This window comes from Amycolatopsis orientalis (assembly GCF_000943515.2).
Lineage (GTDB): Bacteria > Actinomycetota > Actinomycetes > Mycobacteriales > Pseudonocardiaceae > Amycolatopsis > Amycolatopsis orientalis.
The window spans coordinates 8,037,615-8,093,640 of sequence record NZ_CP016174.1 but is presented as its reverse complement, the minus strand read 5'-3'; the positions used below and the strand labels follow the sequence as shown (position 1 = coordinate 8,093,640).

The 56,026-nt window shown below is 68.4% G+C and carries 55 protein-coding genes, 2 tRNA genes and 1 other RNA gene (1 of these 58 running past the window's edge); 33 read left to right on the top strand and 25 right to left on the bottom strand.

The features are described from left to right. Positions 1–60: 60 nt before the first annotated feature. Positions 61–789, bottom strand: coding sequence for a DUF4191 domain-containing protein (locus tag SD37_RS35065; protein ID WP_044856372.1), 729 nt, complete (start codon positions 787–789; stop codon positions 61–63). Positions 790–853: 64 nt separating this feature from the next. Here SD37_RS35065 and SD37_RS35060 point away from each other — a divergent pair, with 64 nt between their 5' ends. From SD37_RS35060 to SD37_RS35040, 6 genes are all read left to right on the top strand, one after another. After that, positions 854–2,941: an ATP-dependent DNA helicase UvrD2 gene (locus SD37_RS35060; protein WP_044856371.1), complete on the top strand. Its 2,088-nt coding sequence runs from the start codon at positions 854–856 to the stop codon at positions 2,939–2,941. 217 nt (positions 2,942–3,158) lie between these two features. Beyond that, positions 3,159–3,425 (top strand): hypothetical protein, encoded by a 267-nt coding sequence (locus tag SD37_RS35055; protein WP_044856370.1) that lies wholly within the window; start codon positions 3,159–3,161, stop codon positions 3,423–3,425. Between the two features lie 167 nt (positions 3,426–3,592). Then, positions 3,593–3,976 carry a WhiB family transcriptional regulator gene (locus tag SD37_RS35050; RefSeq protein WP_065913044.1) on the top strand — a complete coding sequence of 128 codons (384 nt, stop codon included), beginning with the start codon at positions 3,593–3,595 and terminating at the stop codon, positions 3,974–3,976. Beyond that, the gene (locus SD37_RS42280; protein ID WP_081736618.1) at positions 3,973–4,230 is read left to right on the top strand and encodes a hypothetical protein; all 258 of its coding nucleotides are present in this window, start codon (positions 3,973–3,975) and stop codon (positions 4,228–4,230) included. Before SD37_RS35050 ends, SD37_RS42280 begins: the two co-directional genes overlap by 4 nt. Before the next feature lie 108 nt (positions 4,231–4,338). After that, a complete protein-coding gene (locus SD37_RS35045) occupies positions 4,339–5,208 on the top strand; it encodes a class I SAM-dependent methyltransferase (protein WP_044856368.1) in 870 nt (289 codons plus the stop codon). Then, positions 5,205–5,384 (top strand): hypothetical protein, encoded by a 180-nt coding sequence (locus tag SD37_RS35040; RefSeq protein WP_044856401.1) that lies wholly within the window; start codon positions 5,205–5,207, stop codon positions 5,382–5,384. Before SD37_RS35045 ends, SD37_RS35040 begins: the two co-directional genes overlap by 4 nt. 4 nt (positions 5,385–5,388) lie before the next feature. On the opposite strand, the gene SD37_RS35035 is transcribed toward SD37_RS35040, so the two are convergent. The 3 genes from SD37_RS35035 to SD37_RS35025 all read right to left on the bottom strand — a co-directional run bounded on the left by SD37_RS35035 (position 5,389) and on the right by SD37_RS35025 (position 8,898). Beyond that, on the bottom strand, positions 5,389–6,303 hold the full coding sequence (locus SD37_RS35035) for a hypothetical protein (protein WP_044856400.1): 915 nt from the start codon (positions 6,301–6,303) through the stop codon (positions 5,389–5,391). 142 nt (positions 6,304–6,445) lie between these two features. Continuing rightward, positions 6,446–7,786 carry an ABC1 kinase family protein gene (locus SD37_RS35030; protein WP_044856399.1) on the bottom strand — a complete coding sequence of 447 codons (1,341 nt, stop codon included), beginning with the start codon at positions 7,784–7,786 and terminating at the stop codon, positions 6,446–6,448. A 77-nt stretch (positions 7,787–7,863) separates the two neighbouring features. After that, complete coding sequence (locus tag SD37_RS35025; protein WP_044856367.1) at positions 7,864–8,898, bottom strand: hypothetical protein; 1,035 nt, start codon at positions 8,896–8,898, stop codon at positions 7,864–7,866. A 163-nt stretch (positions 8,899–9,061) separates the two neighbouring features. Between SD37_RS35025 and SD37_RS35020 the strand changes: the two genes are divergently transcribed. Further along, the gene (locus tag SD37_RS35020) at positions 9,062–9,628 is read left to right on the top strand and encodes a M48 metallopeptidase family protein (protein WP_037321257.1); all 567 of its coding nucleotides are present in this window, start codon (positions 9,062–9,064) and stop codon (positions 9,626–9,628) included. 6 nt (positions 9,629–9,634) lie between these two features. Here SD37_RS35020 and SD37_RS35015 read toward each other — a convergent pair whose 3' ends face one another. Further along, the gene (locus SD37_RS35015) at positions 9,635–10,990 is read right to left on the bottom strand and encodes a zinc-dependent metalloprotease (protein ID WP_044856366.1); all 1,356 of its coding nucleotides are present in this window, start codon (positions 10,988–10,990) and stop codon (positions 9,635–9,637) included. A 203-nt stretch (positions 10,991–11,193) separates the two neighbouring features. Between SD37_RS35015 and SD37_RS35010 the strand changes: the two genes are divergently transcribed. Further along, positions 11,194–12,198, top strand: a complete 1,005-nt coding sequence (locus SD37_RS35010) for a YlbL family protein (protein ID WP_201788932.1) — start codon at positions 11,194–11,196, stop codon at positions 12,196–12,198. A gap of 124 nt (positions 12,199–12,322) precedes the next feature. Here SD37_RS35010 and SD37_RS35005 read toward each other — a convergent pair whose 3' ends face one another. After that, entirely contained in the window at positions 12,323–12,871 is a 549-nt protein-coding gene (locus SD37_RS35005; protein WP_044856364.1) for a PPA1309 family protein, read from the bottom strand. A gap of 156 nt (positions 12,872–13,027) precedes the next feature. Between SD37_RS35005 and SD37_RS35000 the strand changes: the two genes are divergently transcribed. Together SD37_RS35000 and SD37_RS34995 are read left to right on the top strand one after the other, a co-directional pair. Next, complete coding sequence (locus tag SD37_RS35000; RefSeq protein ID WP_044856363.1) at positions 13,028–16,021, top strand: UPF0182 family protein; 2,994 nt, start codon at positions 13,028–13,030, stop codon at positions 16,019–16,021. Between the two features lie 67 nt (positions 16,022–16,088). After that, positions 16,089–16,162, top strand: a tRNA-Met gene (locus SD37_RS34995). Positions 16,163–16,406: 244 nt separating this feature from the next. Here the strand turns inward: SD37_RS34995 and SD37_RS34990 are convergent. After that, on the bottom strand, positions 16,407–17,858 hold the full coding sequence (locus SD37_RS34990; protein WP_044856362.1) for an FAD-dependent monooxygenase: 1,452 nt from the start codon (positions 17,856–17,858) through the stop codon (positions 16,407–16,409). 92 nt (positions 17,859–17,950) lie between these two features. Here SD37_RS34990 and SD37_RS34985 point away from each other — a divergent pair, with 92 nt between their 5' ends. The 8 genes from SD37_RS34985 to SD37_RS34950 all read left to right on the top strand — a co-directional run bounded on the left by SD37_RS34985 (position 17,951) and on the right by SD37_RS34950 (position 23,849). Further along, positions 17,951–18,544 carry a TetR family transcriptional regulator gene (locus SD37_RS34985; protein WP_044856361.1) on the top strand — a complete coding sequence of 198 codons (594 nt, stop codon included), beginning with the start codon at positions 17,951–17,953 and terminating at the stop codon, positions 18,542–18,544. Positions 18,545–18,627: 83 nt separating this feature from the next. Next, positions 18,628–18,701, top strand: a tRNA-Met gene (locus SD37_RS34980). A 279-nt stretch (positions 18,702–18,980) separates the two neighbouring features. Further along, the gene (locus SD37_RS34975; protein WP_044856360.1) at positions 18,981–19,481 is read left to right on the top strand and encodes a PadR family transcriptional regulator; all 501 of its coding nucleotides are present in this window, start codon (positions 18,981–18,983) and stop codon (positions 19,479–19,481) included. Positions 19,482–19,547: 66 nt separating this feature from the next. Further along, on the top strand, positions 19,548–20,651 hold the full coding sequence (prfB, locus tag SD37_RS34970; RefSeq protein ID WP_020633848.1) for a peptide chain release factor 2: 1,104 nt from the start codon (positions 19,548–19,550) through the stop codon (positions 20,649–20,651). A 135-nt stretch (positions 20,652–20,786) separates the two neighbouring features. Beyond that, the gene (gene ftsE, locus SD37_RS34965) at positions 20,787–21,476 is read left to right on the top strand and encodes a cell division ATP-binding protein FtsE (protein ID WP_005168409.1); all 690 of its coding nucleotides are present in this window, start codon (positions 20,787–20,789) and stop codon (positions 21,474–21,476) included. Positions 21,477–21,527: 51 nt separating this feature from the next. Continuing rightward, positions 21,528–22,421 (top strand): permease-like cell division protein FtsX, encoded by an 894-nt coding sequence (gene ftsX / locus SD37_RS34960; protein ID WP_037307647.1) that lies wholly within the window; start codon positions 21,528–21,530, stop codon positions 22,419–22,421. 52 nt (positions 22,422–22,473) lie between these two features. Further along, positions 22,474–22,956 carry an SsrA-binding protein SmpB gene (gene smpB / locus SD37_RS34955; RefSeq protein WP_037307650.1) on the top strand — a complete coding sequence of 161 codons (483 nt, stop codon included), beginning with the start codon at positions 22,474–22,476 and terminating at the stop codon, positions 22,954–22,956. Further along, positions 22,953–23,849: an amidohydrolase family protein gene (locus SD37_RS34950; RefSeq protein WP_044856359.1), complete on the top strand. Its 897-nt coding sequence runs from the start codon at positions 22,953–22,955 to the stop codon at positions 23,847–23,849. The genes smpB and SD37_RS34950 overlap by 4 nt, the downstream gene beginning before the upstream one ends. Here SD37_RS34950 and SD37_RS34945 read toward each other — a convergent pair. The 5 genes from SD37_RS34945 to SD37_RS34925 all read right to left on the bottom strand — a co-directional run bounded on the left by SD37_RS34945 (position 23,839) and on the right by SD37_RS34925 (position 28,167). After that, positions 23,839–25,164, bottom strand: coding sequence for an acyltransferase family protein (locus tag SD37_RS34945; protein WP_044856358.1), 1,326 nt, complete (start codon positions 25,162–25,164; stop codon positions 23,839–23,841). The genes SD37_RS34950 and SD37_RS34945 overlap by 11 nt on opposite strands. A 93-nt stretch (positions 25,165–25,257) precedes the next feature. After that, complete coding sequence (locus SD37_RS34940) at positions 25,258–25,509, bottom strand: hypothetical protein (protein WP_044856357.1); 252 nt, start codon at positions 25,507–25,509, stop codon at positions 25,258–25,260. Positions 25,510–25,641: 132 nt separating this feature from the next. Further along, positions 25,642–26,283, bottom strand: coding sequence for a response regulator transcription factor (locus SD37_RS34935; protein WP_037307660.1), 642 nt, complete (start codon positions 26,281–26,283; stop codon positions 25,642–25,644). Between the two features lie 52 nt (positions 26,284–26,335). Continuing rightward, positions 26,336–27,475, bottom strand: a complete 1,140-nt coding sequence (locus tag SD37_RS34930) for a sensor histidine kinase (protein ID WP_044856356.1) — start codon at positions 27,473–27,475, stop codon at positions 26,336–26,338. Then, on the bottom strand, positions 27,472–28,167 hold the full coding sequence (locus tag SD37_RS34925) for a sensor domain-containing protein (protein WP_044856355.1): 696 nt from the start codon (positions 28,165–28,167) through the stop codon (positions 27,472–27,474). Before SD37_RS34925 ends, SD37_RS34930 begins: the two co-directional genes overlap by 4 nt. A gap of 151 nt (positions 28,168–28,318) precedes the next feature. Between SD37_RS34925 and ssrA the strand changes: the two genes are divergently transcribed. Beyond that, positions 28,319–28,691, top strand: a transfer-messenger RNA (tmRNA) gene (gene ssrA / locus SD37_RS34920). Between the two features lie 124 nt (positions 28,692–28,815). On the opposite strand, the gene SD37_RS34915 is transcribed toward ssrA, so the two are convergent. Then, on the bottom strand, positions 28,816–29,793 hold the full coding sequence (locus SD37_RS34915; protein WP_044856354.1) for a hypothetical protein: 978 nt from the start codon (positions 29,791–29,793) through the stop codon (positions 28,816–28,818). Between the two features lie 526 nt (positions 29,794–30,319). Here SD37_RS34915 and SD37_RS34910 point away from each other — a divergent pair. Further along, positions 30,320–31,057, top strand: coding sequence for an alpha/beta fold hydrolase (locus SD37_RS34910; protein ID WP_044856353.1), 738 nt, complete (start codon positions 30,320–30,322; stop codon positions 31,055–31,057). 135 nt (positions 31,058–31,192) lie between these two features. Continuing rightward, a complete protein-coding gene (locus tag SD37_RS42895) occupies positions 31,193–31,408 on the top strand; it encodes a hypothetical protein (protein WP_065913043.1) in 216 nt (71 codons plus the stop codon). Here the strand turns inward: SD37_RS42895 and SD37_RS34900 are convergent. Then, positions 31,396–32,181 (bottom strand): IclR family transcriptional regulator, encoded by a 786-nt coding sequence (locus SD37_RS34900; protein WP_044856352.1) that lies wholly within the window; start codon positions 32,179–32,181, stop codon positions 31,396–31,398. The two genes, SD37_RS42895 and SD37_RS34900, sit on opposite strands and share 13 nt — an antisense overlap. A gap of 354 nt (positions 32,182–32,535) precedes the next feature. On the opposite strand from SD37_RS34900, the gene hutH reads away from it, so the two are divergent. From hutH to hutI, 5 genes are read left to right on the top strand one after another with little or no spacing between them, the layout of a single operon-like run. Continuing rightward, a complete protein-coding gene (gene hutH / locus SD37_RS34895; RefSeq protein ID WP_044856351.1) occupies positions 32,536–34,062 on the top strand; it encodes a histidine ammonia-lyase in 1,527 nt (508 codons plus the stop codon). A 4-nt stretch (positions 34,063–34,066) separates the two neighbouring features. After that, complete coding sequence (gene hutU / locus SD37_RS34890; protein ID WP_044856350.1) at positions 34,067–35,719, top strand: urocanate hydratase; 1,653 nt, start codon at positions 34,067–34,069, stop codon at positions 35,717–35,719. Then, on the top strand, positions 35,716–36,912 hold the full coding sequence (locus SD37_RS34885; RefSeq protein ID WP_044856349.1) for an allantoate amidohydrolase: 1,197 nt from the start codon (positions 35,716–35,718) through the stop codon (positions 36,910–36,912). The genes hutU and SD37_RS34885 overlap by 4 nt, the downstream gene beginning before the upstream one ends. Beyond that, positions 36,909–38,213 carry a formimidoylglutamate deiminase gene (locus tag SD37_RS34880; RefSeq protein ID WP_044856348.1) on the top strand — a complete coding sequence of 435 codons (1,305 nt, stop codon included), beginning with the start codon at positions 36,909–36,911 and terminating at the stop codon, positions 38,211–38,213. The genes SD37_RS34885 and SD37_RS34880 overlap by 4 nt, the downstream gene beginning before the upstream one ends. Beyond that, positions 38,201–39,367, top strand: coding sequence for an imidazolonepropionase (gene hutI / locus SD37_RS34875; protein ID WP_044856347.1), 1,167 nt, complete (start codon positions 38,201–38,203; stop codon positions 39,365–39,367). The genes SD37_RS34880 and hutI overlap by 13 nt, the downstream gene beginning before the upstream one ends. Before the next feature lie 27 nt (positions 39,368–39,394). Here the strand turns inward: hutI and SD37_RS34870 are convergent, their stop codons facing one another. Beyond that, a complete protein-coding gene (locus SD37_RS34870) occupies positions 39,395–40,153 on the bottom strand; it encodes a hypothetical protein (protein WP_044856346.1) in 759 nt (252 codons plus the stop codon). After that, positions 40,150–40,359, bottom strand: coding sequence for a hypothetical protein (locus SD37_RS34865; protein WP_044856345.1), 210 nt, complete (start codon positions 40,357–40,359; stop codon positions 40,150–40,152). The genes SD37_RS34870 and SD37_RS34865 overlap by 4 nt, the downstream gene beginning before the upstream one ends. Before the next feature lie 150 nt (positions 40,360–40,509). Between SD37_RS34865 and SD37_RS34860 the strand changes: the two genes are divergently transcribed. After that, positions 40,510–42,090: a sensor histidine kinase gene (locus SD37_RS34860; protein ID WP_044856398.1), complete on the top strand. Its 1,581-nt coding sequence runs from the start codon at positions 40,510–40,512 to the stop codon at positions 42,088–42,090. Continuing rightward, a complete protein-coding gene (locus SD37_RS34855; RefSeq protein WP_044856344.1) occupies positions 42,065–42,739 on the top strand; it encodes a response regulator transcription factor in 675 nt (224 codons plus the stop codon). Before SD37_RS34860 ends, SD37_RS34855 begins: the two co-directional genes overlap by 26 nt. Here SD37_RS34855 and SD37_RS34850 read toward each other — a convergent pair. Further along, complete coding sequence (locus tag SD37_RS34850) at positions 42,684–43,805, bottom strand: FAD-dependent monooxygenase (protein ID WP_044856343.1); 1,122 nt, start codon at positions 43,803–43,805, stop codon at positions 42,684–42,686. The genes SD37_RS34855 and SD37_RS34850 overlap by 56 nt on opposite strands. Before the next feature lie 43 nt (positions 43,806–43,848). On the opposite strand from SD37_RS34850, the gene SD37_RS34845 reads away from it, so the two are divergent. Continuing rightward, entirely contained in the window at positions 43,849–44,394 is a 546-nt protein-coding gene (locus SD37_RS34845) for a TetR/AcrR family transcriptional regulator (protein ID WP_044856342.1), read from the top strand. 165 nt (positions 44,395–44,559) lie between these two features. Here the strand turns inward: SD37_RS34845 and SD37_RS34840 are convergent, their stop codons facing one another. From SD37_RS34840 to SD37_RS34830, 3 genes are read right to left on the bottom strand one after another with little or no spacing between them, the layout of a single operon-like run. Then, positions 44,560–45,306, bottom strand: coding sequence for an ABC transporter integral membrane protein (locus SD37_RS34840; RefSeq protein ID WP_044856341.1), 747 nt, complete (start codon positions 45,304–45,306; stop codon positions 44,560–44,562). Beyond that, on the bottom strand, positions 45,303–46,337 hold the full coding sequence (locus SD37_RS34835) for an alpha/beta hydrolase family protein (RefSeq protein WP_044856340.1): 1,035 nt from the start codon (positions 46,335–46,337) through the stop codon (positions 45,303–45,305). Before SD37_RS34835 ends, SD37_RS34840 begins: the two co-directional genes overlap by 4 nt. Further along, on the bottom strand, positions 46,334–47,251 hold the full coding sequence (locus SD37_RS34830; protein WP_044856339.1) for an ABC transporter ATP-binding protein: 918 nt from the start codon (positions 47,249–47,251) through the stop codon (positions 46,334–46,336). Before SD37_RS34830 ends, SD37_RS34835 begins: the two co-directional genes overlap by 4 nt. Positions 47,252–47,386: 135 nt before the next feature. Here SD37_RS34830 and SD37_RS34825 point away from each other — a divergent pair, with 135 nt between their 5' ends. After that, a complete protein-coding gene (locus SD37_RS34825) occupies positions 47,387–48,175 on the top strand; it encodes an ion transporter (RefSeq protein ID WP_044856338.1) in 789 nt (262 codons plus the stop codon). Positions 48,176–48,179: 4 nt separating this feature from the next. On the opposite strand, the gene hrpB is transcribed toward SD37_RS34825, so the two are convergent. After that, positions 48,180–50,567, bottom strand: a complete 2,388-nt coding sequence (hrpB, locus tag SD37_RS34820) for an ATP-dependent helicase HrpB (protein ID WP_044856337.1) — start codon at positions 50,565–50,567, stop codon at positions 48,180–48,182. After that, on the bottom strand, positions 50,564–51,391 hold the full coding sequence (locus tag SD37_RS34815) for a glutamate ABC transporter substrate-binding protein (protein WP_044856336.1): 828 nt from the start codon (positions 51,389–51,391) through the stop codon (positions 50,564–50,566). The genes hrpB and SD37_RS34815 overlap by 4 nt, the downstream gene beginning before the upstream one ends. 91 nt (positions 51,392–51,482) lie before the next feature. On the opposite strand from SD37_RS34815, the gene SD37_RS34810 reads away from it, so the two are divergent. Next, positions 51,483–51,971 (top strand): MauE/DoxX family redox-associated membrane protein, encoded by a 489-nt coding sequence (locus SD37_RS34810; RefSeq protein WP_037307723.1) that lies wholly within the window; start codon positions 51,483–51,485, stop codon positions 51,969–51,971. A 2-nt stretch (positions 51,972–51,973) separates the two neighbouring features. Further along, positions 51,974–52,768 (top strand): DsbA family protein, encoded by a 795-nt coding sequence (locus tag SD37_RS34805; RefSeq protein ID WP_044856335.1) that lies wholly within the window; start codon positions 51,974–51,976, stop codon positions 52,766–52,768. Positions 52,769–52,778: 10 nt separating this feature from the next. Here SD37_RS34805 and SD37_RS34800 read toward each other — a convergent pair whose 3' ends face one another. Continuing rightward, positions 52,779–53,663, bottom strand: a complete 885-nt coding sequence (locus SD37_RS34800; RefSeq protein ID WP_044856334.1) for a LysR family transcriptional regulator — start codon at positions 53,661–53,663, stop codon at positions 52,779–52,781. 134 nt (positions 53,664–53,797) lie between these two features. On the opposite strand from SD37_RS34800, the gene SD37_RS34795 reads away from it, so the two are divergent. After that, positions 53,798–54,613, top strand: coding sequence for a ThuA domain-containing protein (locus SD37_RS34795; RefSeq protein WP_044856333.1), 816 nt, complete (start codon positions 53,798–53,800; stop codon positions 54,611–54,613). Between the two features lie 195 nt (positions 54,614–54,808). On the opposite strand, the gene SD37_RS34790 is transcribed toward SD37_RS34795, so the two are convergent. Beyond that, entirely contained in the window at positions 54,809–55,516 is a 708-nt protein-coding gene (locus SD37_RS34790; protein WP_044856332.1) for an RraA family protein, read from the bottom strand. Between the two features lie 9 nt (positions 55,517–55,525). Continuing rightward, positions 55,526–56,026 carry the 3' portion of a hypothetical protein gene (locus SD37_RS34785; protein ID WP_236725191.1) on the bottom strand. 453 nt of this gene lie beyond the right edge of the window, so the window shows 501 of its 954 coding nt (coding positions 454–954); the start codon falls outside the window, past its right edge; its stop codon occupies positions 55,526–55,528.

The window sequence follows — 56,026 nt, the reverse complement described above, 5'->3', positions numbered from 1 at the left end:
ACGATCAGGGGTCCTTTACTACCGCGGGCGGTAGTAAAGGACCCCTGATTCTCGCTCTGGTCAGCGGCGGCGGATGGTGCGCTGAACGTTGCGCATCTTGGCGCCGGCAGGCATCGGGCCCTTGGGCATCGCGGCACCACGGTTGCCGAGGGCGGCCAGCTTCGCTTCCAGCGCGTCGACCTGGGCCGGCTTGAGGTTGCGCGGGAGCTTCATGAGGTAGCCCTGCAGCTTCTTCAGCGGCACTTGCTGCTCTTCGTTCCCGATGATCACGTTGTAGATCGGGGTCTCACCGATCAGGCGGGCGACGCGCTTCTTCTCTTGGGCGAGGAGGGACTTCACCCGGTGCGGCGCGCCTTCGGCGACGAGCACGACACCCGGGCCACCGAGCACCCGGTGCACGGCGTCGAGCTGGGTCGTGGCCGCCACGGTCGGCGTCACCTTCCAGCGGCCTCGCATGTTCTCGAGTGCCCAGGCCGCGGCGCCCGGCTGTCCGTCGGCCTTCGAGTACACGGTCTTCTGGACTCGTCTGCCGAAGATGATCACGGCGGCGAGTGCGCCGAGCAGGATGCCCAGCGGCAGCAAGACCCAGTGGACGTCGAAGATGAACCCGATGCCGAATACGACGCCGGTGATGACCAGGAGCGATCCGGCCATCCAGGGGATGAGCGCCTTGTCTTCCTTGCGCTGCATCTTGAAGGCCTCGAAGATCTGCCCGCGGCGAGCCTTGCTCGCGGCGCGCTTCTCCTTCTTGGCCAGCTTCGCTGCTTCCTTGTCCTGCTTTCCCGCCATGTGACCAGGATACGGCCGCGTGCCCTGCGCCGATCCCGTCGGGCCCTCTGCGAGGATCGGGGACGTGGTTAGCGCATCGTCCCCGAAGAGTCGTCCAGGCCTGCTCGATGGGCTCGATCCCGAGCAACGTGCCGCCGCCTGCGCCCCGAGGGGGCCGGTCTGTGTCCTCGCCGGGGCGGGGACAGGCAAGACGCGGACGATCACGCACCGCATCGCCCATCTGGTCCGATCTGGGCACGTCGCCGCTGGTCAGGTCCTCGCCGTCACGTTCACGACCCGTGCCGCGGGCGAGATGCGCGCGCGCCTGCGGGGCCTGGGCGTCGACGCTGCCCAGGCGCTCACTTTCCACGCCGCCGCTCGTCGCCAGCTTCGGTACTTCTGGCCGCAGGTCGTCGGGGACCGGCCTTGGGAGCTGCTCGAGAACAAGTTCCGTTACGTCAGCCAGGCTGCCAACAAGGCCGGTCTCGGCACCGAGACGGAACTCCTGCGTGACCTCGCCAGTGAGATCGAGTGGAGCAAGGCCTCTTTGGTATCGCCGGACGACTATCCCGCCGTCGCCGCGCGTATGCAGCGGGACACCCCCGCGCCCGCGTCACAGGTCGCCGAGGTCTACCGCAATTACGAGAAGGTCAAGAACGCCGCGCAGGTCCTCGATTTCGACGACCTGCTCCTGCACACCACCGCGGTTCTCGAGGAGCACTCGGTGGTGGCCCAGGAGTTCCGCGAGCGCTACCGCTGCTTCGTCGTCGACGAGTACCAGGACGTCACCCCGCTGCAACAACGCCTGCTCGACGCGTGGCTCGGCGGTCGCGACGACTTGACCGTGGTCGGCGACGCCAACCAGACGATCTATTCGTTCGGTGGCGCTTCCCCCCGGCCGCTGCTGGAATTCACGCGGCGATTCCCCGAGGCGACGGTCGTGAGGCTCGAGCGGGACTACCGCTCGACCCCGGAAGTCGTGGCGCTCGCCAACCAGGTGATCGGTGCCGCGCGCGGCCGTCCCGCGGGGTCGAGGCTGAAGCTCGTCGGCCAGCGTCCGTCGGGGCCTGCCCCGCGTTTCGCCGAGTATGACGACGAGACAGCGGAGGCCGCCGCCGTCGCGCGCAGGATCCGTGATCTGCTCGACAGCGGGGTGGCGGCCAGCGAGATCGCGGTGCTCTACCGCGTCAACGCCCAGTCGGAGGCATACGAGCAGGCGCTGGCGGAGTTGGGCATTCCGTACCTGGTCCGCGGCGGCGAGCGGTTCTTCGCCCGGGCCGAGGTCCGGCAGGCGATGTCCGCGCTACGGATGGCGTCGACCGACGCGGACACAGGCGAGTTGGTGACCAGGGTCCGCTCTGTGCTCGCGAAGGTGGGACTCACCGACCAGCCCCCGGCCGGGGGTGCGGCGAAAGAGCGGTGGGACGCGCTGCTGTCCATCGTCGAGTTGGCCGAGGAGCATGCGTCCACCATCGACGACGCGGATCTGCCCAGGTTCGTGGCGGAACTCGAACAGCGGGCGAGCGCGCAGCACCCGCCGACGGTCGAAGGCATCACCTTGGCCTCGCTGCACGCGGCGAAGGGCCTCGAATGGGATGCCGTGTTCCTCGTGGGGCTCGCCGAGGGGACCATGCCGATCCTTCACGCGGACGGTGACGACGCGGCCATTGAGGAAGAGCGCCGTCTCTTCTATGTCGGCGTCACTCGAGCACGAGAGCATCTCTCGCTTTCGTGGGCGTTGGCCAGGACGTCGGGCAATCGCCGCAATCGACGACGCAGCCGGTTCCTCTACGGACTGATCCCCGAAGACCACCCGGCGGCGAGGGTCGCCCGGTCCCAGCAGCCGAAGCAGTCCGGCAACAAGGCACGGTGCCGGGTATGCGGCGGGCCGCTGCTGGAGACCCTGGACATCAAGCTGGGACGCTGCTCCCGATGCCCGTCCAATGTGGATGAGCAGCTGCTCGAGAAGCTGAAGTCCTGGCGAGGTGAACGTTCCCGCGAGCTCAAGGTGCCGGCCTTCGTCGTCTTCACGGACGCGACACTGGTCGCCATCGCCGAGCAGCGGCCGACCGATAACACAGCGTTGTGCGCCATCTCCGGGATCGGCGCGACGAAGCTCGAACGCTTCGGGGCGGAGGTTCTCGACGTCGTGAGGGCCTCGGTGGAGCCTTGACCGCGTCGTGGGCTTGATCCACGCGGCGAACCCGCTGCTCAGAGCCGATCTTCGTAGCTTCGACGGTTTTTCTGGAAAATAAGTTGCCCCGGTGTGGTCGAGGGCAATAACCTGCAGGTACCGGGCGGCAAGCGCCCGGGACTGGGGAAGAACTTCTACAACACAGCGTAGACCGCAGGGCGGATCGCGCGCGACAGAGAAAGGTGGTGCCGGTGAAATGAGGATCAACATGATGGTCACGAAACCGGGCACCCGTCTGTCCTGCGTCGCGGAAGTTCCGCAGGCTCAGCGTCAGGGCGCCTTCATGCCCGTGAGCATCCTCGCCGCCCGCGGCACTCAGCGTCTCAACCGGCGCTGGGTCACCGCTGACGAAACCTTCACGCACACCGCTGTCTTCGGTGGCGCGTACGTGAACGGTGGCGTCGATCTGCCGACCATCAAGCAGTTCCGTGTTCCGTTGTCCATACGGGAGCGAAGTTCCTGACCTAGTCAGGACTAGAGGCTCACGAAGGCCGCGGAACCGGTATCCGGATCCGCGGCCTTCGTGTTTTTTGCTGCACAAACAAGTTGGCTGCACAACCTAATTGGGGTTCAGCGTTGTCCAGTTCCACCGTCAGTACGAAATCCGTCACGGGACAAAGGAGTGCACACATGTCATCGGCCATAGCTTTCGCGCCGGGGGAGGCCCTGCCCTTCGCCGACGCGGGCGTCGTCGACCTGCTCGACGCCATCGACTCGCCCGAGTCGACGCTTCCCTGCCGTTCCGGCGACGCGGACCTGTGGTTCGCCGAGTCGCCGGCAGAACTCGAGCGCGCGAAGGCGTTCTGCGCGGACTGCCCGGTCCGTTCCGCCTGCCTCGCGGGCGCCCTGTCGCGGCGTGAGCCGTGGGGTGTCTGGGGTGGCGAGATCTTCGAGCGTGGCGTTGTCGTCGCGCGGAAGCGGCCCCGTGGCCGCCCCCGCAAGACCCCGGTCGTCGAGCCCGCCGCAGAAGTTTCTCCCGCGGCGCGCAAGGTCGAGCGGAGCGCAGCGGCATGACCGTCGAACCCATCACCACCAGGGATTACGAGGCGCGGACGGGTAACCGGACTCTCGCGCTGACCAAGTTGAACGAGATCAAGGTCGAGGAGACCAGCGAAATGTTGCTTTATGAAGAACTGTCCAGAGCCCGAATACGAGACCTGGAAGAGGGAGTCCGCGCACAGCGGGCTCGAAGCGGCGCACGCGCCGCGCGCAGGTGGACCCGAGTAGCCCGATGGGCCAGCCGGCGAGCGGAGCGCCTTCAGGCCTGACCGACCCACGGGGGGAGCGGGGGACCTTTGCTATCGCGCCGCGATAGCAAAGGTCCCCCGCTCCCCCTTGGGGGCGTGGTGCCGCCCGGGGTGGTGTTCACTGGGGGAATGGCCGTACACACGCACGACGACATCGACTGGGCGGACCGGCTTCGGTCGCTTCGCATGGCCGAAGCGCTCGATGCCGGACCGACGCGAGCGGCGGCCCGGCGGCTGCTGAAAGGTATGCCGGACGGGCCGACAATTCTCGACGTCGGCTGTGGCGCGGGCGGGATGAGCGTGCACTTCGCCGAGGAGCTCGCCTCCGCCGGCGCCAGGATCGTGCTGGTCGACGCGACCGAGCACCTGCTCGCCGAGGCCCGCCGTGCCGTCAGCGCGGCGGCGGGGGACAAGTCCACCGTCGAGACGATCCACGCCGACGTTGCCGACGACGGCTTGCCCAAGAAACTTCCATCTGCCGACCTCGTCTGGGCTTCACGCGTGGTCCACCACCTGCCCGATCAGCAGGCGGCGATCAACACCTTTGCCCGGCTCGCCCGTCCCGGCGGGCTGGTCGCCATTTCCGAAGGCGGTCTGGACTTCAACTGTCTTCCCTGGGATCTCGGCGTCGGCAGGCCAGGGCTCGAGGAGCGGCTGCTCGCCGCGCGTGGTGAATGGTTCGCCGAGATGCGGGCGGGCATCCCCGGTTCGGTCGCCATGCCCTACGGCTGGAACATCGCGCTGCAGCGGGCAGGCCTCGACGACGTCGATTCCTTCGGGGTGCTCATCCACCACCCGGCACCCGGACCGGAACTGCTGCGCGAGTTCGTCGTCGAGCGGGTGACCTGGCTGGCCGAGGTCGCAGGCGACCGGCTGAGCGGCGACGATCACAAGACCGCGGCCGCCTTGGTGGATCCGGCGAGCCCCGCCTTCCTCGGTGCGCGCCAGGATCTGTTCCTGCAGGGGGCGAAAACAATCCATTGTGGACGGCGGCCGTGAGCGACCGGGTCGGTTGCTCGTTGTGCGGCCGGATACGTGGCGTCGACGAGGATGCCACGCAGACACTCGCCTGGGTCTCCACTCGGGAGAAGAACATCGTGCGGTGGCTGTGTCCCGCCTGTGCCCGCCGCCACACGCGCGACATCGAGGGAAAGCTGCCGGACGAGTACTGGTGAGCCCTCAGGCGGCGTCGTCGATCCGGCCGATCGTGCGCACCTTCGGCCGGGGTGTCCGCGCGGCTTCGCCGTATGCCCTGACGAGTTCCTCCGCCACTTCCATCGGGACCCTCCTCAGCTGGTCGATGGTGCAGCGGACCAACACCGTCCCGGTCGCGGTCAGCGCCAGCGGATGAAAGTTCGCCGTCCCCGCTTTCGGCGCGCGGAACTGCCACGCCAGGCCGATGTCGTCCCACCACGCGTCGGCGGCGCCGATGGGCCGCCCACGCCGGTCGCAGATCGTCATGTTCCACGACGGCATCGGTAGCGGACAGCCGTCGAGGACCTTCTTCGCCAGTCCATGCGCGTAGGTCTCTTCAGGATCGACGCGGCGTAGAGCCGTTCGGACCGCGGCTGAGCCTCGCCGGTTACCGGCTTCGAGCTCCTCGCTGAGTTCGTCGAGCGTGCACAGGCCCCAGTACAGAGGGAGCGAGATCAGCTCGGCGATCCGCGCCGGATCGAGCTCCAGCCTGGCCAGATCGAGTACCGCCCGGGCAGGTGGGGCGAACGGAACGCCATCGATCAAGGTCGGCGCCGGCATCCGCGTGGTTCTTCGGGGCAGCATGCCGGGTTCCGCCGGCATGCGTCGATAGTCCGGGACGAGCAGATGGACCTCCCGCGTCGCCGGGCAGTCGACGCCCAGGGCGCGCAGCGCGTCGGCCCCCGTCACCACCACGTCCGGTCCGAACCGCGCGACGGCGGCCTGTAGCAGTTGATGTCGGGTGGGCGCGGAGTCGCGCAACAGGATCACACCCGGCATCAGCCTTCGCCAGGGACCACCGGGGCCGCAGAGCTTCGTGGCGTAACGCGCTGTCACGCCTGCTTTGCGCAGCTCGCGGCTGGTGATGATCCCGGACTCGCTGGAATTACTGAGCGCTATGAGTCGAGCGCTTCGTGTAGTGGCCATATAAAGAGGATGACCGTTGCGCCGTCCGGGTGGAACCGCTTCCCCAAAGTTGTGGACAACTCCCCGCCGCGACCCCGATTTTGGCTCAGTCCCAACGTTCCCTGTGGATAACTTCTCAGGCGGCGAAGCCCGGCTGCCACCGTTCGACGATCGCGCGGGCGGGGATTTCCGCATCGAGCTGGCAGAGGATGCCGGTCGATCCGGCCGTCACCCGGTGGATCATCAGGTACTCGGGCGGCAGGTTGAGCGAACGGCCGATCCGGAAATCCCGGCCGCGGGTGTCGCCGACCCGGCCCGCCTGACGCTGCATCCAGCGGCGGGTGAAATGGAACGTCTCGCCCGCCAGCGGTTCGGTGAACGGCGCCAGGTAGGCGAGCACGTCGTCGGCCAGCAGATCCGCGTCGGCCCGGATGAAGCCGGACTCCCTGAGCAGCCGCATCAGCTTCGAGGACTCGCCGTCGAGCGCCAGCCTGGTCATCTCGCCCAGATGCCGCGGAATGCCCTCGGGCAGCCGGGACACCCCGCCGAAGTCGATCACGCAGAGCCTGCCGTCGGAGGTCAGCATGAAGTTGCCGGGATGCGGGTCCGAGTGCAGGAGACGGGCCCGTTCGGGCGACGAGTAGTGGAACTCGGTGAGCAGGCGGCCGGCGCGATCCCGGGCCGCTTTGTCCCCGCCGGCGATGATCTTCGAAAGAGGGGTACCGGTGACCCACTCCGTGACGACCACCTTCGGAGCGCTGGCCACCACACGGGGGATCAGGAAGCCGGGAACACCTTCGAACGCCTTCACGAAGGCACGCTGGTTCTGGGCTTCAGCCTGGTAGTCGAGCTCTTCGTTCATCCGCTCGGCGAGTTCGGCCAGGAGGGGTTTCACCTCGGTGCCCGGCACGAAGGCCTGGAACAGCCTGCTGAAACGCTGGAGCTGGCGAAGGTCGCTCCGCAGCGCGTCGTCGGCCCCGGGGTACTGGACCTTGACGGCGACTTCGCGACCGTCGTGCCAGGTCGCGCGGTGGACCTGGCCGATGCTCGCGGCCGCGGCCGGTTCGTCGTCGAACGCGGCGAACCGCTGCTGCCAGGTGCGCCCCAGCTGTTCGGCGAGGACCCGGTGGGTCTGCCGGGCAGGCATGGGCGGTGCCGCGGCCTGGAGCTTGGTCAGGGCCTCGCGATAGGGCTTCGCCATCTCGTCGGGCACGGCCGCCTCGAAGACGCTGAGCGCCTGGCCGAACTTCATGGCGCCGCCCTTGAGCGTGCCGAGGACTTCGAAGAGCTGTTCCGCTGCTTTGGCGGACAATGTCGCGCTGACTTCTTCGGCGCTCTGTCCGGTCAGCCGTCGCCCCCAGCCGCCGACCGCCCGTCCTGCCATGCCGAGGGGGATACTGGCCAGCTTCGCCGTGCGCGCGGCCCCTTTGCGGGGGATGGCGGTTTCACGGTCCTCGGCGCTGCGGGAGTCGGTCACCTTCGCGATTCTGCCTTGATTCACTCCGCGCGCGCAGCCTGTCGAGGGCGTGTGTGTGGGCTACGTCGCTCGCGGTATCACCGGGCACCGCATCCGCAGGCGGTGTGCGGCGGCCAGTCGCGATGGCGGATCGCACCGTCGAAGAAGTCGATCTCGAGGGTGGCGTTCCAGGCGGGCGGCGCCTTGTCGGCGGGCGAGAGGAGCCGGAGCGCCTGGGCGGAGGCCAGCGCGGCGCAGGCCTGTACGGTGCCGAGGTCCGGCCGCTGAACGCGTCCCGCGAGCTGGCTCGCCACCCTGGGCCAGGACCCGTCGAGGGCAGAACGGTGCAGGTCGGCGCAGCGCAGGCAGCTGCTGCGGCCGGGCACGACCAGCGGCCCGACGATGCCGACCCCGTCCCGGACGCGCACCGGCAGGTGGCTGATGCCGTCCCGGACGAGTTCGTCGACCAGTTCGGGGGCGGGCACCACGGCGTCGGTGAGCAGCGCGAGTTCCGGCTGGCGGTCCGCGTAGAGCCGGGTCGTCGCCGTGTCCGTCCCGGCGCGCTGCACCACCTGCGCGATCGCTTCCCTGCGCGGCATGCCGATCTCGGCCTCCGTGTAGCCCGAACCCAGGTCCCGTTCGAGCACCGTTCCCGACGCCCGGATGTCGATATGCCCGATCCCGGCGTTGGCAAGCAGCACGGCGATGGCCACGGCCAGTCTGCCGTCGCCGTGGATGGCCACCGCGGCGCGCTTGCGGCGCGTCGTCATGGCCGCCTGGTGGTGACGGGTGCGGAGCGACCACAATCCCGTCTCCGGCCGCGGCCTCGGATGCCGCGGGGGTTCTCCCGCGTCGGTCAGGAGCCCGCGGGCCGTCAGGTCCGTCATCAGGTCTCGCAGCTGTTCGTCGTGTTCGCTCTGCGCGAGCACGATGTCATCGGCGGCCCGTTTTCCGTCCAGTCCGCGGAGCGCTTCGGCCACCTCAGTGGCTACTCCGGCGATCACCACGGCGTGCGCGGGGTCGAGGCCGATCTGGATGTCGCCGTTCCCGCGTTCCAGCACATCGAGGCCGGGAAGCAGGGCCGGGAAGGCGGGAATGACGATCGACCGGAGATCGGGTTCGCGAAGGTTCATGATCGCAGGATCGCACCGGTCCGCTAACCATCCACTAAGAAAACCCCGAGTTATCCACAGGTGGGTGTCGTTGTGGATAACTCGGGGCTGTGACCTTTCGGCTCTCGGAGTTGTCGGTGACTGGCCTTACCGTGGTCGAGTGGTCGAAGCACGGATGCCCTCATTGAGGAGCCGGGACAAGACGATTCCCCCGTCGGACACTCCCGAACACAAGGTCGAGGTACGGCGTAGCCAGCGCCGTCACCGGACCGTCACCGCGTACTGGGACGAGGACACCCTCGTCGTGCTGATCCCGGCCCGGATGACCCGGGCCGAGGAGAAGCACTGGGTAGCCGAGATGCAGCGCAAGCTGCTGCGCACGGGCCCGCGGCGGGCAGCCCCGCCGAAGGCCTCGGACGAGGCGTTGCTGGCGCGCTGCGCCGTGCTCTCGGCGAAGTATCTGGACGGAAAGGCGATACCGGCGAGCGTTCGCTGGGTGCCGCCGATGCGAACGAGGTGGGCGTCCTGCACGCCGGTCGACGCGACGATCAGGGTGAGTGATCGGCTGCGCCGGGTACCGGCCTGGGTGCTGGACTACGTCCTCGTGCACGAACTCGCGCATTTGAAGGAACCAGGGCACAACGCGGCGTTCTGGGAGCTCGTTCGCCGTTATCCCAAGACCGAACGCGCCATCGGCTACCTGGAGGGCCTGTCCTCCGCCGCCGGATGGGGCATCGCGGCGGAGGACTGACGTGCCTCAGTTCTTGTCTTCGTCGCCCTTGTCGTCGAGCTTGTCCTTCTCGCGCTGGGTGCGTTCGATCTCGGCGATCGGGTCGATGCCTTCGAGGGTCGACTCGCCGTCGCCGAGACGTTCGGCGAAGTCGAGCGGCTCGTCGAGGTCCTCGGCGGTCGGCATCAGGTCGGGGTGCGACCAGAGGCCGTCCCGCTTCTCGATGCCGTGCTGGTCACCGACCAGCTTCCACAATGCGGAAGCCGCCCGCATCCGCCTCGGTCGGAGCTCGAGGCCGACCAAGGTGGCGAAGGTCTGCTCCGCCGGGCCACCCGTGGCCCGGCGGCGGCGCAGCGTCTCCCGGAGCGCGTCCGCGCCCGGGAGGCGATCGCCGATGGCCTCGGCGACCACGACGTCGACCCAGCCTTCGACCAGGGCGAGCAGGGTCTCGAGCCGGTTCAGCGCCGCCTTCTGCTCGGGCGAGGTCTGCGGCTCGAGCAGGCCGGAGGACATGGCCTCTTCGATGCTGGCCGGGTTCGACGGGTCGATCTGGCCCGCGAGCTGCTCCAGCGCCGAGGTGTCGACGGAGATGCCGCTGGCGAACTCTTCGACGGTGGCGAGGAGGCGCTGCCGCAGCCAGGGAACGTGGGCGAACAGCCGCTGGTGGGCGGCCTCGCGCGCGGCGATGAAGACCAGCACCTCGCTGGTCGGCAGTTCCAGGCCCTCGGTGAACTTCTCGATGTTCGCCGGCAGGAGCGCGGAGGTGGCCGCGGGGCCTAGCGGAAGACCGACCTCGGTGGAGGTGAGCACTTCGGAAGCCAACTGAGCGAGGGCGTTGCCGAGCTGGGAGCCGAAGGCCATCCCGCCCATCTGCCCCATCATCGACAGGAGCGGGCCGGCGGCCTGTTTGGCCTCCTCGGGCAGGGCCTGAACCCAGGCACCCGAGACCTGCTGTGCGACGGGGTCGCAGAGGCGTTGCCAGGTGGGCAGGGTCTTCTCGACCCAGGCACGCGCGGACCACGCGACGGTCGTCGAGGCGCCGGCGGGCAGGATCGTCGCGGCATCGAGCCAGAGCTCGGCCAAATGGGCGGCGTCACGCACGGCCGTGCTGGAGTCGCCGCCGCTGGACGACGAAAAGCCGAGCTGGACGTCGCCGCCGCCACTGCTGCTGAGGTTCTGCAGCGCGATCTGTTTCGCCAGGTCGTAGTTGACCGGCCCGGTCGAGCTGCCGGCCTGGCTGAGCATCTGGCCCAGCTGGCTGAGCATCTGACCGAGCTGATTGAAGGCCTCGGCGCCGGAGGGCTGGCCGCCGGAGTCCGACGGCTCGTTCTCGCCTCGTTTGTCGGGATCGGGCGGTCCGAAGCCGAACGGGGGTTTGCTCATGGCACCACCGTACGCGGGTCCTGGGATCCGGAGCTCGTCAACTGGAGTGATGAGCGTGGCCTTCACCGAGAAGCGAACACAGTCACCGTACGCTGTCACGCGTGACAGAGCCCTCGGAGGAGACCACAGCAGCGCGGAGCCGTGCGGGCTCCGCGAGTGACCAGGACCGCTCCGAACGGCGGTTGACCCGGCGTGGCTGGACGATGGTGGTCAGCGGCGCGTTGTTCGTGGTCTTCGCGCTGGTCGGGTTCTTCATCCCGGTGCCGTACGTGGCGATCAGCCCCGGCCCGACCTACGACACACTCGGCAAGGACGTCGCCGGGCAGTCGGTGATCCAGGTCAACGGGCACGAGGTCTTCCAGACCTCGGGTGAGCTCCGCATGACGACGGTCTCCCTGCGCGATGGCGGCATCACGTTGTTCAACGCGCTCGGGCTGTGGGCGAGCGGCCGGTACGCGCTGGCGCCGCGTGAGGAGTACTTCAAGCCGGGTGAGACCAACGAGCAGGTCCGCCAGGAGAACATTCAGCAGCTCCAGGACTCGCAGACCGCTGCCCAGGTCGCCGCGCTGCGCCGCAAGTTCCCGGTCAAGGTGCTCGCGAAGACGATCGTCTCGGGCAGCCCGGCGGACAAGGTGCTCGCCCCGGGCGACCGGCTGATGGTGGTCAACGGGCAGACGGTCAAAGAGGCGACCGATGTGCGGGCCGCGCTGAACGGCACCAAGCCGGGGCAGACCGTGCAGATCACCTTCAAGTCCGACGGCCAGGCCGAGCGCACCGTGCCGCTCACGCTCGCGCAGCGGCCCGACGGCCCGGAAGGCTTCATGGGCCTGACCGCTGTGGACCGCGCGGATGTCCCGTTCGACGTGAAGATCTCGCTGCAGGACGTCGGCGGCCCGTCGGCCGGCTTGATGTTCGCGCTCGCGATCGTCGACAAGATGGAACCCGGGGACCTCGCCGGTGGCAGGCATATCGCCGGGACGGGCGAGATCTCGGAGAAGGGTGTCGTCGGCGCGATCGGCGGCATCTCGTTCAAGGTGGTCGGCGCCCGCGAGGCCGGTGCGACCGACTTCCTCGTACCCGCGCACAACTGCGCCGAGGCGAAGACCGCCGCGCCCGAAGGCCTGAACCTGATCAAGGTGTCCACTCTGGACGAGGCGATCGCGCAGCTCGAGAACCTCAAGGCGGGACGGCCCACCGCCTCCTGCTGACCGCCGGGGGAGCAAGGGACCTTTGCTATCGCCCCGCGAGTACTGAAGAGAGCAAGGGACCTTTGGTATCGCCCGGCTTGCGTCCTGGCCGGCGATACCAAAGGTCCCTTGCTCTTTTCGCAGGTCAGGGGAGAAGGGTCGCCTTCAGGGCTTCGAGCAGGTTAGGGGCCAGCTCCGGGTTCTCGATGATCTCGTCGACAGGGACATCACCGGGCTCTTCGGCCTGTCCGGCGCCGCGAAGCCGCATGACGCACGCTCCGGCGCCGTCCCGCAGCACCGCGGCCACGAGCCGGGCTTCGGTGCGGCGCGGGTGGTCGGCAGCCGCTTGGCGCAGACGCTCGGCATCGGTCTCGGGCACGACCGGAAGCTCGGCCTCCGCGTCCGGCGGCAGCACGATGATCTCTTGTGCGAGCGCGCATCCCAGCACCAGATCCGGCCACGCGATCTGCGCCAGCGCCTCACCGAGATCGCCATCCGGCAGCGCTTCCTGGGCGACCGGCGTCAGCGGGGCCGACGGGTCGAGTTGCCCGGCCAGCTCGGGCTGCTCGTCCAGCAGCGCCGCGGTGGGGACCAGCGCGAACAACTGCGGCGGCTGATCCCATCCTCCGGAGGCGACGAACTCCTCGACTTCGCGGGCCAGGCCGGCCACGCCCTGCTGCTCACTCGGTGCCATTCGCTTATCGTTCCAGGCGGTCAGGACAGCGGCCGTCCGAGTCCGGTTTGGGCGGGTTCCGGGAACTTCTGACGGCATCCGTAGAGTTAGAGCATCAGGGGCCGCACGCGGTACGCGCGCCCCCGCGAAAAGTTCACCAAACCAGGAGCGTGTGCAGTGGCCACTCGGCCCCCCGTGAGCCTGCCGAAGCTGTCCCGGCGTAGCCGGATCCTGCTCATCATCGCCGCCGTGGTCATCCTGGCGCTGCTGCTGGGCGCGAGACTGCTCGACACCTACGTCGACTGGTTGTGGTTCGGCGAGGTCGGTGCCCGGACGGTGTTCAGCACGGTGTTGATCACCCGAGTCGCGCTGTTCTTCGCCGTCGGGCTCCTGGTGGGTGGTGCGCTCGCGATCAGCCTGATGATCGCGTACCGGACCAGGCCGGTCTTCGTGCCGATCTCCGGCAACGACGACCCGCTCGCGCGCTACCGGTCCGCGATCGTCGGCCGGATTCGCCTGTTCGGCATCGGCATCCCGGTTCTCACCGGGCTCATCGCCGGTGCGTCGGCGCAGAGCGACTGGCAGGTCGTGCAGCTGTTCCTCAACGGCACCTCGTTCGGCCAGACCGATCCCGAGTTCGGCAACGACGTCGGCTTCTACGCCTTCGACCTGCCGTTCTACAACTGGCTTCTGGGCTGGCTGTTCATCGCCGTCGTCATTGCGTTCTTCGGCGCGCTGATCTCCCACTACGTCTTCGGTGGCATCCGGCTCGCGGGCAAGGGCGGTCAGCTCGCCGGTCCGACCCGCGCCCAGCTCGCCATCACCATCGGCATCTTCGTGCTGCTGAAGGCGGTCGAGTACTTCTTCGACCGCTACAACCTCCTGCTCTCCGATCGGGGGGCGCCGCTGTTCGTCGGGGCGACCTACACCGACCTGAACGCGGTCCTGCCCGCGAAGCTGATCCTCCTGTGCATCTCGGTGATCTGTGCCGTCGCGTTCTTCGCCGGCGCGTTCCTGCGCAACCTGCAGCTGCCCGCGATCGCGCTGGTGCTGTTGATCCTGTCGAACGTGCTCGTCGGCGTCGCGTGGCCCGCGGTGCTCGACCAGTTCTCGGTGCGTCCCAACGCGAACGAGAAGGAATCCGCGTCGATCCAGCGCAACATGGATGCGACACGCCAGGCGTTCGGTCTCACCAACGTCGAGTACAAGGACTACACCGGCAAGTCCGAGGCGACCTCCGCGGAGATCAAGCAGGACAAGGGGACAGTGCCCAACATCCGGCTCCTCGACCCGAACATCCTCAGCGACACTTTCACCCAGCGCGTCGGCCGTGAGAACTTCTACGGCTTCCCGTCCAAGCTGGACATCGACCGCTACACCCTCAACGGTGTCACGCAGGACTACATCGTCGCGGCCAAGGAGATCAAGACCGAAGGCCTCACCGGCAACCAGACCAACTGGATCAACAAGCACCTCGTCTACACGCACGGCAACGGATTCGTCGCCGCGCCCGCCAACACGATCGACCGCGCGCTGAAGGACACCAACTCCGACGGCGGCTACCCGATCGCCACCACCAGCGACACGCAGAACCCCGCCGGTGCGGGCGCGACCGACGCGAGCAAGCCGGGCATCAAGGTGGACGAGCCCCGTATCTACTACGGCGAGCTCGCGACCGACGCCGCGTACGCGATCGTCGGCGGCAAGGCTGGGCAGGCGCCCGGTGAGTACGACACGGCCGTCGACCGCGCGTACATCTACAAGGGCTCCGGCGGCGTGCCGATCGACAATTGGTTCAACCGGCTCGTCTTCGCCGCCGAATACGGCGAGCGGAACATCCTGTTCTCCGACGCCATCGGCGACGGATCCAAGATCATGTACAACCGCGAGCCGCGGGAACGCGTCGCCAAGGCGGCCCCGTGGCTGACCCTCGACGGTGACCCGTACCCCGCGGTGGTCAACGGGAAGATCATCTGGATCGTCGACGGCTACACGACGATGAACAACTTCCCGTACGCCCAGCAGACCCAGCTCGGCCAGGCCACCAACGACTCGCTCAGCGGCACCACCCGCCAGGCGAACGCCTCGATCAACTACATCCGCAACTCGGTCAAGGCCACCGTCGACGCGTTCGACGGCACCGTGACCCTGTACGGGGTCGATGACAACGAGCCGGTCCTGAACGCCTGGAAGAAGGTCTTCCCGGACCTGGTCAAGCCGAGCAGCGAGATCTCGCCGGACCTGCGGTCGCACTTCCGCTACCCCGAAGACCTCTTCAAGGTGCAGCGGGAACTCCTGTCGAAGTACCACGTGAACAACCCGGCGGAGTTCTACGCACAGCAGGCCTTCTGGAGCGTCCCGCAGGATCCGACGCAGGAAGGCGGTGTGAACGCGTCCGCCTCGGGTATCGCCAACCAGCCCGGCTACTACGTCCTGGCCACCGCGCCGGGCGACAGCAAGTCGCGGTTCCAGCTCACCAGTTCACTGACCGGTCTCCAACGGCAGTACCTGGCGGCCTGGATGTCGGTGTCCTCGGATCCCGAAGACTACGGGCGAATGCGGGTCTTGAGACTGCCCACAGGGGCGAGTGGCGCGACCCAGGTCGACGGTCCCGTCCAGGTCCAGAACAGATTCCAGAGTGACCCCCGGGTCGCGCAGGACCGGACACTGTTCAACAACCCGAACGTCACGGTCACCTACGGAAACCTGATCACGCTGCCCGTCGCCAACGGCTTCCTCTACGTGGAACCGGTCTACATCAGGCAACGGAACCAGCTGAGCTATCCGCAGCTGGCGCGGGTCCTGGTCTCCTACGGCACCAAGATCGGCTTCGCGCCGACGCTCAACGAAGCCCTCGACCAGGTCTTCGGCCCGGGCACGGGATCCGGGGTCACACCGCCGCAGAGCGGTGGCACCCCCGGACCCACGACGCCCGCGCCGCCCGGGACGCCGCCGCAGCAGCCGCCCGCCAGCGGCAACCCGGCGCTCGAGAAGGCGGCGGGCGAGATGCACGACGCCTGGGCCAAGTACAAGGCGGCCCAGCAGGCGGGCAACTACGCGGATCAGGGCGCGGCACTCGCCGCACTCGATGCCGCGTACCGGGCCTACGAGGCGGCCAAGACCAGCACGCCCCCGCCCAGCTCGCCGCCCGCCGGCAAGCCCGGAGGGTGACGTCGCTTACCAAAAGGGCACCTGCTTTGCGCCTGCTCGAAACGCAGGCGTAAGGTAGGTGTCACGACGCGGGGTGGAGCAGCTCGGTAGCTCGCTGGGCTCATAACCCAGAGGTCGCAGGTTCAAATCCTGTCCCCGCTACAGAGGTTGGAGGCGTGTGTCTGCGGAAATCGCAGACCACGCCTCCTTCGCGTTTCACCGGGGGTCGAACCCCCGGGCCCCCGCCGGGGAGGGCTTCGCCCCCCTGGACCCCCCAGGTGAGTTGGTTGCGTAGGTGCCCAGGGGGCGGCCGGGAGCAAGGGACCTTTGGTATCGCCGAGGTGGCGACGGGGAGCAAGGGACCTTTGGTGTCGTCGTGTGGTGGCGGGGGAGCGGGGGACCTTTGCTATCGCGTGGGGGTCGGGGCTACCCAGCAGGCGTAGCCATCGGGGCGGTACAGGACGGCTTCGGTCGAGGGCCAGGGCAGCTCGGTGACGAGTTGCGTGGTCAGCCGGGGCGCCTGGGCCCGGGCGGCGTCGACATGGGCGGGCGTGGTCGTCAGCAGCACGAAATCGCCCGTCCGGAACAGAGTGCTCGGGCGAAGCGGACCGGCCTCGGTGTCGACCTCCTGGTCGGTCAGCCGCGAGCCGAGCGCGGGGTGCGAAGTCCCGTAGGTCGTATAGCGGACCCCGAGACCGGAGACCATGCCTGACAGGTGCCTGCTCACCTGCGGCAGCGTGGCCAGCTCCCCAAAAAGTGCGCGAAGCGCGCGTGATTCGCGAGACCGCGGAGTCAGTCCCAGCTGAGCGGCGACATTGTCCAGTACCTGCGCGCCCACCGGGTGCCGTTCCGCTTCGTAGGTGTCGAGAAGGTCGTCACCGGCCCAGCCGTGCACGGTCGCGGCGAGCTTCCAGCCCATGTTCATGGCGTCCTGTACACCCAGGTTCAGCCCCTGGCCGCCTGCCGGGAAATGGATGTGTGCGGCATCGCCCGCCAGCAGGACCCGGCCGACGCGGTAGTGCTCTGCCTGCCGCGCGGCGTCGGAGAACCGCGACGCCCACCGGATTTCCGACACCGTCGCGGAGTCGCCGTACGAGTCGAGCGCCGCTTGCCGCACTTCGTCGTGGGACACGGCGGACCGCATGTCCGCAGGCCGGGAGGCCCTGTCGCCGTAGATGAAGCGGTAGAGACCCGGTTCCCCCAACGGAATCAGACCCTTGAACGTGGTTTCACCGGTCGGCTCACCGATGTTGCGCATCGTTCGCCACTGCTTTTGCGCACCGTCAGGCACTTTGTCGAACAGGACGTCCGCGACCACGCCGAAACCTTCACCGTCCACACCGGGAAAGTCGACGCCGAGTTCTTTGCGTACAACGCTTCGTGCGCCGTCGCAGCCGACGAGGAACTTCGCGTTCAACTGCGCTTCGCCACCGTCTGTTCGGTACCGAACAGACACAGAGTCCTTATCCTGTACGAAATCGATTACTTCGCTGCCGCGCAGCACCTTGGTTCCTTGTGCGGCAAGCCGTTCCTCCAAGTACGCCTCGACGCTCGCCTGCGGAATCCCCAGCTGGAACGGGAATCGAGTGTCCCAACCGTGGTAATCGACGGGGATCATCGCGAAATGTCCATCCTGCACCGTCGCGAACGAACGCTCCTCGGCGCCGTCCAGAAGTCCGCGCAGCTCCAGCATTTCCGCGGTGCGCGGCTGGAAGTTCAGCGCCTTCGACAGTCCGGTGCGCACGGGAAGCCGTTCCAGTACCACGACATCGACGCCGGCGAGGGCGAGCTCGTGCGCGAGCATCAGCCCGGTCGGTCCCGCTCCGGCCACGACCACGTCCGTCCCCAGGTTGTTCATACCACTCCTTAACGACGTTAAATTGACCTGCGCCCAGCGTGCCCTTAACATCGTTAAATTGTCAAGGTCGTATCGCGGGAAGAAGGTTCGAAGTGGGTCTGACCAGGCAGGACATCGCCCGAGCCGGACTTCGGCTGCTCAACGAGGTCGGGCTCAATGGGCTGACGCTCCGCCTGATCGCGCAGGAACTCGGCGTCAAGGCGCCCGCGCTGTACTGGCACATGAAGAACAAGCAGGAGCTGCTCGACGAGATGGCCACTCGGATGTACGCGGACGCGATGCCGGGCCGGGTGCCGGAAGGTATGGGGGAACGGGAGAGTCTTGAGTGGGCCTCACGGGCGCTGCGCCGGATGATGCTTGCTTACCGTGACGGGGCGAAGGTCTTCTCCGGGACTTTCCTGACCGACGACAGCCTGCTCGGTGACAATCCGTTTCAGGGGCGCGTCGACGCCGGGCTCGAACCGTACCTGGCCGGCCGGGCGCTGTTCACCGTCTACAGCTACGTCGTCGGTTTCACCATCGAAGAGCAGGCCGTCTATCCGGTTCCGGGTGAACGGGACCCGCGTTACGACCTCGTGTCCACGGCGTGGGTCTTCGACGAGGATGTCGAGGGCAGGTTCGGCGACGGGCTGACCATGGTGCTCAACGGCGTCTTCGCTTGGCTGGATGACAAAGTTGTGTCATAAAGCCAGGTCAAACGCCTTCCGGGAAGTTAAGGGTACCCGCCTGAAACCCGCTTCCGGGCCCATGTAATCTATTAACACAACGACGCGGGGTGGAGCAGCTCGGTAGCTCGCTGGGCTCATAACCCAGAGGTCGCAGGTTCAAATCCTGTCCCCGCTACAGAGAAAACGAAGCGCGTGTCTGCGGAAATCGCAGGCACGCGCTTCTTCTATTCCCGGTTCCGCGGCGCGTGCGCCCTCCGGGTCGATCACTCGCTGTCGTTGGTCGGGGCGGGGGACGCGTACCGCTGTCCGTGGCGGAGGCCGGTTGCGCAGCGTGTCCGGTCCATTGTGGACAGGCGTAGCGCGTTGGGCCGAATGAGCGCATATCACTAGCCACAATGGACAGATGTGCTGACCACAGTGGACACAGGTTCCGAAAAGTGGGACCGTAGATGACGTGTCCGAATTGAATGCAACAGCCGCCGCACTGCTCGGTCTTCTCCACGACGGTCCCGCCACGGGCGGGCAACTGGTCGCGGGGGCGGGTGAGCGTTTCGGCGCCTTCTTCAGCGTGACCCGCAGCCAGGTGTACCGGGAGCTCCCCGCCTTGTCGAAGGAGGGCCTCGTCCGCCTCGGCAAGCAGGGCCCGCGGTCGAGCCAGCAGTACCTCATCACCGCGGCGGGCAAGAAGGCGTTCAAGACGTGGCTGTCCTCCGAAGCCGGTCCTGACCACCTCCGCAGCCCGCTGATCCTGCGTCTCGTGCACGCCGGTTCGCTGACGGCGAAGCAGCGCGCGAGCCTGCTCGAGTCGGCGCGGGCCAACTACACGCAGCAGCTCGACGAGGCGAAGGTCGCCACCAAGGCGGCCGACGGTCCGTACGCCAAGGCCGTCGCCGAGTTCGCCCAGGCGCAGGCCAAAGCGGCACTGAAACTGCTGGATTCCATCCCCCAGTCCTGACCCGGACAGGTGCCCACGACCGGTTCCCCGCAACCGGTCGTGGGTTTTGCCGTAACCTTGTCCGACGTGAGTGATGAGTTCGATGCGGCCCTGAAGGACCTGACCGGCAAGCTGACGCAGATCGAGTCGGTGATGGACCTGGACGCGCTGCGTGCCCAGGTGGCCGAGCTGGAGGAACAGGCCTCCAGCCCGAACCTCTGGGACGACCCCGAAGCGGCGCAGAAGGTCACCAGCCAGCTGTCCCACCGGCAGAGTGAGCTGCGCCGCATTTCCGAGCTGCGTCAGCGGCTCGACGATCTGGGCGTCCTCTATGAACTGGCCGAGGCCGAGGGCGACTCCGCCAGTGTGGCCGAGTCCGAGTCCGAGCTCACGGCGCTCACCAAGGACATCGACGGGCTCGAGGTCCGCACCCTCCTGTCGGGTGAATACGACCCGCGCAACGCCGTGGTCACCATCCGGTCCGAGGCGGGTGGCGTGGACGCGGCCGACTGGGCCGAGATGCTGCTCCGGATGTACCTGCGCTGGGCGGAGCGGCACAACTACCCGACGGACGTCTACGACATCTCCTACGCCGAAGAGGCGGGGATCAAGTCGGCCACGTTCAAGGTGACGGCCCCCTACGTCTACGGCACGCTCTCGGTCGAACAGGGCACGCACCGGCTGGTGCGCATCTCGCCGTTCGACAACCAGAGCCGTCGCCAGACCTCCTTCGCGCACGTCGAGGTGATGCCCGAGGTCGAGGAGGTCGATCACGTCGACATCCCCGAGAAGGACATCCGCGTCGACGTGTACCGCTCGTCCGGCCCGGGTGGCCAGAGCGTCAACACGACCGACTCGGCGGTGCGCATCACGCACATCCCGACCGGCGTGGTCGTGTCGTGCCAGAACGAGAAGTCGCAGCTGCAGAACAAGGCGGCGGCGATGAAGGTCCTCCAGGCGCGGCTGTTGCTGCGGAAGAAGGAGGAGGAGCGCGCTGAGATGGACGCGCTCAAGGACGGCGGCTCGAGCTGGGGCAACCAGATGCGCTCCTACGTGCTGCACCCGTACCAGATGGTCAAGGACCTGCGGACCGAGTTCGAGGTCGGCAACCCGTCGTCGGTGCTCGACGGTGAGATCGACGGCTTCCTGGAGGCCGGCATCCGCTGGCGCAAGCAGTCCGGAGCCGCGTAACAACCCTGCGTGAGAGAGCAAGGGACCTTTGCTATCACTTTCCGGGAGAGAGTGATAGCAAAGGTCCCTTGCTCGCTTGGCCGCCGGGACCGGGCTACCCGGGCTTAACGAGCGGCATGGGTAGTATGCCGAACCGTGATCCGGCTCGAAGAGGTTTCCAAGGTCTACAAGACCTCGACCCGTCCCGCCCTCGAAAGGGTGTCGGTCGAGATCGACAAAGGTGAGTTCGTCTTCCTGATCGGTCCCTCGGGATCCGGCAAGTCGACCTTCCTGCGCCTCCTGCTGCGCGAAGAGGTGCCGAGCAAGGGTCGCGTGATGGTCTCCAACTTCGACGTCGCCAAGCTCGCCCGCCGCCGGGTGCCGCGCCTGCGGCAGACCATCGGCTGCGTTTTCCAGGACTTCCGCCTGCTGTCGAACAAGACCGTCGCCGAGAACGTCGCCTTCGCGCTCGAAGTGATCGGCAAGCCGCGCCCGACGATCCGCAAGGTCGTGCCCGAGGTGCTCGAACTCGTCGGCCTCGACGGCAAGGCCGACCGCCTGCCCAACGAACTCTCCGGTGGTGAGCAGCAGCGCGTCGCGATCGCGCGCGCGTTCGTGAACCGCCCGCTCGTGCTGCTCGCCGACGAACCGACCGGGAACCTGGACCCCGACACCAGCCAGGACATCATGTTGCTGCTGGAGCGGATCAACCGCACCGGCACGACGGTGCTGATGGCCACCCACGACCATTCGATCGTGGACTCGATGCGGCGAAGGGTCGTCGAACTCCAGCTCGGCAAGGTCATCCGTGACGACGCCCGAGGCGTCTACGGCATCGGCCGCTGACCGGCCCCGCCCTCCTCCGTTACCCACGACTTCCAAGGGACATCAACCCCGATGCGCGCCAGTTTCGTCTTCAGCGAGGTAGTCACCGGCTTGCGCCGGAACGTCACGATGACCATCGCGATGATCCTCACCACCGCGGTCTCCCTCGCCATGCTCGGCATCGGCCTGCTGGCCGTCGGCACGATCGACAAGATGAAGGCCAACTTCCTCTCCGACGTCGAGGTTTCGGTCTATCTGGTCAACGACATCAGCGCGGGTGACCCGAACTGCTCGCAGTCGGCCTGCCAGTCGCTGCGCCAGAGTCTCCAGGGCAACGACGGCGTCGAGTCGGTCGTGTACGAAAACCGTGCGCAGGCCTTCGAACGGTTCAAGAAGATGTTCGAGAGCCAGCCGGAACTGCTCGCGCTCACCGGCCCGGACGCGCTGCCCGCGTCGCTGCACGTCAAGCTGAAGAACCCCGAACGCAGCCAGGCGATCATCCAGGAGTACACCGGCAAACCGGGCGTCAGCAAGGTCGACGACCAGCAGAAGGCGCTGGACCGTGTGTTCAACGCGCTCAACGCCGTCCGGAACCTCGCCTTCGGCGCCGCGGTCATCATGGCGCTGGCCGCGCTGTTGCTGATCGCCAACACGATCCAGGTGTCGGCGTTCACCCGGCGCACCGAGGTCGGCATCATGCGGCTCGTCGGCGCCACCCGCTGGTACACGCAGCTGCCGTTCCTCCTGGAGGCGGTGGTCGCCGGCCTTGTCGGTGCGCTCATCGGTATCGTCTTCCTGATCCTCACCAAGGTGTTCTTGCTCGACCTGGTGCTCACGGGAGACGTGTTCCCGGCGATCAGCATGCTCGAATTGCTGTTCCCGGTGGCGCCGATCCTGCTCGCCGTCTCGGTCATCATTTCGGCGATCACCGGATACGTGACACTGCGCCTGTACGTGCGCCACTAGCCCGCCCGATAACCACCTGCTCGAACACAGAAACTCACGTAGAGTCGCCACTATGCCCAAGGAACGTGGACACAAGGTGATCGTGTCGAACCGCAAGGCTCGGCACGATTACTCCATCCTCGACACCTACGAAGCCGGTCTCGTGCTCGTAGGTACCGAGGTGAAGAGCCTGCGTGAGGGACGGGCATCACTGGCCGACGCGTTCGCCACGGTGGACGACGGCGAAGTCTGGCTGCGCAACGTGCACATCCCGGAGTACGTGCAGGGCACCTGGACGAACCACACGCCACGGCGCACCCGGAAACTGCTGCTGCACCGGCAGGAGATCGAGAAGCTCATCGGCAAGACCAAGGAGAGCGGCCTCTCGCTGGTCCCGCTGTCGATGTACTTCAAGGACGGCAAGGTCAAGGTCGAGATCGCGCTCGCGAAGGGCAAGAAGTCCTACGACAAGCGTCAGGACATCGCCAAACGGGACGCGGACCGCACCATCAGCCGGGCCATGGGCCGGGCGCTGAAGGGCCGGTACACCGATTGATCCACGGGCCCGCCTCGGACGCCGAAATCCCGGATTGGATCTCGGCGCTGGGCATCGACGGGCTCGTGGACCTTCACCTGCACTTCCTGCCGAAACCGGTCATGGACAAGGTGTGGGCCTACTTCGACCAGGCCGAGGAGCACTACGGCATGGCCTGGCCGGTGCACTACCGCACCTCCGAAGAAGAACGGGTCGAAACCCTGCGTTCGTTCGGCGTGCGCAAGTTCGCGCCGCTGGTCTATCCGCACAAACCCGGGATGGCCGAATGGCTGACGTCCTGGGCGCTGGAGTTCGCCGAGCGGGTCCCGGACGCCGTGCCGACGGGGACGTTCTATCCCGAGCCGTCGGCCCTGTCCGTTGTGGACGGTGCCCTGCGCGCGGGTGCCCGCTGTTTCAAGGCGCATGTCCAGGTCGGCGCCTACGATCCCCGTGACGAGCTGCTGGACGGCGTCTGGGGCGCGCTGGCGGACGCGGGCGTCCCGGTGGTCGTCCACTGTGGACACGGACCGCTGCGGGGCGCCTACACCGGACTGCGGCTCTTCGAGGAGATCCTGGTCCGGCATCCCGGACTGACGCTGGTGCTCGCGCACGCCGGCATGCCGGAGATCGACTTCGCGTTCGAGCTGGCGCGGAAGTATCCGCGGGTGTACCTCGACACCACGATGGTCGGGGTGGAGTTCACCCAGCCCGGCAATCCGCTCCCGCCGGACTGGGCGGACCTGCTGGCGGAGTTCCCCGATCGCGTCGTGCTCGGTACCGACTTCCCCAACATCCCGTACTCCTACGCCACCCAGCTGCAGGCGATCGCCGGCTGGGCGGCCGACGATCGCCTGGGTGAGCCGTTCCTCCGGGCGGTGCTGCACGACACCCCCGCGAAGCTGCTCAGCGTTTGAGCTGCGCCAGCTCGGTGACCGAGACGGCGCGGCCGAGCAGTCGTGTCCCCAGGGCGGCGACCTGGATCTCCTTGCCTGCCAAGGAGAAACCACCCATCGCCAGCGCCACCCACGGCACCGCGCCCTGCGTGAGACCGTCGCTCAGCGGGGCGAAACCGTGCGCGGCCAGCCCGAGCAGGCCGCCGGAGATCGCCAGCCCGGCCAGGACGAGCTGAGGCGTGCGAGCGGTCGACGCGGGGCCGGGGTCCTGCGTCTCGAAGCGGGCGAAGAGCCGCAGGAGACCGAGAAGCACCAGCCCGCAGGCGCCGAGCCAAGCCGGGAGCATCGTCAGCCACAGCACCGAACCAGGTTCGGGAGTCGAGTACCCCAGGCCGTAGACCGCGACCCCGGAGACGACGATCAGCGCCGGCATGTGCCACAGGTAGACGGTCATGAACCGCGGGCCGATCCACTTCAGCGCGGCTTCGAGGTTCGGACGCGCGGCCAAGGCGTTCAGCCGCGGCTTGAAGGCCAGCAGCAGACCGATCTGGCCGATCGCGAGGAAGGCCAGCAGCGCGGTCGGCGGGCTCATGTTCGACACCGGCGCGCCCGGCATGCCGATCATGCTGGCCGGGTAGGGACCGAAGGCGACCATCAGCGCGGTGACGCCGAAGCCTGCGGCGGACATGCCCAGTGCGGAGTTGCGGCCGAGGGAGCCGAGACGGCCCTGTGTGTAGTGGAAACCGAGCTGGTGCACGGCGACCCAGACGAAGATCGCGTTCGCGAAACCGATCAGGCCGAGGTCGTTGAAACGGGCGACGTCGACGAGGACGGCGGCGGCGAGCATCACGAGCGGGACCTTCAGGCCCCAGCGGCGATGTGCCGCGGCCATGAGCGGGGTGAGCAACACGGTGAGCACGTAGACGGCCAGGAACCACAGCAGCTGCGCGGCGATCGCGCCGCCGACCTGCAGCGGCTGATCCGGGATGCCCATACCGCGCAGGATGTCCGGGACGAAGAGCCAGACGGCCACGAGCGGCAGTACCGGGAGCATCAGCCGCTTGAGCCGGGCCGCGAGCCAGGACCGGGAACTCTCCGCGCGGTTGAGCGAGATCAGGTTCGCCGCGCCACCGGCGAAGAAGACCAGCGGCATCACTTGCGAGGCCCACGTGATGACCCACCAGCCGGGCGTCGCGAGGGCGTTGCCGGTGGAGAGGTGGCCGTCGGAGTAGGAAAGCACCGGCATGCCCCAGTGCTGAACGACGACCGCGAGGATCGCGACCGCTCGGACGATGTCGAGGAACCGGTCCCGGCCCCGCTTCTGGCTCGTGTGCATGCCAAGAAGCCTGGTATTTCGGGCCTTCGGACACAGCGGTGCGGGCCGCCGTATCCGTCTTCCTGTTTTCGCCCTTCGAAGGTGGAGTTTTCCCTACCCCACGCCGTCGGGTTCGGGCTCCGGGCGCGGTGCGGGCTCCGGGACCGGGGCGGCGCAGAGCCGGAATTCCCAGCAGTCGTCCTCGGCGAGGCCGAGTTCGTAGCGGGTCTCGATCTTCGGCCCGTCGTGGAGATGGACGTGCTTGAGGACGGTGCCCGCGATCGGCTCGGTGTCACCGAGTTCCTGGACTCGCCCGTCGAGCGGACCACCGAAGAAGCGCGCGCTGTGGGAGGGCCTGTCGGTCATGGGTCCTCCTCGGTCCGGCTCGTCGCTCACCAACAGTCTGCCAATGTTAGGTGAGTGACGGCGTCGCCACCAAGAGCTACTTCAGCGTCGTCGAGAGGCGATAGCAAAGGTCCCTTGCTCTCTTCGCGCAGGTCAGCGCCCCAAGTACGTCAGGACCGCGCGGACCCGGCGGTGTTCTTCGGAACTGGCCTCCAGGCCGAGCTTCGAGAAGATGTTGCCGATGTGCTTCTCGACGGCGCCGTGCGAGACGACGAGCGAGTTCGCGATCGCGGTGTTCGACAGGCCTTGCGCCATCAGCCCCAGCACCTCGGATTCGCGTGCGGTGAGCGCGTCGAGCGGGTTCTTGCGGCCGCGTGCCATCAGCTGCGCGATGACGTCCGGGTCGATGGCCGTACCGCCACCGGCGACCCGCTTCACCGCGTCCAGGAAGTCCCCGACGTCCGCGACGCGCTCTTTGAGCAGGTAGCCGACGCCGCCGGCGCCGCCGGAGAGCAGTTCGACGGCGTAGCTCTCTTCGACGTACTGCGAAAGCACCAGGACGGGCAGTCCGGGGATGGCTTCACGGGCACCCAGCGCCGCGCGCAGGCCCTCGTCGGTGAAGGTGGGCGGCATCCGTACATCGACGATCGCGAGATCCGGCCGGTGCTCCTTGACCGCGTCCAGCAGGTCGTCGCCGTTGTCCACGGCCGCGACGGTCTTGATGTTCTCGTCGGCGAGCAGGCGGATCACCCCCTCGCGCAACAGAACCGCGTCTTCGGCGATGACAACCCGCATGCTGCCCCCAGCGTCGTGAGTGAATGGCAGCGCCTATTCACTCACGAGCGGGTCACCATTGACACGGCAGGTCCGCCCGAATCACCGTCGGGCCACCTGGCGGGCTGACGACGGTGATCACGCCGTCGATCGTGGCCGCCCGGTCGGCGAGCCCGGCGAGACCGCCGCCGGGCCGGACCTCGGCACCGCCGTGCCCGTTGTCGGTGATCTCGACGATCACCATCGAATCGGTACGCCACACCTTCACGCCCGCTTCGGTCGCACCCGAATGCTTCGCGATGTTCGTCAGCGTCTCGCCGACGATGAAGTACGCCGTCGTCTCGACCGCGGCGGGAGGCCGCGGTTCGACGTCCACCTCGACGTCGACGTGAATCGGCGACTTGGCGGCCTGCGCGGACAGCGCGGCGTCGAGCCCGCGGTCGCCGAGTACGGCCGGGTAGATGCCCCGGGCGAGGTCGCGCAGTTCCGACACCGCGAGCTTCGCGTCGAGGTGGGCTTCGTCGATCAGTTCGCGCACGGCGGCCGGATCCTGGTCGAACTTCGACTTGGCACGCCCAAGGCTCATCGCGACGGCGACCAGGCGCTGCTGCGCGCCGTCGTGCAGATCGCGTTCGATGCGGCGCCGTTCGGCCTCGGCGGCGTCGACACCACGGGCCCGCGACGCCTGCAGGTGCTCCGCCTTCTGCTCCAGCCGCTGAGTGCGGTTCGGGCCCAGCAGCGAGAACGCCAGATTGCCGTGCAGCCAGGCGAGCCACGGGGTCACCCAGATCGCCATCGGCAGCAGCACGATCGACGCGATCGCGATCGGGAATTCCACGCAGGCCAACGGGAACGCCACCATCAGGTAGGCGAGGTCGCGCCAGGTCGTCGGATCGGTCAACCGGGTCAGCCAGCGCTTGACCAGTGAAAGTCCCTCGACGGGAAGCCGCTCGATCGGCTCCAGCGGGGTGTCGAGCATCTTCCTCGCCCAGCCCCGTTCGCGGTCGCCGGACCAGCGGATGAAGCTGGTCGTGGCCATGAGGATCGGGAAGCCGATCCACACCACGGCCGTCCCGATGCCGACCGCCAGGCCGACGATGATCAAAATGAACTGGAGCAGCCGGAACAGGAAGCTGACGAACATGTAGACGATCGATCTCAGCGGCCGTGGCCGCGGGATCTCGACGTGCTTCACCTGCTGGTCGATCGTCATCCGCGCACCGCGTCCATCGTCGGAACCTCGCCCCATGAATCCTCCAGGCGGCGGCGCTGGGCGTGGGTGGGCCCGAGCAGCGCCGTCGCCAGCCGGGCGTGCATCCCCGCCAGCGCTTTCGTCAACGCTACCGAGAGGGCGATGCACAGCACTCCGAGAGCCGCCCAAGGCAGCGCCGAAACCGTCGAGTCGACGGTGAACCACGGCAGGTCCCAGCTGGGGAAGCGGTACTCGCCGCCCGGGAGGAAGCGGTAGTAGATCGGCAGGCCGGCGAGACCGAGACTGGTCGACCAGAAGACCGTGACCAGCACGAACTCGATGATACCGACCGGGAACAGCAGCAGGAAGTAGCTCAGGTCACGCCAGGTCGAGCCGTCCTTCAGCCGTGCCTTCCAGCGCACCGACTGGGCGGCGGCGGGCAGCGGGAGGTACGGGAGATCGATGTAGCGGTCCAGCAGCGCGTAGACCCTCGCGCGCTCCATCCGGGCCGCGCCGCGGACCGACAGGATCACCAGCGCGAGGATGGGCAGCCCGATCCAGACGATCGCCGTGCCGATGCCCAGCCAGCCGAACGCCATCAGGAGCGCGAAGGCCAGCACGCCCATCGGCAGGTTCATCAGCAGGTAGACCAGCGAGCCGCCGAACGACGGATCGGACCTGCGCAGCTCCCGCTCGGCCGCTAGCGAACTCATGGTCGTGCTCCTCTCCAGGATCGATGGGACAAGGATCGTCTCCGGAGGGGGCGGATGACATGGTGCCCGCGGGCATCTCCCAGGTGGGGCTAGCCCCACCGCCGGAAATAACCCTGTTGCCGTCCGCGTTATGATGGACAGGTCCCTACAAGGGGGTGAACGGTTTCGACTTTGGACGTTGAATCAGGAGAAGCGTGCCGGTGCAGGCGAGAGACCACCGTAAGCGTCATCGCAAACCAATAAGCGCCGAGCCTAAGAGCCAGCGCGAGTTCGCTCTTGCTGCCTAAGCAGTAGAGCAACTCTGTCGGTCCGGGGTCGCCTCCGACCCGGTCACCGGCATCAGCTAGGAGGCTTACCGTCACACTCGGCTACGGAGTGTGGTTGGGAAACAAACAGTGGCTGGGCTCGTCACTTCAGCTTGTTCGCGTGACTGAAGGGGCCAAGTAGAGACATAGCGGACTGCGCACGGAGAAGCCCTGGTGATACGCCAGAGGACCCGGGTTCAATTCCCGGCACCTCCACTGGTCAGCGGAAGCGGCCCTGCCCCTCGGGGTGGGGCCGCTTCTCGCGTTTAGTCGACTGAGTGCGGCGTTGTCAAATGTCGTGTGAGGACGGCGAGCGCTCGTACAGAGCATTCGCCGTCCGGTGTCACATAGCGTCCAAGCTGTGCTGCTTGAACGTTGACAACTTCACGTGATCAAGGGCCCGGATCCGAAGGCACGGCAGGGTCGGTCCCGTGGAGACGCGAGGGAACTCGATCCATTCAGTCCCGCCGAATCTTACGAAGACTCGACGCATGGCAGGCAGGTAGCGGCAGGTGAACCCCACTGCGTACGGCGTGATCTCGCTGTGAATGTCCTGCCCGTGTAAGAACACTTCATCCAGATTCAAGCCACGGGAGCGCAGGTGGGCGAGTGCTGCACGGGCAGCGTGAAGGAACGGGCTCTGGGGGGACCATCGACGCCACCAGAGGTGATCTTCGATGTGATGCTCGAACTTCGCGTCGCTGGCTGCGTTGATCGTGATTCTCTCCATGCTGATGGCTCCGGACTTCTCGAGCGCGACGAGTTTGAAACGGCTATCGGCGGGGATACTGCGTTCGAACCCGGCGAAGCAGGGCCGGAGCCCTGCGGCCGGGTCGTCCAGATACGCGGCTGCAGCGGCCGGGTTTGCCTGTCGACGTCGGTAGGCCGCCTGCCGGCACGCATCCGAGCAGTATTCACGTGGTCGTCCGGTTCTGCTGAGCATCGGTATCTTCGAATCGCCGCAATGCTGGCATGGCACGAGATGATGAACTCGGTATCGTGCCCCGATGTCGCGGACGGCAGCCGAGTTGTGCCAGTCCAGGTCATCGGCGGTGAAGCCTTCCTGCGCCAGGAAGTCTCTCACCTGGTGGCGTGCGCCTGCCATGATGCCGTGGACGTGGCCGAGATAGTCGAAGTCCGGAAGTACTTGCTGTCTCGTGGCCTTGTAGAGACGAATGATCACGGTCATCGGCACCTCGAATGCTTCGCGGAGCACGATGATGTCCGCGTCGTTGCCCTCCAGTTGGGCAAGAGCCGCCCCGAGGACGTCGCCATTACCGGAGTGGATGGCGGCTCTGGCAGTCGGGTCACTCCCGTTCACGCGGCTCCTCTCATGACCATCCGAAAACGGCTCAATCCGCCGATTGCACCAGGAAGAGCACCTAGAACGGCGGCGAGATCGCAAGGATTGGCCCTGTTGATCGCCGTCACGGAGAGAACGCGCACGGTCCGCATGGCGTACAACGTCGTTGCACACCATGACCACATCGTCAGAGCTGCGATGAGGGTTACGGCATTCTCTGGAAAAGGCATTTGTTCTCCTAGTACGAAAAAAGCCCTCGTGTGGGAGCACGAGGGCTTGGCAACAAAAAATGGCCCTACCGGTGTTGACCGGGGGCCATGAAGACACAGGTGTGTCTGCGGAGCAGAGTCTATCACGTGGCCTGGGAACATGGCTGCCCCAGATGTTGCCGGGTTTTCGCAGGTCAGAGATCTAAAAAACTCAGACCATCATACTTTTTGTTTCGTAACACGACTGGCTATGCGGGGCTGAGGCGAACCCTGTGGCGCTTCTGGCATGCTGCACGACCCGTCATGTTGACTGAATCGACGGATATCCTCGGAGTATGCGGCTTCACGTACATCAGTGGGGATCCGGACCTCGTGTCGTGCTCGTCCACGGCGTGCTGCTGGGCGGACGGGAGGCGTGGCGGGCGCAGCGGCCGTTGACCGAGCGGTGGACACTGTTCGCGCCGGACCGGCCCGGCCACGGGAAGTCGCCGGACGGCGTGCAGGACTTCGAAGTCGACGCCGGATTGATCGCGGAACAGTTGCTCGACGAGCCCGCGCATCTGGTCGGGCTGTCCTACGGCGCGATCGTCGCGATGCTCGCCGCCGCGCGACGGCCCGAGATGGTCCGGACGCTCACCGTCGTCGAACCGCCCGCGACCGGGGTCGTGAGAGGAGACGAGGGAGTCGACGCGTGGGACGCCGAACTGAGGCGGCTGCTCGCCGGCTCGCTGGAGGACCCTCAGGAGGTCTTCAAGGTCTTCTTCCCACTCGCCGGGGTGCCGTTGCCGATCCCGGATCCGGTGCCGGAGACGTTGCGGCGCGGTGCCAGGGCCTTGCTCGGGATGCGACCGCCGGGAGACGCGGAATTGCCGCTCGATGTGTTGGCCTCAGCGGATTTCCCGATGCTCGTGCTGACCGGCGATCATCGGCGGGAGTACGAAATCATCGCCGACGAGATCGCGAAACGGACCGGTGCGCGCCGCGATGTCGTGGCGGGAATGGCGCATTTGGTGCCGGACACCGGTGAGCCGTTCAACGCCCGGCTGGAGACTTTTTTGGATCACGGAGAGTAGCAAAATCTAGATCGTTTTCGTCTCAATTCACCCGCGCCGGGAACTGTCGCGGGGAGGGATGTCATGCTGTGTGTCCGACCATGGCCCTCTTTCGAACCGACCCCGTGTCGCCGGAGGGCCGGAAGAAGGTGGCAGATGACCTGGGCTAGGCATTCCAGTCGTCCCGATCCCGCAGAAGACCAGAGCCGGATGGCAGGTGTGCGGGCTGAAGAAGAAATCCGCCTCACCGTGCAGAACGGCCGGGCCGCAAGGACCGTCGCCGGGCACTCTTCGGACGCCCTCGACTGCGCCGAACTGCTGGCGATGCTGGGCCTCGAAGGAGTCCAGAAGAAGCACGCTCAGCGCACCTGACCCCCGATCCGGGTGGTCAGTTCGGCCGCGGTCAGCCGGACCTCTTCCGCGAGGTCAGGCCAAGTTTCCTCGCATCCCTCCGCCCCCGGGCAGAGATGGCGCAGGGTCACGCTGATCGCGGCCATCGGCCGGCCGCCGTGGTCGAAGACCGGGCAGGCCACCGAGGCGAATCCTTCGGTGACATGGCCGTCTTCGACCGCCCAGCCGAGCCTGCCCTCCGCGTTCAACGTCCGGCGCAGTTCAGCGAGGGTCCGCGGGCCGCGGCCGGTGCGCAGGACGAACGCCGACGCGGCCGGGAAAAGCGCGCGGACATGCGGCGACGGCAGGTGCCGCAGGATCGCCCTGCCGGACGCCGTGAGCTGCCCCGGCAGCCGGACGCCGACCTCCGTGACCAGGGTTTCGGGGCGCGTGGGGCGCTCTTTGACCAGGTAGAGCGACTCGTTGCCGTGCAGCACGCCGAGATGCGCGGTGTGCCCGACCCGGTCGGCGAGTTTGCGCAGCAACGGGACGGCGAGCCGCTCCAGCGGGTCGTGCCGCAGGTAGGCCGAGCCGAGTTCGAACGCGGCGATGCCGAGGCCGTACCGGCGCTCGGCGGGTAAGTGCGCCACGAAACCGGCAGCCTCCAGCTCGGCGAGCAAGTGATACGTCGTCGAGCGCGGAAGGCCGAGTTCGCGCGCGATCGCGGCCGCGGACACCGGACCCGGGCGCGCGGCGAGGGCGCGGAGGATGCCGAGGCCGCGCCGGAGGGCCGGTACTTCGCTGCTCTCACCCATGCTGACCTCCTGTTTCGCTCAGCGAGGGAGCAAGGGACCTTTGCTATCGCCTGTCTCAACGTTGAGAGAAGCGATAGCAAAGGTCCCTTGCTCTCTTTCCGCAGGTGGGCGCCGGGGCTGTGTGGATTTAGCTTCATCTAACGCAGCAAAATCCACACGGTCAGCAACCATCGCTACGCAGCGTGGGGGGTGTGTGGAAATAGGGACACTCAACGTCCCTATTTCCACACACCCCCGTCCCGGCGTGGGCGCGATAGCAAAGGTCCCCTGCTCTCTTCCGCTGTGTCTTGGATACCAGACACAACCACCGGTTGGGGCCGCCCACCAGCGGGCATGGCGTTGTCCAATGGGGCTATGCCGGAAACCGTACTTCTGGGGTCCGAACCGCTTCGGCCCGAACAGGTCGTCGCGGTCGCCCGTGACCACTCGCCCGTCGCGGTCAGCGAAGCGGCCGAGAAGAACCTCGCCGCGACGCGTCAGCACATCGACAACCTCGCCCACGCCGAGAAGCCGACGTACGGCGTTTCGACGGGCTTCGGGGCCCTCGCCACCAGGCACATCCCGCTCGAGAGCCGCACGGCGCTGCAGCGGTCGCTGATCCGCTCGCACGCGGCAGGCGCCGGTCCGGTCGTCGAGACCGAGGTCGTGCGCGCGCTGATGTTGCTGCGTCTCCGTACGCTCGCCAGCGGGTACACCGGCATCCGCCCGCAGACCGCGCAAGCGCTTGCGGCCCTTCTCAACGCCGGGATCACCCCGCTCGTCCACGAGTACGGCTCTCTCGGCTGCTCCGGCGACCTCGCGCCCCTGGCCGCTGTCGCGCTCGCGCTGATGGGGGAGGGCGAAGTCGAGTACAACGGCGAAGTCGTCCCGGCCGGCGTAGCGCTGAAGCACGCTGGGATCGAGCCGGTCGTTCTCGCGGAGAAGGAGGGGCTCGCCCTCACGAACGGGACCGACGGCATGCTCGGCATGCTCCTGCTGGCCGCCGCCGATCTGCGCAAGCTTCTCGACACCGCCGACATCACCGCGGCGATGAGCGTCGAAGCGCTCCTCGGCACCGATCGCGCCTTCGCCGCCGACCTCCAGGCCCTGCGTCCGCACCCGGGACAGGCCCGGAGTGCTCTGCGCATGTGGACGGCGCTTCAGGACTCGAAGATCGTCGAGAGCCACCGCGGCCCCGACTGCAATCGCGTCCAGGACGCCTACTCGCTCCGCTGCGCGCCCCAGGTGCACGGAGGCGCACGCGACAGTCTCACGCACGCCGAACTCGTCGCCGAGCGTGAGCTTCACTCCGCGGTCGACAACCCGGTCGTCCTCTCCGATGGTCGAGTCGAGTCGAACGGCAACTTCCACGGCGCGCCGGTCGCCTACGTGCTCGACTTCCTCGCCATCCCGCTCGCGGACGTCGCCAGCATCGCCGAGCGTCGTACCGATCGCATGCTCGACAAGGCCCGTTCGCACGGGTTGCCGCCGTTCCTCGCGTTCGACCCCGGCGTCGACTCCGGCCACATGATCGCCCAGTACACGCAGGCGGCCGTGGTCAGCGAACTCAAGCGTCTCGCGGTTCCGGCGTCGGTCGATTCGATCCCGAGCAGCGCCATGCAGGAGGACCACGTCTCCATGGGCTGGTCCGCCGCGCGCAAGCTGCGCAAGGCCGTCGAGGGGCTCAACACCGTCCTCGCCATCGAACTGCTCACCGCCGCGCGGGCGCTCGACATGCGCGCGCCCCTGGTCCCGTCGCCGGTCACCGGCCGGGTCCGGGATCTCGTCCGTACCAAGGTCGAGGGCCCGGGCCCCGACCGTCATCTGGCGCCGGAGATCGCCGCCGCCGAAGAACTCGTCGCGTCGGGTGCCGTCCTCGCCGCGGCCCAACTGGAGGTCTGAGCCCATGACCCGCACGGTCCGTGCCGCCCGAGGCACCACGCTCACCGCGAAGAACTGGCAGACCGAAGCCGCGCTGCGGATGTTCCACAACAACCTCGACCCCGAGGTCGCCGAGCGGCCCGAGGACCTGGTCGTCTACGGCGGCACCGGCAAGGCCGCCCGCAACTGGGCCAGCTTCGACGCGATCACCCGCGAACTGACCACTTTGGACAGTGACGAGACCCTGCTCGTCCAGTCCGGCAAGCCGGTCGGCGTGTTCCGCACGCACGAATGGGCGCCGCGGGTGCTCATCGCGAACTCCAACCTCGTCGGCGACTGGGCGACATGGCCGGAATTCCGCCGCCTGGAGGCGCAGGGCCTGACCATGTACGGCCAGATGACCGCGGGTTCCTGGATCTACATCGGTACGCAAGGAATCCTCCAGGGCACGTACGAAACCTTCGCCGCTGTCGCGAAGAAGCGGTTCGGCGGCAGCCTCAAGGGCACGCTCACCGTCACCGCCGGCCTCGGCGGCATGGGTGGCGCGCAGCCGCTGGCCGTCACGATGAACGACGGCGTCGCGCTCGTCATCGAATGCGACCCGCAGCGCGCCCACCGCCGCGTCGAGACCCGCTACCTCGACGAGGTCGCCGACGACCTCGATGACGCCATCCGCCGGGTGGAGGCCGCGAAGAAGGAGAAGCGCGCGCTGTCGGTCGGTGTGGTCGGCAACGCCGCCGAGGTGCTGCCCGAACTGCTGCGCCGCGGTGTCGAGGTCGACATCGTCACCGACCAGACATCCGCGCACGACCCGCTTTCCTACCTGCCCAAGGGCGTCGCCGTCGACGAGTGGCAGGACTACGCGGACAAGAAGCCCGACGAGTTCACCGAACGCGCCCGCGAATCGATGGCGGAGCACGTCGACGCGATGCTCGGCTTCCTCGACAAGGGCGCCGAGGTCTTCGACTACGGCAACTCCCTGCGCGGTGAGGCGAAGCTCGGCGGCTGCGAACGCGCTTTCGACTTCCCCGGGTTCGTGCCCGCCTACATCCGCCCGCTTTTCTGCGAAGGCAACGGCCCGTTCCGCTGGGCGGCGTTGTCCGGTGACCCGGAGGACATCGCGGCGACCGACCGCGCGATGCTGGAACTGTTCCCGGAGAACGAATCGCTGGCCCGGTGGATCAAGCTGGCGGGCGAACGCGTCGCCTTCCAAGGACTTCCGGCGCGGATCTGCTGGCTCGGCTACGGCGAGCGGCACCTCGCGGGTCTGCGGTTCAACGAGATGGTGGCCAGCGGCGAACTGAAGGCGCCGGTCGTCATCGGCCGCGACCACCTCGACTCGGGCAGTGTCGCGTCGCCGTATCGCGAGACCGAGGGCATGGCCGACGGTTCCGACGCGATCGCCGACTGGCCGCTGCTGAACGCGCTGGTCAACACGTCGTCAGGCGCCAGCTGGGTGTCGATCCACCACGGCGGCGGCGTCGGCATGGGCCGCTCCATCCACGCCGGCCAGGTCAGCGTGGCGGACGGAACCCTGCTGGCGGCACAGAAACTCGAACGCGTGCTCACCAACGACCCCGGCATGGGCGTCATCCGGCACGTCGATGCCGGCTATGACCGCGCGGCCGACGTCGCCGACGAGCGCGGTGTGCGGGTGCCGATGCGGGACGCCGAGTGACCGCGTCCTCGCTGCTGGAGGAGATCGCGGACGTCGGCCGCGATCCGAAGCGGGGCGGCTACTCGCGCCATGCCTTCGACGCCGCCGAAACCGAACTGCGCGCGTGGTTCGTCGAGCGTGCGGGACGGCTCGGACTCGGCGTCGAGACCGATCGCAACGGCAACATCTGGGCCTGGTGGGGTACCCCCGGTCCGGACGCCGTCGTCACCGGGAGCCACCTCGATTCGGTTCCCGGCGGCGGCGCCTTCGACGGCCCGCTCGGCGTCGCGAGCGCGCTCGACGCGGTGGAGATCTTGCAGGCCAAGGGTTTCCGTCCCGCCAAGCCGTTCGCCGTCGTGGTCTTCGCCGAGGAGGAGGGTGGCCGTTTCGGTGTGCCGTGCCTCGGTTCGCGGCTGCTGACCGGCACCATCGACGCGGACAAGGCGCGTGGCCTGCGGGACCCAGACGGCGTCACGTTCGCCGAAGCGGCGGCGAAATCCGGTCTCGACCCCGAGCGGGTCGGCCGTGATCCCGAGCGGCTCGGCCTGATCGGGCGGTTCCTCGAACTGCACGTCGAGCAGGGGCGCGGGCTGATCGACCTCGGCTCGCCGGTCGCCGTCGGCAACACGGTGATCGCGCACGGACGATGGCGATTCTCCTTTCACGGACAGGGAAACCACGCCGGTGCGACGCTGATCGGTGATCGGCGTGATCCGATGATCCCGGCGGCGGAGACCGTGCTCGCCGTGCGGAAACTGGCGAAGGCGACCGCCGACGCGAGGGCAACGGTCGGCAGGCTCGTGCCGGTGCCAGGCGGGACCAACGTCATCGCGTCCACTGTGGACCTGTGGCTGGACGCGCGGGTGCCGGGTGCCGAAACTCCCGCGCTCGTCGCGGAGATCGCCAAGCTGGCCGAGGAAGCCGCGGGTCAGGAAGGCTGCCGGGTCGAGGTGACCAGGGAGTCGTACTCTGACGACGTGGTCTTCGACGACGCGCTGCGCCGCGATCTGGGCACCTGGCTGGGCGGGCCGCCGGAGCTGCCGACCGGCGCCGGGCACGACGCGGCGATCCTCGCCGGGTTCGTCCCGTCCGGGATGCTGTACGTGCGTAACCCCACCGGTATCAGTCATTCCCCGGAGGAGTTCTCGGAGGCGGAGGACGTCGACCACGGCGCCCGTGCCCTCGCGGAAGTCCTGGAGAAACTGTCGACATGACGACATATTGGTGCGAACGGGCCTGGCTGCCGGACGGGATCGCCGATGCCGTCCGGATCGAGGTCGACGGCGGAACGATCACGTCCGTGACGGCGAACGCGCCCCGCGCCGGATCCGTCCTGAGTGGACTGACGCTGCCGGGGTTCGCGAACGGGCATTCGCACGCGTTCCATCGTGCGCTGCGCGGCCGGACGCATCACGACCGCGGGACCTTCTGGACGTGGCGCGAGCGGATGTACTCGCTCGCGTCCCGGCTGGATCCGGACTCGTATTACCGCCTGGCCCGCGGGGTCTACGCGGAGATGGTGCTGGCCGGGTACACGAGTGTCGGCGAGTTCCATTACCTGCACCACGCGCCGGGCGGAAAGCCTTACGCCCGGCCGAACGCGATGGGCGTGGCGTTGCGGCAGGCCGCCGCGGACGCCGGGATCCGGCTGACGTTGCTCGACACGTGCTACCTCGCGGGCGGCATCGGCGTCGAACCTGACGAAGTCCAGCAGCGGTTCTCCGATGGGACGGCCACGAAGTGGGCGCAACGAGCCAGCGAATTGCGGGAGGACGCGACGTTCCGGGTGGGTGGCGCGATCCATTCGGTGCGCGCCGTTCCCGAAGACCAACTGTCCGAAGTGGACAGCGGGACACCGGAGGATCGTCCGCTGCACATTCATCTTTCCGAGCAGCGCGCCGAGAACGAGCAGTGCATGGCGGCCTATCACTGGACTCCGACGGGACTGCTCTGGGACAACGGAGTGCTCACCGAGCGCCTCACCGCGGTGCACGCGACACATCTGACACCGGGCGACATCAAGTGGCTCGGCGAGGCGGGGAGCCGCGCGTGTTTCTGCCCGACGACCGAGCGGGATCTCGGCGACGGCATCGGTCCGGCGCGGACGTTGCTGGACGCGGGGGTGCGGCTGTCGCTCGGCAGCGACAGCAACGCGGTCGTCGACGCGTTCGAGGAGACCAGGGCGCTGGAACTGAACGAACGGCTCGCCAGCGAGCAGCGCGGCAGGTTCACCGCGGAGGAGCTGCTCGCGGCGGCGACCGATCACGGCGCGATCGGCTGGGACGAGGTGGGCAGGCTGGCCCCGGGTGCGGGTGCGGACCTGGTCACGGTCGGGCTCGGGTCGGTGCGGACCGCGGGGATCGAGCCGTCCGGGGTGGTCTTCGCCGCTTCCGGGGCGGACGTCCGGGACGTGGTCGTCGCCGGGCGTGAGATCGTCCGCGAGGGCGTGCATCAGCTGATCGACCGGCCGGAAACGGTCCTGGCCAAGGAGATCGAGGCATTGTGGCAGTCCTGATCACGGGAATCGGCGAACTCACCACGAACGACCCCGAACTGGGCAAGCTCCGCGACGCCGCCGTCGTCATCGAGGGCGAGGAGATCGCCTGGGCGGGCGCGGCGGCGGACGTGCCCGACGCGGACGAGCGGATCGACGTCGAGGGCCGCGCGGTGCTGCCCGGCTGGGTGGACAGCCATACGCACCTCGTCTTCGCCGGGGACCGGACGGCCGAGTTCGAGGCACGGATGGCCGGGAAGGCGTACAGCGCCGGGGGCATCGCGGTCACCGTCGAGGCGACGCGGTCGGCTTCCGACGAGCAGCTGACGGCGAACCTGCGGCGGCACGTCGACGAAGCGGCGAAGCAGGGAACCACCTGTCTGGAGACCAAGACCGGGTACGGGCTCAACGTCGAAGACGAGGTGCGCTCGGCGCGGATCGCCGCAGGGGTGGCCGACGAGGTCACCTTCCTCGGCGCGCATCTGGTGCCGCCTGGTGCCGACGCGGAGTCCTATGTGGACCTGGTGTGCGGTGACATGCTCGACGCCGTGGCGCCGCTCGTGCGGTGGGCGGACGTGTTCTGCGAGACCGGCGCGTTCGACGAGGCGCAGTCCGGGCGGGTGCTGAAGGCGGCGCGGGAACGTGGCCTGGGGCTGCGGGTGCACGGGAACCAGTTGGGGGAGGGGCCCGGGGTGCGGCTCGCCGTCGAGTTGGGGGCGGCGAGTGTCGACCACTGCACGTACCTGAGCGAAGCGGACGTGGAGGCTCTCGCCGCTTCGGACACCGTCGCGACCCTGTTGCCGGCGTGCGACCTGTCGACCCGGCAGCCGCTGGCTCCCGCGCGGCGGCTCTTGGACGCGGGTGCGACGGTCGCTCTGGCCAGCAACGCGAACCCGGGCAGCTCGTACACGACGTCGATGGCGTTCTGCGTCACGACCGCGGTGCTGCAGATGCAGATGACCGTCGATGAGGCCGTCTGGTCGGCGACGGCGGGCGGCGCTCGTGCTCTGCGCAGGGACGACGTCGGCGTGATCCGGGCTGGCGCGCGGGCGGACCTTCAGGTGCTCGAAGCGCCTTCGGTGACGCACCTCGCGTATCGTCCCGGGGTGCCGCTGACGGCCGGTGTGTGGCGGCGCGGGGAGCTTCTGACCAGGGGTTTCGGCTCAAAACGATAGCAAAGGTCCCTTGCTCCCCCGGCGGGATCAGGAGGCTTGGCCGAGGGTCTCTTCGACGCGCTCACGCAGTGCGGGCGGGAGTTCGCCGAGCAGATGCGACCACTGCTCGATCCGCTTCTCGCTCAAGTGGGTGAGGAGGTCGAGCAGCGGCGGCCACAGGTCCTCGGCGGCGGCCGCGACCCGCAGGAGGCCCCGGAACCGCTCCTCGGACAGCAGGCCGAGGACGTGGTCGATCCGGCCCTTGTCGTCGAGGACGAACGCGATCCGGATCAGCGCTTCGTCGCCGATGACGGCGAGGGCCTTCCGCACCGTCGGGTCGGGCAGGTGGCCGACGAACCGGCCGACGGTGATCCAGTCCTCGCGGCGCACCAGTTCCCCGGCGACCGCGACGACGGTGTCGAGCGGGATCCGGGTGATGATCGCGCTCGCCCGGCGCGGGTCCAGTTCGGCCGCGACATCGGCCAGGAACCGCGGTTGCAGCCGTTTCGCGACGTCGACGCCCCGGGAGACGTCCACCAGCCCGGCGATCCGGGCGCACAGAAGCGGGCCGAAGACCTTCTCGGCGATCTTCGCCAGAATCGGGGAGGGGACGAGCTTGCTCGCCATCGCCATCCGCTCGAGGGCGGCGCGGTTGGCGTCGAACAGCGTGTCCGTGACCTGCTCACGGAACGCCTGGAGTTCGGCGGCGTCCACGTTTTCCAGGTAGGCGAGTCGCTCGGGGGTGGTCCCGAGGACACGCGCGAGTTTGAGGATCTCCGCCTGCGAAGCGAAGTTTTCGGTGGTCACAGGCCCACCGCCTTGCGGACGGCGCCACGCAGCAGCGCGGGCACGTACTTCAGGCCCTCTTCGCCCGCTTCGGCCAAAGCCTTGGCTTGGCGGTGGCGCGCGTCGCGTACCGCGTCGGAGAGGTCCTGTTTCTCGTCGTCGGCCAGCGCTTCGATGCCTGCCGGGACAGGACCGCCTAGCTGACCGGAGAGTGTGCGCTCGGCCATGGTCGATCATCATGCCTCATCGGGCCGCCGAGGGGCGGCGGAAGCGGGGGACCTTTACTTTCGTCCATGGCGGACCGCCCGTCACGGCTTGTAGCGTCCCGTTGCGTGAAGGACGGTGAGGAGCCCGCGCGGCGCGGCTGGCGGGTGGTCATGGACGTCGCGCTGTGGCTCGGCCTCTGCGGGTTCGTGCTCATCGACGCGGGGAACAACCCGAACCGCTGGGAATTGATCGCCGGGTTGAGCGCGGTCACGGTCGCGGTCGTGCTGTGGCGTCGTCATCCGGTGGTCTCGCTCGCCATCGCGATGGTCGCCAGTTTCGTCATCTTGGGCAGCTTCGGCGGGCGGGTACCGATCTGGGAAGGCTTCCTCCTTGTCGCGGTGAGCTATCTCGCCGGCTATCGGCGGCCGATCGCGAAGCCGATGCTGATCGTTTTCGCCACCGTCTCGGTGGTCGCGGTCCCGGTGGCGTTGCTGTGGAGCAAGGACGGCTTCTCGGCGTGGGGCGCCCTGCTCGGGGTCCTGGTCTTCGCGTCGGTGACGCCGTGGCTGCTGGGCCGCTACATCCGCCAGCGTGAGGACATGGCGCGCGACGGCTGGCGGCGCGCGGAGGAGATGGAGAGCCGTCAGCGGCTCGTCGCCGACCGCGCGCGCCTGCGCGAACGCACCCGGATCGCCAGCGACATGCACGATTCGCTGGGGCACGAGCTGAGTCTCATCGCCGTGCGCGCGGCGGCCTTGGAGGTCGCGGGCGGCCTCGACGAGCGGCAGCGGCAGGCCGCGGGAGAGCTGCGGCACAGCGCCGCGATCGCCACCGAACGGCTGCGCGAGATCATCGGCGTGCTGCGGGAGGACGACGCCCCGACCGAGCCGGTGGACGAGAGCGTCGAAGAGCTGCTCGACCGGGCCAGGGCGTCCGGTGTCCTGATCGAGTCCTCTGTGGATGGGCCCGGCGACGATGAGCCGCGGATGGTCGACCGCGCGGCCTACCGCGTGGTCCAGGAGTCGTTGACCAACGTGGTCAAGCACGCGCCCGGTGCCGCCGTCACCGTCCGGGTCACGCGGTCCGCGGGGCGCACGGACGTCCTGGTCGTCAACGCGGCGCCGCCCGCCGGACCGTTGCCCGGCCGGTCATCGGGACGCCGTGGCCTGATCGGCCTGCGGGAACGGGTCCGGCTGGTCGGCGGGACACTGCGGGCGGGGCCGAGCGGTGGCGGGTTCGAGGTCGCCGCGACCCTGCCGCACGACGCGGCGCCTTCGGCGGAATCGCCGGAGAACCAGGCGGCGATGGACGCCGAAGTGGGGCAGTCGACGTCGGCCAGGGAGCTGGAACGAGCCCGCCGCGACGTCCGGCGCAGCCTGATCCAGGCGATCGTGGTGCCGATCGGGCTCTTCGGCGTGGTCGTCGGGATCAGCGGGGCGGTGTTCCTCGTCCAGTGGTACGGCTCCGTTCTCGCGAGCGGGAGCTACGACCGGATCCGGGTCGGCCAGACACGGGCGGAGATCGCGCCCCTTCTGCCGGGCGATCAGCGGATCGCGCGGCCGCGGGTGCTCGAGCCGCCGGTGCCCAAGGGCGCGGTGTGCGAGTACTACGGCACCGAGCGCACCGTGTTCAACTTGAACTACGAGGCCTACAGGCTGTGCTTCGCCGACGGGAAACTGGTGGCGAAGGACGTGATCACCGAAGACGAGCAAAGGGGGAACCCGGATGATCCGGGTGGTGCTGGCCGATGACGAGGCGATGATCCGCGCCGGGGTGTCGGCGATCCTGGCCGCGGACGCCGGAATCGAGGTGGTCGCGGAGGCCGAGGACGGCCGCGCCGCCGTCGAGCAGGCCCGCGCGACCAGGCCGGACGTCGTCCTGCTCGACATCCGGATGCCGGTCATGGACGGGCTCAAGGCCGCCGAGGAGATCCGGCGGCTGCTGCCCGAGATCGGCGTGATCATGCTGACCACGTTCGGCGAAGACGCCTACATCGAGCGCGCGCTGGGCCTCGGCGCGAGCGGCTTCCTGCTGAAATCCGGGGATCCGCGCGAACTGCTGTCCGGGATCCACGCGGTCGCGGGCGGGGCGGCGTTCCTCTCGCCGAAGGTCGCGCAGCGCGTCATCGCCCGCTTCTCCGGCAACCAGGTGTCCCGTGCCGAAGAGGCGAAGGCGCTGATCGGCAAGCTGACCCCGCGGGAGCAGGAAGTGCTGGCACTGCTCGGTTCCGGACTGTCCAATGCGGACATCGCGGGCAAGCTGTTCGTGGTCGAGGGCACGGTGAAGGCCTACGTGAGCACGATCCTCAACCGGCTCGGCGCGCGGAACCGGGTGCAGGCCGCGATCACCGCGTACGAGGCGGGGCTGGTCGGCGAAGGACGGGAGGGGTCCAGCCGCTGACTCCGGCACCGATGCGGGCGGTGAGCGCTCCGGGGAGCAGGCGGAACACGCCGTTACGGACGGCGACAGCGAGCGGATTGCGCAGCTGCGGCCCGATTTTCCCGGCCTGGACCGAGGATTTGACGACCGCCTGGCTGCGCGGACGACGCTGCTCGTCGTACTTCTTCAGGCCTGCGTCGACGTCGTCGGTGGTACTGAGCGCGGCGGCGAGGACGACGGCGTCTTCGATCGCCTGGCAGCCGCCTTGGCCGAGGAACGGTGGCATCGCGTGCGCCGCGTCGCCGAGAAGCGCGACGCGGCCCTGCACATAGGACGGCAGGGGAGTGCCGAGCAGGTAGAGGTCGTGGTGGAGCAGCGCCTCGGGCGGGGTGGCGTCGATGAGATCGGGAATGGGTTCGTGCCAGCCGCCGAAACGGTCCCGCAGATAGGCTTTCGGGTCGTCATACCGGATCCCCGCTTCGGCGACGTAGCTCGCCCACCAGTAGACCCGGCCGTCGTGCAACGGGATGACGCCGATCTCGGCGCCGTCGTCCCAGCTCGTGCTGAGTTCTGTGGAGTGAGGGAGGGTGGTCACCGCGCGGAACGCCGTGCTGCCGCTGTAGACCGGTTCGGGATGCCGTGGCCACAGCCGCTTCCGGAGTCCACTGTGGATTCCGTCGGCCGCGACGACGACGTCCGCGTCGAGATCGTCGATGCCGGTGACCGCGGTGCCGGTGCGGACGCATCCGGCGGGCAGGGCGTCGAGGAGTGCCTCGATGAGGTCGGCGCGGTGGATGGCGGCGAGCGGGCGGCCGTGGTGACGGCGGAAGGCGTCGGCGTCCCAGCGGGTGATGCGGCGGCCGTTCCGGTCGTGGAGGCCGCCGGACGACTGTTCCTGGAGCTTGTCGAGGCGGACGCCCAGCGCTTCGAGTGAGCGCAGGGCGTTCGGCCACAGGGAGATGCCCGCGCCCACGGCGGTGAGTTCCGGCGCTTGTTCCAGGACGGTGACCTCCCAGCCGATGCCGTGCAGTCCGATGGCGGCGCTGAGTCCGCCGATTCCTCCGCCGACCACGATCGCTTTGCGCATGTCGACCTCCTCTACATCCGTAGAGTACTACTACACTTGTAGAGTGCGAAAGGCGATGATCGGAGATGCCGCCATCGAGGTGATCGCGGCCGAGGGGATGCGCGGGCTGACGCATCGCGCGGTCGACCGGTTCGCCGGGCTGCCGCCGGGTTCGACCTCGTATTACGCGCGGACGCGGGGGGCGCTGCTGGAGCTGGCGATCTCGCGGATGGTCGAACTCGACGACGTCACCCTCGACCCGCCGCCCGGGGAACTGGCCGAGTACCTGGCGGGGTTCGCGTACGCGGCGATCACGCGGGGGCGGACGCGGATGCTCGCGCGCTACGAGTTCGCGCTGGAGGCGACGCGGCGGCCGGAGTTGCGTGAGGCCTACGACCGCGGGGGGCTGGTGATCCGGCGGAGGTGTGCCGAGGTGCTGGAGGGCCGCGGGTCTGCGGAGCCGGAGCGGCACGCGCGGGTGCTCGTCGGGTGGCTCGACGGGACGATCTTCGACGCGCTGGCCGGGACCGGCTCGCTGCGGCCGCCGGACCTCGCGGAGCTGACGCGGGACGCGCGGGAGGTGCTGGCGGGGCTCGGGGTGGTGGGGTAGCAAGGGACCTTTGCTATCGCCTGGCGCTCTGACCTGCGGTTCCGGAATGGGAGGTTCCGGAATGGGAGTGTCGCGAAAGCCACTTTCGGGACGTCTGATGTCCTGAAAGTGGCTTTCGCGACGTGTCCGGCGGGCCAGCGATAGCAAAGGTCCCTTGCTCCCTTTTCAGGCGTCGCGCCGGCGGAGCACGGTGGACCCGGCCGCGAGACCGGCCACAGCCCACGCCGTACAGAGCGCGATGCCGACCCAAGGCGCGTAGGGTGCGACGCCGCCGAAGATGGGGTTCGGCTCGCCTGAGGTGACCATCGCGTTGACGCCCGCGAAGCCGGGGAAGTAGTTCACGAGGTCCTCCCAGCCGAGCGATCCGGCGAACATCGGGATCATCACCAGCAGCACGAACACCGACACGATCGTCCCCGCGGTGCTGCGCAACGCCGTCCCGAGCCCGAGGCAGAGCAGCCCCAGCAGCGCGAAGTACCCGCCCATGCCCGCGGCGGTCGCGAGCACGGCCCCCACCGACGAGTCCGGCGCCGGGATCAGCGGCGCGGAAACGGCCACCCCGGCGAGTGTGTTCAGGACCCCGTAGCCGAACAGCACGGGCAGCAGCACGGCCGACTTCGCGGCGAGGACGCGGTTGCGCACCGGGACCCACTGCAGGGTCGAGCGGATGCTGCCGCTGGCGTACTCGCTCGTGACGAACAGCGTCGCCAGCGCCACCACCGCGAACTGCGAGAGATAGAACGCCGCGCCGACCACGACGGCGTGCGGGGCCATCGGACGGTCGCTACCGTCGCGCAGGGCGAAGCCCAGCGCCGCCGAGTAAGCGAGCATCAAGGCCAGCCCGCTGATCAGGCACCACCAGGTCGAGCGGACCGACCAGAATTTGGTCCACTCCGAAGAGATCGCGTTCATCGTGCACTCCACTGCTTGAAGAAGCCGGTCAGCCGGTCGCGGAAGAAGTCCAGCGCCACCCGCGAATCGATCGAGCCGTACTGGTTGCGCACGAGGTCGGCGGGCAACGAGGACCGCAGGCCCAGCTGGTCCACCAGGATCGCGGCGTCGCTCACCGAGGAGTGCCCGCTGTTCTCGAGCAGGTACCGCTCCTTCGGCCCGGTGAGCCGCGGCCAGGTCTCGTCCCAGCTCTTCCCGAAGTTCGTCTCGCCGATCGGGCTGGCCAGCAGCAGCAACGGCCGGTCGAGCGAGACGGTGCCGTAGAACGGGCCGTCGACGTTCACGCCCGCCTTGATCCGCCGGTCGGCGACCATCGACGCGGCCGTCGCCGAACCCCCGGCCGAGTGGCCCGCCATGCCGATTTTCGCCGGATCGATGGACCAGCGCCGGCCGTTCAGGAGGGTGTCGAGGACGAACGACGTGTCGGCGGCGCGGTTCGTGATGGCTCCCGGCCAGGGCTGGCCGGGAAGTCCACAAGGGACACATTGGCGCAGGCCGTCGGGGAACTCCGTTTCCCAGGCTTCGTAGGCGTGGTCGATCCCGGCGACCACGAATCCCCGTGCGGCGAGCCGTTCGGCCACCGCGGTCAGGGTGATCCGGTTGTTGCCCGCACCCGGCGAGAGCAGGACCAGCGGACGCCGTCCTGGCAGGGACGGCGCGTTCTCCCGGGAATGGACCCGCACCTTGCTCAGCGTGTCCGGCGGGAGATCGAGGTTCCGCCCCGCGATCGCCGCCGCCGACTCAGCCCGCGTCATGTACAGCGGCGCGTGCCCGACCGGGGCGGCCGGGTACCAGACGGTGACCATCAGCTCACGCCGCTTCTCCGGCACCCAGGGGTCGGCTCGCCGCTGATCGGTGAGGTGCAGCGTGCGCATCCCGATCGGGAACGGGCCACCCGGCGAGGGCAGCGACAGCTCCGGCGAGGCGGAAGCGGCCGCCGGCACCCCCAGCAGGCCGGCGATCACCGCAACCAGGACCACGAGTGACTTCATGCCGCGACTCCCGTTCCGTATTCGACCGACGACGCGGTCAGTTCCATGTAGGCCTGTTCCAGCGACGCGGTCCGTTCGGTCAGCCCGTGCACACGGATCCCGAGTTCGTGCACCACGTCGCCGACCCTGGCGACGGGCAGGTCGTGCACGATCAGTTCGCCGTCCTCGGCTTCCGTGCTCGCGCCGAGCGCGCGCAGCCGCTTCTCGAGTGCGCGCAGTTCGGCGAGGACGGGCACCCGCACCGCGACCGAAGCCCGCGAATTGCCCGCGATGAACTCGTCGACCGGGGCGTCGGCGAGCAGCTTTCCCTTGCCGATGACGACGAGCCGGTCCGCGGTCAGCTGCATTTCGCTCATCAGGTGGCTCGACACGAACACCGTGCGGCCCTCCGCGGCGAGCGAACGCATCAGCTGCCGCACCCAGCGGACGCCGTCGGGGTCGAGGCCGTTGACCGGCTCGTCGAACATCAGCACGCCCGGGTCACCCAGCAGCGCGCCGGCGATGCCGAGCCGCTGTCCCATGCCGAGTGAGAATGTCCCCGCTCGTTTGCCCGCGACGTCGGTGAGGCCGACCGTCGCGAGCACCTCGTCCACCCGGCTCGCCGGGATCCCGTTGCTGCGCGCCATCGCCAGGAGATGTTTGCCCGCGCTCCGGCCGGGGTGCAGCGCCTTGGCCTCCAGCAGCGCGCCGACCTCGCGCAGCGGGGACCGCAGGTCCGTGTACCGCTTGCCGTCGATGCGGACCTCGCCCGCGCTCGGCGCGTCGAGGTCGAGCGTCATCCGCATGGTCGTCGACTTGCCCGCGCCGTTGGGCCCGAGGAAGCCGGTCACCTTGCCCGGTTCGACGGCGAAGGTCAGCCCGTCGACGACCGTCTTTTCCCCATAGCGCTTCGTGAGTCCTCGAAGCGTGATCATCCGCGTCCTCCTTCGTATGGGGCAAGTTTCCGGCGCGGGGGCCCGGCCGGGCATTACCCCGAAGTCATCGGCCACCCCTTACTTTCGGCAGGTGCCGTTCGGCACGAGTCCTCGTGGAAAGGCAGAATCTGCGCCATGACCACCCGCGAACAACGGCGCGTGAATCCGCTCGACCTGGTGATGCTCGTACTCGCCGTGTTCTCCGTCGGGTTGCTCGTCTACGTGACGTTCTTCCCGCATTCGGACGAGACGGCGCACACCGTCTTCATCATCGACACGACGGTGTGCGGGCTGTTCGCGCTGGAATTCCTGTGGCGGTGGCGGCGTCACCGCTGGGACAAAAGGTTCCCGCTGCGGAACTGGTACGAGATCCTCGGCATGATCCCCATCGCGCATCCGGCGCTGCGCGGATTCCGGCTCCTGCGGATCATCGTGGTGCTGGTCCGGCTCGCCCGCACGGCGGATCGTGCGTTCGGGGAGCGGTTCACGCAGCGGCTGGTCGAACGGCTGTCCCGGCCGATCGTGCTGGCGATCAAGAAGCCGATCACGATCGCGGTACTCGACGAGGTCGTCAAGGTGCTGGAAACCGGCAACTACCCGCAGAACCTCGCGCGTTCGCTGGGGGAGAACCAGACGTTGCTGCGGGGGATCATCGCCGAGAAGCTCAAGAACGACCCGCAGGCGGGGCGGCTTTCCCGGCTGCCGTTCCACGACGAGGTGGTGCGCTCGGTCATCGACACCGCGATGCGCGTGATCCTCGAAGTGCTGACGGATCCACGGACCGACGAGTTCTTCGCGCATGTCGTGCGGGAGAACCGGGAGCAGATCCGGAGCGCGGTGCAGCTGGGGCTGAACGAGCGGCTGGACGACGAGGAGCTGGCGGAGCGGCTGCCGACCAAGCCGCAGCACCAGATGATGGACTGACCACTCACGAGCCGCGGCGGCTGGTCCGCCGGGTGGGAGCGGCGCTCAGCGGGTCGTCCGGCCAGGGATGCTTCGGGTAGCGCCCGCGGAGATCGGCGCGCACGGCGGCGTAACCGTTGCGCCAGAACGATTCCAGATCGGCGGTGACGGCGGCGGGGCGGCCGGCGGGCGAGAGCAGATGCAGGACGACGGGCACGCCCGCCAGCTCCGGCGTCGCGAGCCAGCCGAAGGTTTCCTGCAGTTTCACGGCCAGCACCGGCTGCTCGCCCGAGTAGTCGACCCGGATCCGCGAACCGGACGGCACCTCCAGCCGGTCCGGCGCCAGTTCGTCCAAACGCGACGCTTCGGGCCATGGCAGCAGGCCCCGCAGCGCGGCACCCGCGTCCAGTGAGGCCAGATCCGACCGGCGGCGCGCGGAGCCGAGATCCAGCCATGAGTCCAAAGTAGACAATAGGGTCGCGTCATCGACCGCGGGCCAAGGTGAACCCAGCACCCGATGGAGGAAGGACAAGCGCTCACGCAGCCGCCTGCCGTCCTCGGACCAGCGCAGCAGGCCGAGTCCTTCGGTGCGCAAGCCTTCCAGCAGTGCGGCGCGGATCGCGTCCGGCGCGGGAGAGCGCAACGGTTTCTCCGAGAGCACGATCGCCCCGAGTCGCCGCACCGAACGCGCGACGACGTCGCCGTGGGACCAGTGCACCTCGTCCGCCGCCGTGACCAGATTCGGCGCCGCGCGGACGGCCAGGTCTTCGTCGGCGGGCGCGGCCAGCCGGATGACGCCCTGCGCGCGGCCGGGATCGCGGGTCGCTTCGGCCACCGCCAGCCATTCGACGTCGGCCAGCCCGCTCCCGCGCGGCAGTTCCGCCGCTGTGCCACCGGCCATCAGATAGACCGGCGTCCCCGCGGAACGCCGCCGCGCGAGCCGTTCGGGATGGGCCAGCGCGACGACCAGCGCGGGATCGGGCGCCCCGCCGCCGTCGGGCACCAGCTTGGAAAGCCGCCGCACGTCGGACTTCCAGCGCTCGTCGCCCCGTACCCGCCGCAGTTCGGCTTCGAGGTCGGTCAGCGTGCCGCCGCTGTCGAGCAGGGCGACGACCTCGGCCGCCGAACGCGCGTTGGTCCGCGCCGCGCCGTCCAGCAACGCCCGCGCCAGCCGGGGATGCAGGCCGAGCCCGGCCATCTTCCGGCCGCGTTCGGTCACCGTCCCGTCTTCCGCGGTCGCCCCGAGGGTGACCAGCAACGCGCGACCGGCGGCCAGCGCGCCTTCGCCGGGCGGATCCCACCAGGCGAGGCCGGAACCGTCCGGAGTGGACCAGCAGGCGAGTTCCAGGGCGAACCGCGCCAGCTCGGCCGTCCGGATCTCGGGCTCGGGGTAGGCGGGCAGGGAACCCTGCTCGTGCGCCGCCCAGCAGCGGTAAGCGCGCCCCGGCGCCTCACGACCGGCCCGGCCGGCGCGCTGTTCCGCGACAGCCGCCGAAACCCGGACCGTCGCCAGCCCCGGCAGGCCACGCCGGTGATCGACACGGGGCACCCGGGACAGTCCGCAGTCCACCACCGCGCGTACGCCGGGAACGGTCAGGCTGGACTCGGCGACCGACGTCGAAAGCACGACCCGGCGGCGGGCGCGCGGGCGCAGCGCGTCGTCCTGACTCGCCGCCGAAAGCCGCCCGTGCAGCGGCAGCACGTCGGCGTCCAGACCGCCGAGCCGCTCGCTCACCCTGGCGATCTCACCCGCGCCGGGCAGGAACGCGAGTACGTCACCGTCTCCTTCGGACAGTGCTTTGTGGATGGCGCGGACGACGGCCGCCTCGATCCGCTCGCCTCGCGAAGGCGGGGAGTACGCGACGTCGACCGGGTAGGTCCTCGCGTGCGCGGTGATCACCGGCGCGTCCCCGAGCAGGGCTGCCAGCCGTCCGGCGGCCACGGTGGCGGAGGTCGCGAGCAGGCGGAGGTCGTCCCGCAGCCCGGCGCGCACGTCCAGCAGCAGCGCGAGCAGCAGATCCGCGTCGAGATGGCGTTCGTGGCATTCGTCGAGCAGGACGGTCGAAACCCCGGCCAGCTCGGGATCGGCCTGCACGCGCCGGACCAGCAGCCCGGAAGTGACCACTTCGATCCGCGTCGAAGAGGACACCTTCCGGTCACCGCGCACCGCGTAGCCGACCGTCTCGCCGACCCGTTCGCCCAGCAGGGACGCCATCCGCGCGGCGGCGGCCCGCGCGGCCAGCCGCCTCGGTTCGGCGACGATCACCCGGCCTTCGCCGTTGTCCAGGGCCAGCGGCACCAAAGTGGTCTTGCCGGTCCCTGGCGGCGCGACGAGCACCGCCGTGCCGTGTGCGTCGAGGGCGGCTTGGAGTTCGGGCAGGACGGCGCGAACCGGCAGGTCGGGAAGGGTCACTGCTCGGTGACCTGCGGCGGGGGCGGGATCCGGTAGCCGGACGGGCCGATGTTGCGGTTCAGCGAGGCGAGCCAGTCACCCGACGAGATCATCTTCTGGATGGCCCTGGCCACCGCCGCCCGCCCTTCGTTGTCGCCTTTGCGCAGGCCGACACCGTATTTCTCCTGGGAGAACCGCTTGCCGACGACCCTCAGCAGCTCCGGGTTCTGGGCGACGTACCCGGCAAGGATGACGTCGTCGGTGGTCACCGCGTCGACCTGTCCCGCGAGCAATGCCGTGACGCAGTCCTGATAGCGCGGGTATTCGACGAGCTGGACGGCCTGGGCGAACTTGTCCCGCACCTGCTCGGCCGAGGTGGTGCCGCCCACGGCGCACAGTTTGCGGCCGTTGAGGTTCTCCGGGCCGGTGATGTCGGTCGACCGGAGGCGCACCAGCAGATCCTGGCCGGTGTCGAAATAGGGCCCGGCGAACGCGACCACCTGTTTGCGTTTCTCGGTGATCGAGTAGGACGCCACCATCAGATCCGTGATCCCGGATGTTATGTCCGTCTCGCGCGTCGACGGCTTGCTGTCGTGCCAGGTGATGTGATCCTCGTCGACGCCGAGTTCGCTCGCGACGTACTTCGCCACGTCGACGTCGAAACCGACGTACCGGCCGTCGACCGTGCGTTTGGAGAGTCCCGGCTGGTCGAAGCGGATTCCGATGGTGAGTTTGTTGGAACCGACGGCGCGCGCGACGAGCGAATCCGCCGGAGCGGTCTCGTCGCCGCAGGCCGCCGTTGTGACCAGCATCAAACAGGCCGCCAGCAGGGCGCGTCCCCTCATCGGGTGCCTCCGTCCGCCGCCTCACATTGTTCTCAGGGTCGACGGTTAGCCTAGGCCCGTGCGTAGACCGCCCCAAGTCGTACTCGACGCCGTGGGCACGCTCGCCCGGCTCGGACTGGCCGCCGTCTGGTTGATTTCCGGAGCGCTGAAGATCAGCGATCCGGGGCAGACCTACATCGCGGTGCAGGCGTTCGATGTCCTGCCGGACGGGTTCGTCCGCCCGGTCGCGATCGCGATGCCGCTCGCCGAACTGGCGCTCGGCCTGTTCCTGCTCGCCGGGTTCGTGACCCGGTGGGTGTCGGTGCTGTCGGTGCTGCTGCTCGCGGTGCTCATCGCCGCGATCGCCCAATCGTGGGCGCGCGGGCTGAGCATCGATTGCGGCTGCTTCGGCGGTGGCGGTCAGATCGCCGCGGATCAGACGCGATATCCGCAGGAGATCGCCAGGGACCTCGGGTTCGCGTTACTGGGTGTCTGGCTCATCGTGCGGCCGCGGACGTGGCTGTCCGTGGACGGCTGGCTCGGGAACTCTCGCGGTGCCGCCGACGACGACTATGTGGGTATCGCTGAAGGGAACGAATAATCGTGGGTGGAGCTGAGCGCAACGCTCGGAAACGCAAGCAGCAGCAGACGGCGGCGCGTTCGGTCGCGCAGGCCAGGGGTGTCGCCGGCGGGGACAAGAAGAAGGTCGTCGCGATCACGGTCGCCGTGGTCGTGCTCGCCGCGCTGGTGATCGGTGGCGTCCTCTGGACGACGTCGAGCAAGGACACCACCGAGGGCAAGGTGATCCAGGCGCAGACGACCACGTCGGCGCCCGGTGTCGTCGAGAAGCGCGACGGGGCCGTCGTGATCGTCGGCAAGCCCGAGGCGAAGAAGACCATCGACATCTACGCCGACTTCCTGTGCCCGGTCTGCAAGCAGTTCGAGGAGTCGTTCAAGGGGCAGATCCAGGAGCAGGTGAACAACGGCGTCCTGCAGGTCCGCTATCACATGCTGCCGATGCTCAACCAGCGTTCCGACCCGCCGGGCTACTCGCTGGACTCCGCCAACGCCTCGCTGGCCGCGGCCGACGCGGGCAAGTTCCTCGCCTTCCACGACGCGCTGTTCAAGGACCAGCCGCAGGAGGGCGCGCGTGGCTTCGACAAGGCGCAGCTGATCAAGCTCGGGGCCGACGTCGGCATCACCGACCCGGCCTTCGCGATCGCGGTCAACACCGGCGCCTACGAGCAGCAGGTCAAGGACGCCTACGCGAAGATCTCCAAGGATCCGTCGCTGCAGCAGGACTTCGGCAACGGGCCCGGCTTCGGCACGCCGACCGTCACCGCGAACGGTCAGGTCGTGAAGCTCGAGGACGGGTGGGTGCAGAAGGTCGTCGCCTGACCCGGGAGTTTCAGGGGCGCGAAGCGGAGGCGAGGTGCGCGAAGGCCTGTACGCGGGCCGTCTCGGCGGAGTGCGGCCAGACGAGGCCCCACTCGACGTCGGGTGAACCCGCGAAGGGCACGAAGCGGATCCGGGGATGGCTGAAGTACTCCCGCGCGTGCGCGGCGAGCGGGCAGATCCCGGCACCGGTGGCGATCCCCGCGAGCAGTTCCTGGAAGGTCGTGAAGGGCTTTCCCCGCGTCACCGGATGCCCGGCGGGGGTCAGCCACGGCCTCGGCTCCTCGACCCAGTACGGCTCCGGCGGATGTGCCGCGCGGAGGACGGTGTCCCGCGCGAGGTCGTCCAGTGTCACGGATTCCCGTCGCGCGAACGGATGTTTCGACGACACCGCGAGCACCATCGGTTCGGCGTACACGGCAGGCCCGGTGGTGAGATCGGCTTCGTCGGCCGGGAGCAGGGTCACCAGGACGTCGATCTCTCCCGAGCGCAGCATCGCGAACGGGTCGGCGAAATCGGCCTCCCGGATGAGCAGTTCCGTATCCGGGTAGCGCTGCCGGAAACGGTCCAGCAGGTCTTCGACGAGATCGGCGACGCCGGGCGCCTCGAAGCCCAGCCGTAGCACCCCGCCGACGCCGCGTCCGGCCGCGACGGCGCGTTCGATGCCTTCGTGCAGCGCGCGGTAGGCGGGCCCGAGGTCGTCCCGCAGCCGCTTGCCGATCGGCGTGAGCTGGACCCGCCTGCTGGTGCGGACGAACAACGGCGCGCCGATCCGGCGCTCCACCTGCTTGATCGTCTGACTCACCCGGGCCTGCGAGATGTGCAGCCTGTCCGCGGTGCGGCCGAAATGCAGCTCGTCGGCCAGCGTCAGGAAGATCTCGATGTCCCGCAGTTCCATAATCCCCAGGTTATCGATTGGGGCTCGTGCCGGTCACCGGTAACCGTCTTTCTTCACAGGTCTAGACCACAAGCTCACTGTCATGCGTTAATTCAAGCCTTGAACTTACACTTCCGGCTTGGGTGGTGGGCAAGATGAAGAAGTTCGTGCTCCGGCTCGCTCTACTGTTCGCCTCGTGTCTCGCGCTGGCCATGGCGCCCGTCCCGGCACAGGCCGCGCCCGCGTTCAAAGTACTGGCCTTCTACAACGGCACCTACGACGCGGCGCACATCAGCTTCGTCAAGGAAGCCCAAGAGTGGTTCCCGAAAATCGCTTCACAGCACAACTTCGGCTACACCGCGACCAAGGACTGGAACCAGCTGAACTCGCTGCAACCCTCGCAGTACCAGGTGGTGCTGTTCCTGGACGATCTGCCGCAGACCTCGGCGCAGCGCGCGGGTTTCGAGCGCTACATGCGGGCGGGTGGCGCGTTCTTCGGCTTCCACGTGGCGGCGTTCACCACCAATCCGTCCGCCTGGGACTGGTACCACAACAAGCTCCTCGGCACGGGCGCGTTCAAGTCGAACACGTGGGGCCCGACGACGTCGACACTGCGCGTGGAGAACCGGCCGCATCCCTCGACCACGCGGCTGCCCGCGACGTTCACCTCTTCGGTGAGCGAGTGGTACGCCTGGAACAACGACCTGCGGAAGAACCCGGACATCCGGATCCTCGCGTCGGTGGACCCGGTGAGCTTCCCGCTGGGGACCGACCCGAATCAGTCCTGGTACAGCGGGTACTACCCGATCCTCTGGACCAGCAACAAGTACAAGATGCTGTACGCCAACTTCGGCCACAACAAGATGAACTACGAGACGAACCAGCCGTTGTCGTCGACGTTCGCGAGTGAGGTGCAGAACCGCTTCGTCATCGACGGCCTGCTGTGGCTCGGTGGTGCGAAGACCGCTTAGTGAGGCGTGAGGGCAGACGTCGGCGCTGCTCTGGGCGGTCCGGATGTGGCATCGCAGTGGCTGCGGGGTTCGAGTGTGGAGGATTTGGGACGTTCAACGTCCCAAATCCTCCACACTCGAGGTGCGCGGGGTTCCGGCCCTGAACTGGGCACGTTTTCCCTGGTCAGGCCGCCGGGCGATAGCAAAGGTCCCTTGCTACTCCTCGATGGCGCCGCCCACCGCACGCAGGTGCTCGCGAAACGTCAGCGAGGGCGACTTCGCACGCTCAGCGAGGAAGTCGGCGAAGCGCACCTGTTCGCGAAGGGACTCTCCGGCGCGGATCCGGTCGGCCTGACGCCGCTCGGTGTCGCGGATGGCCTCCGCCAGGTCCAGTACCTCGTCCGCCCGGTCGGCGGGGACGAACAGCACGCCGTCCTCGTCGCCGAACACGAGATCGTCCCGGCTCACCGTCCACTCGCCGACGACGGCGGACTCCAGCGCGCCGTCCGGGCGGGCCGAGACCGAGAGCGGGCCGGTCGGGATGGAGCCGAGGCTGAACACCGGCAGGCCGATCTTCTTGATGTCAGCGGTGTCGCGGTGCAGGCCCCAGATGACCACGCCGCTCAGCCCGGCCGCCTGCGCTTCCAGGACCGCGAGGTCCCCGACGCAGCTTTCGTCGAGCCTGCCGCCGTTGTCGACGACGAGGACGTCGCCGGGGTTCGCTCCTTCGTACGCTTCCAGGAAGACGTCGACGCTGCCGACGTGCCGGGCGGGGGTGACCCGCCCGGCGACGCGGCCGCCCGGCACGACGGTGTGCGTGCCGGCGGGGGCGCAGCGGACCGGGACGCGGGCGCGGACGCAGCCGTCGGTCAGATGCGCGGTGGTCAGCTGGGAGAAGCGCTGTCGAAGCTCTTCAGGATCCATGCCCCGACTTTAACCACGGCGCCACACCACGGGGGTGTTGCCGCCGCCGCTGCTTTCCAGCGTTCCGGCGATCTCGCCGTTGTCGCCCACGACGATGCCGTACGCGTTGCCGGGGGAGGGGAGCGTCGTCACCGGGCCGCCCGGGGACCACACCGTGGGAGTTCTCGGCGAAATCCATCCGGTGACCAGCCCGGAACCGTTGAGCGCCATCGTGTTCATGTTGTCCGGAACCTCCACGGAGGTGTCGAACGCCGTCCAGAGCCGGTCGCCCAGCTGGGTCGAGGCCAGCACCTTCCCGTTCCGGATCGCGATCCCGCGTGATTCCCGGAGACCGTCCGGGAGGACGAGCTGCCGCAGTACCCCGTCCTTCCAGAGCCAGGTGCCGCCGAACTGCTCGTTCAGCAGGATGGTGCCGTCCTGGTCGATGTCGACGGGGGAGAGCAACGGCGGGACGTCCAGCAGCACCGGGTGCTCACGGTCGCCGGACGGCCAGAAAGCGGCGGTGGAGCC

What these genes read in the sequence shown, in the direction of transcription:
- SD37_RS35065 (WP_044856372.1), bottom strand. Translation starts at nt 789, where the DNA reads ATGGCGGGAAAGCAGGACAAGGAAGCAGCGAAGCTGGCCAAGAAGGAG.
- SD37_RS35055 (WP_044856370.1), top strand. Translation starts at nt 3,159, where the DNA reads ATGAGGATCAACATGATGGTCACGAAACCGGGCACCCGTCTGTCCTGC.
- SD37_RS35050 (WP_065913044.1), top strand. Translation starts at nt 3,593, where the DNA reads ATGTCATCGGCCATAGCTTTCGCGCCGGGGGAGGCCCTGCCCTTCGCC.
- SD37_RS42280 (WP_081736618.1), top strand. Translation starts at nt 3,973, where the DNA reads ATGACCGTCGAACCCATCACCACCAGGGATTACGAGGCGCGGACGGGT.
- SD37_RS35045 (WP_044856368.1), top strand. Translation starts at nt 4,339, where the DNA reads ATGGCCGTACACACGCACGACGACATCGACTGGGCGGACCGGCTTCGG.
- SD37_RS35025 (WP_044856367.1), bottom strand. Translation starts at nt 8,898, where the DNA reads ATGAACCTTCGCGAACCCGATCTCCGGTCGATCGTCATTCCCGCCTTC.
- SD37_RS35015 (WP_044856366.1), bottom strand. Translation starts at nt 10,990, where the DNA reads ATGAGCAAACCCCCGTTCGGCTTCGGACCGCCCGATCCCGACAAACGA.
- SD37_RS35010 (WP_201788932.1), top strand. Translation starts at nt 11,194, where the DNA reads ATGGTGGTCAGCGGCGCGTTGTTCGTGGTCTTCGCGCTGGTCGGGTTC.
- SD37_RS35005 (WP_044856364.1), bottom strand. Translation starts at nt 12,871, where the DNA reads ATGGCACCGAGTGAGCAGCAGGGCGTGGCCGGCCTGGCCCGCGAAGTC.
- SD37_RS34990 (WP_044856362.1), bottom strand. Translation starts at nt 17,858, where the DNA reads ATGAACAACCTGGGGACGGACGTGGTCGTGGCCGGAGCGGGACCGACC.
- ftsX (WP_037307647.1), top strand. Translation starts at nt 21,528, where the DNA reads ATGCGCGCCAGTTTCGTCTTCAGCGAGGTAGTCACCGGCTTGCGCCGG.
- smpB (WP_037307650.1), top strand. Translation starts at nt 22,474, where the DNA reads ATGCCCAAGGAACGTGGACACAAGGTGATCGTGTCGAACCGCAAGGCT.
- SD37_RS34945 (WP_044856358.1), bottom strand. Translation starts at nt 25,164, where the DNA reads ATGCACACGAGCCAGAAGCGGGGCCGGGACCGGTTCCTCGACATCGTC.
- SD37_RS34940 (WP_044856357.1), bottom strand. Translation starts at nt 25,509, where the DNA reads ATGACCGACAGGCCCTCCCACAGCGCGCGCTTCTTCGGTGGTCCGCTC.
- SD37_RS34935 (WP_037307660.1), bottom strand. Translation starts at nt 26,283, where the DNA reads ATGCGGGTTGTCATCGCCGAAGACGCGGTTCTGTTGCGCGAGGGGGTG.
- SD37_RS34930 (WP_044856356.1), bottom strand. Translation starts at nt 27,475, where the DNA reads ATGACGATCGACCAGCAGGTGAAGCACGTCGAGATCCCGCGGCCACGG.
- SD37_RS34925 (WP_044856355.1), bottom strand. Translation starts at nt 28,167, where the DNA reads ATGAGTTCGCTAGCGGCCGAGCGGGAGCTGCGCAGGTCCGATCCGTCG.
- SD37_RS34910 (WP_044856353.1), top strand. Translation starts at nt 30,320, where the DNA reads ATGCGGCTTCACGTACATCAGTGGGGATCCGGACCTCGTGTCGTGCTC.
- SD37_RS42895 (WP_065913043.1), top strand. Translation starts at nt 31,193, where the DNA reads ATGACCTGGGCTAGGCATTCCAGTCGTCCCGATCCCGCAGAAGACCAG.
- SD37_RS34900 (WP_044856352.1), bottom strand. Translation starts at nt 32,181, where the DNA reads ATGGGTGAGAGCAGCGAAGTACCGGCCCTCCGGCGCGGCCTCGGCATC.
- hutH (WP_044856351.1), top strand. Translation starts at nt 32,536, where the DNA reads ATGCCGGAAACCGTACTTCTGGGGTCCGAACCGCTTCGGCCCGAACAG.
- hutU (WP_044856350.1), top strand. Translation starts at nt 34,067, where the DNA reads ATGACCCGCACGGTCCGTGCCGCCCGAGGCACCACGCTCACCGCGAAG.
- SD37_RS34880 (WP_044856348.1), top strand. Translation starts at nt 36,909, where the DNA reads ATGACGACATATTGGTGCGAACGGGCCTGGCTGCCGGACGGGATCGCC.
- SD37_RS34865 (WP_044856345.1), bottom strand. Translation starts at nt 40,359, where the DNA reads ATGGCCGAGCGCACACTCTCCGGTCAGCTAGGCGGTCCTGTCCCGGCA.
- SD37_RS34860 (WP_044856398.1), top strand. Translation starts at nt 40,510, where the DNA reads ATGGACGTCGCGCTGTGGCTCGGCCTCTGCGGGTTCGTGCTCATCGAC.
- SD37_RS34855 (WP_044856344.1), top strand. Translation starts at nt 42,065, where the DNA reads ATGATCCGGGTGGTGCTGGCCGATGACGAGGCGATGATCCGCGCCGGG.
- SD37_RS34850 (WP_044856343.1), bottom strand. Translation starts at nt 43,805, where the DNA reads ATGCGCAAAGCGATCGTGGTCGGCGGAGGAATCGGCGGACTCAGCGCC.
- SD37_RS34840 (WP_044856341.1), bottom strand. Translation starts at nt 45,306, where the DNA reads ATGAACGCGATCTCTTCGGAGTGGACCAAATTCTGGTCGGTCCGCTCG.
- SD37_RS34835 (WP_044856340.1), bottom strand. Translation starts at nt 46,337, where the DNA reads ATGAAGTCACTCGTGGTCCTGGTTGCGGTGATCGCCGGCCTGCTGGGG.
- SD37_RS34830 (WP_044856339.1), bottom strand. Translation starts at nt 47,251, where the DNA reads ATGATCACGCTTCGAGGACTCACGAAGCGCTATGGGGAAAAGACGGTC.
- SD37_RS34825 (WP_044856338.1), top strand. Translation starts at nt 47,387, where the DNA reads ATGACCACCCGCGAACAACGGCGCGTGAATCCGCTCGACCTGGTGATG.
- SD37_RS34815 (WP_044856336.1), bottom strand. Translation starts at nt 51,391, where the DNA reads ATGAGGGGACGCGCCCTGCTGGCGGCCTGTTTGATGCTGGTCACAACG.
- SD37_RS34800 (WP_044856334.1), bottom strand. Translation starts at nt 53,663, where the DNA reads ATGGAACTGCGGGACATCGAGATCTTCCTGACGCTGGCCGACGAGCTG.
- SD37_RS34795 (WP_044856333.1), top strand. Translation starts at nt 53,798, where the DNA reads ATGAAGAAGTTCGTGCTCCGGCTCGCTCTACTGTTCGCCTCGTGTCTC.
- SD37_RS34790 (WP_044856332.1), bottom strand. Translation starts at nt 55,516, where the DNA reads ATGGATCCTGAAGAGCTTCGACAGCGCTTCTCCCAGCTGACCACCGCG.